The organism is Arthrobacter sp. K5 (assembly GCF_040448525.1).
Lineage (GTDB): Bacteria > Actinomycetota > Actinomycetes > Actinomycetales > Micrococcaceae > Arthrobacter > Arthrobacter globiformis.
Genome location: NZ_CP159279.1, coordinates 518,484 through 576,154, shown reverse-complemented (window position 1 = coordinate 576,154; position 57,671 = coordinate 518,484). Strand labels below are relative to the sequence as shown.

The 57,671-nt window shown below is 66.4% G+C and carries 45 protein-coding genes (2 of these 45 cut by a window edge); 14 read left to right on the top strand and 31 right to left on the bottom strand.

Annotated elements, in window-relative coordinates; genetic code table 11:
• The 5 genes from uvrA to ABRP34_RS02385 form a co-directional block, all read right to left on the bottom strand.
• A protein-coding gene (gene uvrA / locus ABRP34_RS02405) for an excinuclease ABC subunit UvrA (RefSeq protein ID WP_003805551.1) crosses the window boundary here: on the bottom strand, positions 1-979 show its 5' portion. 1,946 nt of this gene lie to the left of the window's left edge; the window shows 979 of its 2,925 coding nt (coding positions 1-979); it begins with the start codon at positions 977-979; its stop codon lies beyond the left edge, outside the window.
• Between the two features lie 60 nt (positions 980-1,039).
• A complete protein-coding gene (locus tag ABRP34_RS02400; RefSeq protein WP_353712130.1) occupies positions 1,040-1,420 on the bottom strand; it encodes a GntR family transcriptional regulator in 381 nt (126 codons plus the stop codon).
• Positions 1,417-3,276: an ABC transporter ATP-binding protein gene (locus ABRP34_RS02395; RefSeq protein ID WP_353712129.1), complete on the bottom strand. Its 1,860-nt coding sequence runs from the start codon at positions 3,274-3,276 to the stop codon at positions 1,417-1,419. The genes ABRP34_RS02400 and ABRP34_RS02395 overlap by 4 nt, the downstream gene beginning before the upstream one ends.
• 30 nt (positions 3,277-3,306) lie before the next feature.
• Positions 3,307-5,127 carry an ABC transporter ATP-binding protein gene (locus tag ABRP34_RS02390; RefSeq protein ID WP_353712128.1) on the bottom strand — a complete coding sequence of 607 codons (1,821 nt, stop codon included), beginning with the start codon at positions 5,125-5,127 and terminating at the stop codon, positions 3,307-3,309.
• Positions 5,128-5,250: 123 nt separating this feature from the next.
• Positions 5,251-6,024, bottom strand: a complete 774-nt coding sequence (locus ABRP34_RS02385; RefSeq protein WP_353712127.1) for a trans-aconitate 2-methyltransferase — start codon at positions 6,022-6,024, stop codon at positions 5,251-5,253.
• Positions 6,025-6,155: 131 nt separating this feature from the next.
• Between ABRP34_RS02385 and ABRP34_RS02380 the strand changes: the two genes are divergently transcribed.
• Positions 6,156-8,759 carry a DUF3516 domain-containing protein gene (locus tag ABRP34_RS02380; protein ID WP_353712126.1) on the top strand — a complete coding sequence of 868 codons (2,604 nt, stop codon included), beginning with the start codon at positions 6,156-6,158 and terminating at the stop codon, positions 8,757-8,759.
• Between the two features lie 52 nt (positions 8,760-8,811).
• Here ABRP34_RS02380 and ABRP34_RS02375 read toward each other — a convergent pair whose 3' ends face one another.
• From ABRP34_RS02375 to sbnA, 7 genes are all read right to left on the bottom strand, one after another.
• The gene (locus ABRP34_RS02375) at positions 8,812-9,432 is read right to left on the bottom strand and encodes a hypothetical protein (protein ID WP_353712125.1); all 621 of its coding nucleotides are present in this window, start codon (positions 9,430-9,432) and stop codon (positions 8,812-8,814) included.
• A gap of 62 nt (positions 9,433-9,494) precedes the next feature.
• Positions 9,495-10,637 (bottom strand): acyl-protein synthetase, encoded by a 1,143-nt coding sequence (locus ABRP34_RS02370; RefSeq protein ID WP_353712124.1) that lies wholly within the window; start codon positions 10,635-10,637, stop codon positions 9,495-9,497.
• A gap of 51 nt (positions 10,638-10,688) precedes the next feature.
• Complete coding sequence (sbnB, locus tag ABRP34_RS02365; RefSeq protein WP_353712123.1) at positions 10,689-11,756, bottom strand: 2,3-diaminopropionate biosynthesis protein SbnB; 1,068 nt, start codon at positions 11,754-11,756, stop codon at positions 10,689-10,691.
• Positions 11,753-12,760, bottom strand: a complete 1,008-nt coding sequence (locus tag ABRP34_RS02360) for a TauD/TfdA family dioxygenase (protein ID WP_353712122.1) — start codon at positions 12,758-12,760, stop codon at positions 11,753-11,755. The genes sbnB and ABRP34_RS02360 overlap by 4 nt, the downstream gene beginning before the upstream one ends.
• Positions 12,760-15,375 (bottom strand): amino acid adenylation domain-containing protein, encoded by a 2,616-nt coding sequence (locus ABRP34_RS02355; RefSeq protein ID WP_353712121.1) that lies wholly within the window; start codon positions 15,373-15,375, stop codon positions 12,760-12,762. Before ABRP34_RS02355 ends, ABRP34_RS02360 begins: the two co-directional genes overlap by 1 nt.
• A complete protein-coding gene (locus tag ABRP34_RS02350; protein WP_353713290.1) occupies positions 15,372-18,491 on the bottom strand; it encodes a Pls/PosA family non-ribosomal peptide synthetase in 3,120 nt (1,039 codons plus the stop codon). Before ABRP34_RS02350 ends, ABRP34_RS02355 begins: the two co-directional genes overlap by 4 nt.
• A 2-nt stretch (positions 18,492-18,493) precedes the next feature.
• A complete protein-coding gene (sbnA, locus tag ABRP34_RS02345) occupies positions 18,494-19,567 on the bottom strand; it encodes a 2,3-diaminopropionate biosynthesis protein SbnA (RefSeq protein WP_353712120.1) in 1,074 nt (357 codons plus the stop codon).
• Positions 19,568-20,096: 529 nt separating this feature from the next.
• On the opposite strand from sbnA, the gene ABRP34_RS02340 reads away from it, so the two are divergent.
• Positions 20,097-21,104, top strand: a complete 1,008-nt coding sequence (locus ABRP34_RS02340; protein ID WP_353712119.1) for a M20/M25/M40 family metallo-hydrolase — start codon at positions 20,097-20,099, stop codon at positions 21,102-21,104.
• Between the two features lie 21 nt (positions 21,105-21,125).
• Here the strand turns inward: ABRP34_RS02340 and ABRP34_RS02335 are convergent, their stop codons facing one another.
• Positions 21,126-21,875, bottom strand: a complete 750-nt coding sequence (locus ABRP34_RS02335) for a 4'-phosphopantetheinyl transferase superfamily protein (protein ID WP_353712118.1) — start codon at positions 21,873-21,875, stop codon at positions 21,126-21,128.
• 132 nt (positions 21,876-22,007) lie between these two features.
• Here ABRP34_RS02335 and ABRP34_RS02330 point away from each other — a divergent pair, with 132 nt between their 5' ends.
• Complete coding sequence (locus tag ABRP34_RS02330; RefSeq protein WP_353712117.1) at positions 22,008-22,508, top strand: GNAT family N-acetyltransferase; 501 nt, start codon at positions 22,008-22,010, stop codon at positions 22,506-22,508.
• Positions 22,501-23,856 carry an alpha/beta fold hydrolase gene (locus ABRP34_RS02325; RefSeq protein ID WP_353712116.1) on the top strand — a complete coding sequence of 452 codons (1,356 nt, stop codon included), beginning with the start codon at positions 22,501-22,503 and terminating at the stop codon, positions 23,854-23,856. The genes ABRP34_RS02330 and ABRP34_RS02325 overlap by 8 nt, the downstream gene beginning before the upstream one ends.
• A 125-nt stretch (positions 23,857-23,981) precedes the next feature.
• Here the strand turns inward: ABRP34_RS02325 and ABRP34_RS02320 are convergent, their stop codons facing one another.
• The 3 genes from ABRP34_RS02320 to coaE form a co-directional block, all read right to left on the bottom strand.
• A complete protein-coding gene (locus ABRP34_RS02320) occupies positions 23,982-25,007 on the bottom strand; it encodes a TerC family protein (RefSeq protein WP_003805519.1) in 1,026 nt (341 codons plus the stop codon).
• A 229-nt stretch (positions 25,008-25,236) separates the two neighbouring features.
• Positions 25,237-27,369 carry an excinuclease ABC subunit UvrB gene (gene uvrB, locus ABRP34_RS02315; RefSeq protein WP_353712115.1) on the bottom strand — a complete coding sequence of 711 codons (2,133 nt, stop codon included), beginning with the start codon at positions 27,367-27,369 and terminating at the stop codon, positions 25,237-25,239.
• Positions 27,370-27,430: 61 nt separating this feature from the next.
• Positions 27,431-28,666 (bottom strand): dephospho-CoA kinase, encoded by a 1,236-nt coding sequence (gene coaE / locus ABRP34_RS02310; protein ID WP_353712114.1) that lies wholly within the window; start codon positions 28,664-28,666, stop codon positions 27,431-27,433.
• A gap of 151 nt (positions 28,667-28,817) precedes the next feature.
• On the opposite strand from coaE, the gene ABRP34_RS02305 reads away from it, so the two are divergent.
• Positions 28,818-29,504, top strand: a complete 687-nt coding sequence (locus ABRP34_RS02305; protein WP_353712113.1) for a YigZ family protein — start codon at positions 28,818-28,820, stop codon at positions 29,502-29,504.
• A gap of 89 nt (positions 29,505-29,593) precedes the next feature.
• Positions 29,594-30,160: a type 1 glutamine amidotransferase domain-containing protein gene (locus ABRP34_RS02300; protein ID WP_353712112.1), complete on the top strand. Its 567-nt coding sequence runs from the start codon at positions 29,594-29,596 to the stop codon at positions 30,158-30,160.
• Between the two features lie 139 nt (positions 30,161-30,299).
• Here the strand turns inward: ABRP34_RS02300 and rpsA are convergent, their stop codons facing one another.
• The 3 genes from rpsA to polA all read right to left on the bottom strand — a co-directional run bounded on the left by rpsA (position 30,300) and on the right by polA (position 35,993).
• Positions 30,300-31,775: a 30S ribosomal protein S1 gene (gene rpsA, locus ABRP34_RS02295; RefSeq protein ID WP_159632080.1), complete on the bottom strand. Its 1,476-nt coding sequence runs from the start codon at positions 31,773-31,775 to the stop codon at positions 30,300-30,302.
• A gap of 192 nt (positions 31,776-31,967) precedes the next feature.
• Positions 31,968-33,257, bottom strand: coding sequence for a GNAT family N-acetyltransferase (locus tag ABRP34_RS02290; RefSeq protein WP_353712111.1), 1,290 nt, complete (start codon positions 33,255-33,257; stop codon positions 31,968-31,970).
• Between the two features lie 96 nt (positions 33,258-33,353).
• The gene (polA, locus tag ABRP34_RS02285; RefSeq protein ID WP_353713289.1) at positions 33,354-35,993 is read right to left on the bottom strand and encodes a DNA polymerase I; all 2,640 of its coding nucleotides are present in this window, start codon (positions 35,991-35,993) and stop codon (positions 33,354-33,356) included.
• 178 nt (positions 35,994-36,171) lie between these two features.
• On the opposite strand from polA, the gene ABRP34_RS02280 reads away from it, so the two are divergent.
• The gene (locus ABRP34_RS02280) at positions 36,172-36,750 is read left to right on the top strand and encodes a hotdog fold thioesterase (RefSeq protein ID WP_353712110.1); all 579 of its coding nucleotides are present in this window, start codon (positions 36,172-36,174) and stop codon (positions 36,748-36,750) included.
• Positions 36,751-36,782: 32 nt separating this feature from the next.
• Here ABRP34_RS02280 and ABRP34_RS02275 read toward each other — a convergent pair whose 3' ends face one another.
• From ABRP34_RS02275 to ABRP34_RS02250, 6 genes are all read right to left on the bottom strand, one after another.
• Entirely contained in the window at positions 36,783-37,337 is a 555-nt protein-coding gene (locus ABRP34_RS02275; RefSeq protein ID WP_353712109.1) for a dihydrofolate reductase family protein, read from the bottom strand.
• A 78-nt stretch (positions 37,338-37,415) separates the two neighbouring features.
• On the bottom strand, positions 37,416-37,637 hold the full coding sequence (locus tag ABRP34_RS02270; RefSeq protein ID WP_003805503.1) for a hypothetical protein: 222 nt from the start codon (positions 37,635-37,637) through the stop codon (positions 37,416-37,418).
• Positions 37,634-38,863, bottom strand: a complete 1,230-nt coding sequence (locus ABRP34_RS02265) for an inorganic phosphate transporter (RefSeq protein WP_003805502.1) — start codon at positions 38,861-38,863, stop codon at positions 37,634-37,636. The genes ABRP34_RS02270 and ABRP34_RS02265 overlap by 4 nt, the downstream gene beginning before the upstream one ends.
• Before the next feature lie 187 nt (positions 38,864-39,050).
• Entirely contained in the window at positions 39,051-39,614 is a 564-nt protein-coding gene (locus ABRP34_RS02260; protein ID WP_353712108.1) for an HAD domain-containing protein, read from the bottom strand.
• Positions 39,615-39,772: 158 nt separating this feature from the next.
• Complete coding sequence (locus ABRP34_RS02255; RefSeq protein WP_353712107.1) at positions 39,773-41,044, bottom strand: FAD-dependent oxidoreductase; 1,272 nt, start codon at positions 41,042-41,044, stop codon at positions 39,773-39,775.
• The gene (locus ABRP34_RS02250; RefSeq protein WP_353712106.1) at positions 41,037-42,350 is read right to left on the bottom strand and encodes an aromatic acid/H+ symport family MFS transporter; all 1,314 of its coding nucleotides are present in this window, start codon (positions 42,348-42,350) and stop codon (positions 41,037-41,039) included. The genes ABRP34_RS02255 and ABRP34_RS02250 overlap by 8 nt, the downstream gene beginning before the upstream one ends.
• Before the next feature lie 49 nt (positions 42,351-42,399).
• Between ABRP34_RS02250 and ABRP34_RS02245 the strand changes: the two genes are divergently transcribed.
• The 5 genes from ABRP34_RS02245 to ABRP34_RS02225 all read left to right on the top strand — a co-directional run bounded on the left by ABRP34_RS02245 (position 42,400) and on the right by ABRP34_RS02225 (position 48,565).
• Positions 42,400-43,197, top strand: a complete 798-nt coding sequence (locus ABRP34_RS02245; RefSeq protein ID WP_353712105.1) for an IclR family transcriptional regulator — start codon at positions 42,400-42,402, stop codon at positions 43,195-43,197.
• A gap of 121 nt (positions 43,198-43,318) precedes the next feature.
• Positions 43,319-44,461, top strand: coding sequence for a cupin domain-containing protein (locus ABRP34_RS02240; protein WP_353712104.1), 1,143 nt, complete (start codon positions 43,319-43,321; stop codon positions 44,459-44,461).
• On the top strand, positions 44,461-45,303 hold the full coding sequence (locus ABRP34_RS02235) for a fumarylacetoacetate hydrolase family protein (RefSeq protein WP_353712103.1): 843 nt from the start codon (positions 44,461-44,463) through the stop codon (positions 45,301-45,303). The genes ABRP34_RS02240 and ABRP34_RS02235 overlap by 1 nt, the downstream gene beginning before the upstream one ends.
• Positions 45,303-46,070: a maleylpyruvate isomerase family mycothiol-dependent enzyme gene (locus tag ABRP34_RS02230; protein WP_353712102.1), complete on the top strand. Its 768-nt coding sequence runs from the start codon at positions 45,303-45,305 to the stop codon at positions 46,068-46,070. The genes ABRP34_RS02235 and ABRP34_RS02230 overlap by 1 nt, the downstream gene beginning before the upstream one ends.
• Positions 46,071-46,138: 68 nt before the next feature.
• The gene (locus ABRP34_RS02225; RefSeq protein WP_353713288.1) at positions 46,139-48,565 is read left to right on the top strand and encodes a phosphoketolase family protein; all 2,427 of its coding nucleotides are present in this window, start codon (positions 46,139-46,141) and stop codon (positions 48,563-48,565) included.
• 36 nt (positions 48,566-48,601) lie between these two features.
• On the opposite strand, the gene ABRP34_RS02220 is transcribed toward ABRP34_RS02225, so the two are convergent.
• The 3 genes from ABRP34_RS02220 to ABRP34_RS02210 all read right to left on the bottom strand — a co-directional run bounded on the left by ABRP34_RS02220 (position 48,602) and on the right by ABRP34_RS02210 (position 51,694).
• Positions 48,602-48,850 (bottom strand): hypothetical protein, encoded by a 249-nt coding sequence (locus ABRP34_RS02220; protein WP_003805486.1) that lies wholly within the window; start codon positions 48,848-48,850, stop codon positions 48,602-48,604.
• Positions 48,851-49,116: 266 nt separating this feature from the next.
• Positions 49,117-50,565, bottom strand: a complete 1,449-nt coding sequence (locus tag ABRP34_RS02215) for an SLC13 family permease (protein WP_353712101.1) — start codon at positions 50,563-50,565, stop codon at positions 49,117-49,119.
• A 10-nt stretch (positions 50,566-50,575) separates the two neighbouring features.
• Positions 50,576-51,694 (bottom strand): PrpF domain-containing protein, encoded by a 1,119-nt coding sequence (locus ABRP34_RS02210; protein ID WP_353712100.1) that lies wholly within the window; start codon positions 51,692-51,694, stop codon positions 50,576-50,578.
• Between the two features lie 241 nt (positions 51,695-51,935).
• Here ABRP34_RS02210 and ABRP34_RS02205 point away from each other — a divergent pair, with 241 nt between their 5' ends.
• Positions 51,936-52,874 (top strand): LysR family transcriptional regulator, encoded by a 939-nt coding sequence (locus ABRP34_RS02205; protein ID WP_003805478.1) that lies wholly within the window; start codon positions 51,936-51,938, stop codon positions 52,872-52,874.
• A 36-nt stretch (positions 52,875-52,910) separates the two neighbouring features.
• Here the strand turns inward: ABRP34_RS02205 and ABRP34_RS02200 are convergent, their stop codons facing one another.
• The 3 genes from ABRP34_RS02200 to ABRP34_RS02190 form a co-directional block, all read right to left on the bottom strand.
• Positions 52,911-53,342, bottom strand: coding sequence for a VOC family protein (locus ABRP34_RS02200; RefSeq protein WP_353712099.1), 432 nt, complete (start codon positions 53,340-53,342; stop codon positions 52,911-52,913).
• A gap of 127 nt (positions 53,343-53,469) precedes the next feature.
• Positions 53,470-54,144, bottom strand: a complete 675-nt coding sequence (locus ABRP34_RS02195; RefSeq protein ID WP_306923446.1) for a response regulator — start codon at positions 54,142-54,144, stop codon at positions 53,470-53,472.
• Complete coding sequence (locus ABRP34_RS02190; RefSeq protein ID WP_353712098.1) at positions 54,141-56,186, bottom strand: DUF4118 domain-containing protein; 2,046 nt, start codon at positions 56,184-56,186, stop codon at positions 54,141-54,143. The genes ABRP34_RS02195 and ABRP34_RS02190 overlap by 4 nt, the downstream gene beginning before the upstream one ends.
• Positions 56,187-56,352: 166 nt before the next feature.
• Here ABRP34_RS02190 and ABRP34_RS02185 point away from each other — a divergent pair, with 166 nt between their 5' ends.
• On the top strand, positions 56,353-57,671 hold the 5' portion of the coding sequence (locus tag ABRP34_RS02185) for an amino acid transporter (RefSeq protein WP_353712097.1). Its footprint extends 658 nt past the window's final position; the window shows 1,319 of its 1,977 coding nt (coding positions 1-1,319); its start codon is at positions 56,353-56,355; its stop codon lies off the right edge, out of view.

Below are 57,671 nucleotides of genomic sequence, written 5' to 3'. Positions count from 1 at the left end.
TGATGAGTTCCTCGTCGACTTCCAGCCGGGTGCCGATGCCGCTGCAGGCCGAGCAGGCGCCGAACGGGTTGTTGAACGAGAAGGACCGGGGCTCAATCTCGTCGATGGCGAGCGGATGCTCATTGGGGCAGGCCAGGTTTTCCGAAAAGGCGCGCGTGCGGTGGGGGTCGTCGGATTCCAGGTCGACGAAGTCGGCCAGGACGCGTCCCTCAGCCAGGCCAAGGGCCGTCTCGATGGAGTCTGTCAGGCGCTGCCGGATGCCTTCCTTGACCACGAGCCGGTCCACCACCACCTCAATGGTGTGTTTGAACTGCTTGCCCAGCTTGGGCGGATCGCTCAGCTGGACGAGGTCGCCGTCGACCCGGGCGCGGGAATACCCCTTCGCCGTCAATTCCTTGAAGAGGTCGACGAACTCACCCTTGCGCCCCCGCACCACGGGAGCGAGGATCTGGAAGCGGGTGCCGTCCTCCAGTTCGAGCAGCTGGTCCACGATCTGCTGCGGCGTCTGCTTGATGACGGGTTCACCGCAGACGGGGCAGTGCGGACGGCCCACGCGTGCCCACAGGAGACGCATGTAGTCGTAAATTTCGGTGATCGTGCCCACGGTGGAGCGTGGATTCTTGCTCGTGGACTTCTGGTCGATCGAGACCGCGGGCGACAGGCCCTCGATGAAGTCGACGTCGGGCTTGTCCACCTGGCCCAGGAACTGCCGGGCGTAGGCGGAGAGCGATTCGACGTAGCGGCGCTGGCCCTCGGCGAAGATGGTATCGAAGGCCAGGGACGACTTTCCGGAGCCGGACAGGCCCGTGAAGACGATCATGGCATCGCGCGGCAGGTCGAGGTCAACGTTGCGGAGGTTGTGCTCGCGGGCGCCCTTGACCACCAGCCGGGACAGGTCCGGGCGCGCCGGTTTGGCGGGGTTGAGGGGGACGACGGCGGAGGGGACAACGGCGGTTTCTTCAGCTACGGCTTTAGGCACCCACTAATGCTAGTCGAAAACTTCTTCGAATATCCACGCGGGTGTGCTATGCCACCCTCACTACTCAGCGTCGTAAGCAGCCGCCAACAGGTGGACCGCCTCCGCGAACGTTGCGCCCTGCGATTTCGCGGCTGCCGCATACTCGGCTGCGGCCTCGGACAAAGCCCCCCAGCGCTCGTCGCGGGCGCAGACCACCGTCCCGTTCCGGCCCTTCGTGGCGACGACGCCCGCAGCTTCGAGTTCCTTGTACGCCCGGGCCACCGTGTGGGGTGCCACGCCGAGGGTTCCGGCGAGGGCCCGCACCGCCGGCAGCCGTGTACCGGGGGCAAGCTTTCCCTGGTCCGCCTGTTCGATCACGTGGAGACGCAGCTGCTCGAAGAGGGCCACGGAGCTGCCGGTGTTCGGCTTCCACCGCCCCGGGAAGGCATCCCCGGCGGTCACAGGCCGGACTCCCGGTAGCGCTGCTTGCCGGCGGCGTGCCTGCCGTGGTGCCGGCGGATGGCGCCGAGTTCGCGGTCTACCCCGCGGAACTGGGCCTCATACAGGTGCCGGTAATGACCGTCCACGGACAGCAGGCTGCTGTGCGTCCCCTGTTCAACAATGCGTCCGTGATCCATGACGAGAATTAGATCAGCGTCGCGCACGGTGGACAACCTGTGGGCAATGATGAAGTTCGTCTTGCCCTGCCTCAGCCGGTTCATCGCAAGCTTGATCTGCACCTCGGTCCGGGTGTCAACGGAACTTGTTGCCTCATCCAGGATCAGGACGCTGCGGTCGGCGAGCCGGGCCCGCGCGATGGTGATCAGTTGCCTTTGGCCCTGGCTCAGCGAATCGCCGTCGTCCCCCAGGACCGTGGCGTAACCGGCGGGCAGCGACCGCACAAAGTGGTCCACGTGGCTGGCCTCGGCGGCTGCCAGGACCCGGTCATCGTCCGCCCCGGGCCAGCCGTACTCGATGTTGTCGCGCACCGTGCCGCTGAACAGCCAGACGTCCTGCATGACCACGGCGAAATTGGACCGCAGCGAGTCCACAGGCACCGTGGCGATGTCCGTGCCGTCGATCGTAATACGGCCTGAATCGAGCTCATAGAAGCGCATGAGGAGGTTCATCACGGTGGTCTTGCCGGCGCCGGTGTGGCCCACGATGGCCACGGTCTGGCCCGGGAGGACGGAGAACGACAGCCCGCTGACGGCCGGTGCCCCCCGGGTGTATGCAAAGGTGACGTCCTCGAAATCTATCCGGCCGCGGAGGTTTTCGTGGCGGGCCGGAACCTGGTCCTCGCGCGGGATCTCAGGTTCGTCCAGCAGGGCGAAGACCCGTTCCGCCGAGGCTGCGCAGGACTGCATGAGGGTAAGCATGCCGCCGATCTGGCCCATCGGCTGGGTGAACAGCCGGCTGAACTGGATGAACGCCTGGATGCCGCCGATCGTCATTCCGCCGGCCGCCACCTGCAGGGCGCCGACGACGGCCACGGCCACGTAGTTAAGGTTGGCGACGAAAACCATCAGCGGCTGCACGGCTCCGGAGACGAACTGGGCGCGGGCGCTGCTCCGGGCCAGCCGGTCGTTGCCGCGGCCGAAGATGGCCGAGACCCTGTCCTGCTGCCCAAATGCCTTGATCACCTCGTGACCGGTGATGAATTCCTCAATATGGGCGTTCACCTCCCCGGTGGATGCCCATTGGGCGCTGAAATAGGCCTGCGACTGGCGCGCCATGAACACCGTTATCAGCGTGGACAGCGGCACGGACAACAGGGCGATGGCGGCCAGCAGCGGGGAGATCCACAGCATCATGGCCAGCGAACCGCACAGCATCAGAACGGACATGATCAGCTGCGTGAGCAGCTGGTTGAGCGCCTGCGAGATGTTGTCGACGTCGTTGGTTGCCCTGCTGAGGACATCGCCCCTGGCCTGCTCGTGGAAGTGCGCGGACGGCAGCCGGTGCAGTTTGTCCTCGACGGCGGCGCGAAGACCGAAAACAAGCCGCTGCACAGTCTGGGCGGTCAGGGCTCCCTGGACCCAGTTGAAAACGGAGGTCCCGACGTACATCAGCGACACCACAGCGAGCAGCGCCGCCAGCCTGCCGGCGTCGAACGTGCCATGCATGAAACCGTCGACGATGACGTCGGTGGCGTCACCCAGGAGCTTGGGAGCCGCCACGTTGAGGGCGGCGAAGCCGCAGGTCGCCGCGACGGCCAGGGCCATCCTGCCCTTGAACGGGCGCAGCAAGCCCAGGAGGCGTCTGGCCGCCGGCAGGAAACTGCCCGTCTTGCGTTCGGCGGCGTGCGAGCCCTTCATGGGCGCCCGGCCCTCATGGCTGCCCGGCCCTCATGGCTGCTCATCGAGGGCCAGCTGCGACTCGGCGATCTCCCGGTAGGTGGGTGATGAGACCAGCAGTTCAGTGTGGGTTCCCTGGGCCACCAGCCGGCCTTCCTCGAGCACCAGGATCCGGTCCGCACCCATGATGGTCGGGATGCGTTCAGCCACCATCAGCACCGTTGCCGCTGCCAGCACCGGCTCCAGCGCCCGCGTAACTGCGGCCTCGGTGGCATAGTCCAGGGCGGAAAAACTGTCGTCAAAGAGGTAAAGATCCGCGGTGCGGAGCATCGCTCGGGCAATGCAGAGGCGCTGCCGCTGCCCGCCCGAAAGCCCGGCCCCGCCCTGCGCGACGGCGGCATGCAGGCCGTCCGGGAGCAGACGGACGAAGTCCTCGGCCTGCGCCAACCGCAGGGCCCTCCACAGGTCGTCCTCAGTTGCCTCCGGCGCGGCCATCCGCAGGTTGCTTGCCACAGTGCCTGAGAAGAGATACGAGTGCTGCGGCACCACCGAAATCCGTTCCCGAAGCCGGTCAGCGGGCAGTTTCCGGATGTCGGCTCCGCCCAACCGGATTTCGCCTGACGTGGCGTTCAGGAACCGCGGCAGGAGATTCAGGAGCGTGGTCTTACCGCTGCCGGTGGCACCGATGATGGCCGTGGTGGTGCCCGGTCCGGCAGTAAAAGAGATGTCGGCCAGGACCGGGGACTCCGCCCCGGGATAGGCGAACCAGACGTGGCTGAACTCGACTCCCCCGCCGGCGACGGCAGCCGGCTCCGCGGTTGCCGGATCCGCGATTGTTGGCTCCGCGATTGTTGGCACCGGGGCGGACGCCGTCCCGGCTAGCCCTGCCCCTGCGGGCCCCGGCACGGCGGGTACCGCCAGTGCCGGGGTCACGTCCAGCACGTCCTGGATCCGCTCGGCGCAGACGGCCGCGCGGGGTGCGGTGCTGAACACATACATGGCCATCATGATGGCCAGCAGGATCTGCAGGATGTAGGCGATGAGGGCCGTGAGGGCACCCACCTCCATATTGCCGCTGCCGATCAGTTGCCCACCGAACCAGACCACGGCCACCGAGGAGAGGTTCACCACGATCATGATCATCGGAAGCATGCCCGCAACCAGGAGCGCGGACTGGAGGTTGTTGTTCGTCAGCCGCCGGTTCGCTTCCGTGAACCGGGTCACTTCATGCTTCTGCCGGACAAAGCCCCGGATGACGTTTGCGCCAATGATCTGTTCGCGGAGGATCCGGGTGATGCCGTCGATAAGGGCCTGGCCCTGCCGGTAGAGCGGTATGAGGCGGCGCACGATCAAGTACATGATGAGCACCAGCACCGGAACTATGACGATCACGACAGAGGACAGGGCCGCATTTTGCTGGATGGCCAGGATGATTCCCCCGATGCCCATGACCGGCGCCGCGGCGAGCATGGTGAAGAGCAGGACCGCGAAGGTCTGGATTTGCTGGACGTCGTTGGTTGCCCTGGTGACGAGGCTGGGGGCGCCGAAGGTCCCGATCTCCTGGGATGACATCGCCTGGACCTGGGCGAACAGCTCCCGTCTCAGGCGGTGGCCAATTTTCATGGCGACGTCGGCCCCGAGGTATCCGGCGGCCAGGGCGGCTGCGGCCTGGACCGCGGTGAGCACCAGCATCCAGCCGCCAAGCCCCAGGATTACCCCGGGCTGGTTGGCGAGGATCCCGTCGTCGATGATGCTGGCATTCAGCGTCGGCAGCAGCAGGTTTCCTGCCGTCTGCACCACCTGCAGCACGATGATCGCCCACACAGCGGCCCGGTGCTCGCCAAGGAGGCGGAGCATTAAGCCAATCAGCACCGCGCCTCCTCTATCGCCAAGGCGTACGGGAGCCTGGGCAGGCCCCCAATGACCGCTTGGCCATTGTAAGCCAGATCACATGGGACCGCGCGGGACATTCCGCGCGCGGCGGGAGCGGCTGCCCTAGAGCTTGCGGGCCACCGCGAAGATCCTGCGGAACGGGTACACCGTGCCGTGCGGCGTGGCCGGATAGGCCTCGGCCAGCCGGGCGCCGTATTCGGCCTCGAACTCGGCGGCATCGTCCGGCGGCAGCGCAGCCAGCACGGGCCGCAGGCCGGCGCCGCGCACCCAATCCAGCACCGGGTTTTCGCCCGTGAGCACCTGCTGGTAGGTGGTCTCCCACGCGTCTGCCGCGCACCCGGCGTCGAGCATGATCTCGAGGTATTTTGCGGGATGCGCCACCGCCTCATCGTGGCGCAGCACGCCGGCAAGCTTCCCGGCCCACTTCGGCGACTCGGCGGCGTCGCGCATCAGGGTATGGGACGCGGACGTGAAGTTCCCCGGCACCTGGAGGGCAAACCACGCGCCCGGCTTCAGCGCCTTCAGCCAGCCGGCCAGCAGTTCGGGGTGCCCGGGGACCCACTGCAGAGCCGCGTTGCTCACCACCACATCGGTGTCCGCGGAGGGGGCCCACGAAGCGATGTCCCCGAGCCGGAACTCCAGTCCCGGCGCGGACTGCCGGTGATGTTCGGCCGTGGCCAGCATTTCGGCGGAGGAGTCCAGGCCCACCACCCGCGCGTCAGGCCAGCGGGCTGCGAGCGTGGCGGTCAGGTTGCCGGGACCACAACCCAGGTCCACCACCTGCCGCGGGTCGTCGGGGAGGACGCGGCCGGTCAGGTCAAAGAACGGACGCTGCCGGTAGTCCCCGAACTGAACGTATTTGGCGGGATCCCACACATGGCCTCCGTTTGTTCGTTGAAGCTTGTTCGTTGAAGCTTCGTCCTTGAAGTTTTGTCCTGGCAGAGCGAGCCTAACGCCGGGCTGGACTGAAACTGTCCAGGGACGCGCTGGCACTAAGCTGGGAGGCAATGAAACTCGTTGAACAGCTCCCCGCCCCGTCCGCACGGATCACCACCGGAACCGGCGCGGACCCGGACACGCTGTACGAGCGCTTCGTGGAGTGGACCGAAAGCCGCGGCCTGCAGCTCTACCCGGCCCAGGACGAGGCCATCATGGAGCTGGCCTCCGGCGCCAACGTGATCCTCGCGACGCCTACCGGATCAGGCAAGTCACTCGTTGCCATTGCCGCCCACTTCCAGGCGATGGCCCGCGGCGAGCGCAGCTATTACACGGCCCCCATCAAGGCCCTGGTCTCCGAGAAGTTCTTCGCCCTCTGCGAGATCTTCGGGGCGGAGAACGTCGGCATGATCACCGGCGACTCCGGCGTGAACCAGGACGCCCCGATCATCTGCTGCACCGCCGAAATCCTGGCCAACACCGCCCTGCGCGAAGGCGCGGCGGCCGAGCTGGGCGCTGTGATCATGGACGAATTCCATTTCTACTCCGATCCGCAGCGCGGCTGGGCGTGGCAGGTTCCGCTGCTGGAACTCCCACAGGCACAGTTTCTCCTGATGTCCGCCACGCTGGGCGACGTCAGCCGGTTCGAAGCCGGCATGACCGAACTCACAGGACGGCCGACCACCACCGTCAGCTCGGCCGAACGCCCCATTCCGCTGCACTACTATTACCGCGAGACGCCGGTTCACGAAACCCTCGAAGAGCTGCTCGGCACCAAGGAGGTGCCGGTCTATGTGGTGCATTTCAGCCAGGCGGAGGCCATCGAGCGCGCCCAGACGCTCATGAGCATCAACGTGTGCACGCGCGAGGAAAAGGACAGGATCGCCGAGCTCATCGCGAACTTCCGTTTCGCGGCGGGCTTCGGCAAGACCCTGAACCGCCTCGTCCGGCACGGCATCGGCGTGCACCATGCGGGCATGCTGCCCAAGTACCGCCGGCTCGTGGAGCAACTGGCCCAGGCCGGCCTGCTCAAGGTTATCTGCGGCACGGACACGCTGGGCGTGGGGATCAACGTGCCCATCCGCACTGTCGTGCTCACCGCCCTGAGCAAGTACGACGGCGTACGCACCCGCCTGCTCAACTCCCGTGAGTTCCACCAGATTGCCGGAAGGGCCGGCCGGGCCGGCTACGATACGGCCGGCACCGTGGTGGTGCAGGCCCCCGAGCACGTCGTGGAAAACGTCAAGGCGATGGCCAAGGCCACCGCGAAGTTCGGCGACGACCAGCGGAAGCTGCGCCAGGTGGTGAAGAAAAAGCCGCCGGAGGGATTCGTGTCCTGGGGCGAACCGACCTACAACCGCCTGGTGGACTCTGTCCCGGACCCACTGAACTCCAGCTTCACCGTTACACATGCGATGCTGATGAACCTCATGGAGCGTCCCGGCGACCCGTTCGCGGCGGCGCGCCGGCTCTTGACCGAAAACCACGAAAGCCGTCCCTCGCAGCTGCGGCTGATGAAGAAGGCCCTGGGGATCTACCGGGAACTGCTCGCCGCCGAGGTGGTGGAACGCATCCCGGCCGCGGAACAGGGGCCGGACGGCCGCACGGTGCGCCTGACCGTACACCTGCAGCCTAACTTCGCTCTGAACCAGCCGCTTTCGCCGTTTGCCCTGGCCGCGCTGGACCTGATGGATCCGGAATCGCCGTCCTACGCCGTCGACGTCGTCTCCGTCATTGAAGCCACGCTGGAGAAGCCGCGGCAGATCCTCTCGGCGCAGCAGAAGAAGGCACGCGGCGAGGCGGTGGCCGCCATGAAGGCTGACGGCATCGAGTATGAGCAGCGGATGGCCATGCTTGACGAGGTCACCTACCCCCAGCCGCTCGCGGAAATCCTGGGCGAGGCCTTCGAGGTGTACCGCAAGGCAGCCCCGTGGGTGGGCGACTTTGAGCTGGCTCCCAAGTCGGTCATCCGGGACATGTACGAGCGCGCGATGAACTTCGGCGAGTTCGTGCAGTTCTACGGCCTTGCCCGTTCCGAGGGGATCGTGTTGCGGTACCTGGCGGATGGCTTCAAAGCACTCCGGCAGACCGTGCCGCAGGATGCGCTGCGGGAGGACCTCGAGGATCTGATCGCCTGGCTCGGCGAGCTGGTGCGCCAGGTGGATTCCAGCCTGCTGGACGAGTGGGAGGAGCTGGCGTCCGGTGCCGCCCCGACGCCTCACGACGCACCGCCTCCCCCGCCGCCGTCGCTCACGTCCAACATCCGGGCGTTCCGGGTCATGGTCCGGAACGAGATGTTCCGCCGCGTCGAGCTTTTCGCCGACGAGGACGCCACCGCACTGGGCGAGCTCGACGGCGACGCCGGCTGGGATGCGGACCGCTGGGAAGACGTCCTGGACGACTATTTCGACGAGCACGACGACATCGGCATCGGCCCTGACGCCCGCGGTCCCGGGCTGCTCATCATCACCGAGGAGCCCGGCGTCTGGAAGGTCCGGCAGATCTTCGATGATCCGGCGGGCAACCACGACTGGGGAATATCCGCGGAGGTGGATCTGGCTGCCTCGGACGAGACCGGCACCGCGGTGGTCCGGGTGACCGGGGCGACCGGCTCTGATCGGCGCTGTCCTCTGACCGGCGCTGTCCGGATCGGGAAGGCTATTTCGGCAAACTGAGACCTCCGCGTGAGCGGGCAGTGCATTGCCAACAAGCCAGAGCGGCAGACGGCTAGCGCGGAGCGTACCTCAGCAGCTTCAGGACCATGCTGGCCTGGATGGACGAGAACCGGTCCCCCGACTCGGGATCGAGCCACGGTTCCGGGTCTGCCAGGTGCCCGGCAAGCTCCAGGACGGGCAAGGGCAGCGCGGGCGCCTCACCGTTCCCGGTGAATAACAGATCCGGCCTCGTGCAGGGATCGTAGTAGACCCGGGGCTTGCGGTCCCGCGTCATTTCGTCGGGGCTGTGGCAGGTGTAACCTGCCCAATGCACAGGGTCCGGCCATGCATCAGGGCCCGGGCGGCCATTTTGGCTTGTATCCGTGTGAGGAACTGGCTGGGTCAGGGGCGCTTCAGCTTCCGGTCTCTGATCCTCCGACGGCGGGGCGGACTTTACGTATTCCACCCACTGCCCGTTGTCCTCAACGTAGAGCAGGTTCTGCTCGCCGCCGAGGAAATAGACTGTGACGCCGGCCCGCACATTCGCAGCCGGATCCGTATGCACTGCGGGCGGCATGCTGCTGCCCGTCGTCACTTCATGCATCTGACTGACCACCGTCGGTACCGGTTCCTGCTTGGCGGTTGCCGTGCTCGGGAACGGGCGGGTTCCGGCGATGGAAGACGGCGCTTCCATGGGCCTGTCCCTTCCATCACTGTGACACGGCCTTGCGGTGCGGGTAGGTGTGCGCATGTAAGTCAGGCCTTCACGAGAGCCGGTGCCTCAGCCTCGGCGGTGGTGCCCGAACCGAGGTAGCGCTCGATGCTGACGGGGCAGTGGCCAAGCCCGTCACCTTGCCCCCGGCGGCGGAAGTTGATGACCTGGCCGGTTCTGCCGCACCCGCAGGTTCCGGTTTCGACGTCGCCTATGTCGTCGGTGAGGAGGAAACCGGGGTAGCTGGTGCTGAGGGCGTCCAGGACGGCGATGGTGCCGGTCTCCCCCGGGGCGAGCTCTTTCCCGTTCTGGCCAGGATCCCGGATGGAGATGTAGCACCACGGCGGAACGTGCTTGCGATGCAGGTGGCATTCGACAGCGAGCATGTTCGACTCGACCATGCCGTACATGTCGCGCACGTTCTCCGGGCGCACGCCGAGCGAGTCGTGGCACCGCTGCCGAAAGCCTTCGTCAGGGATGGCCTCGGCCGTGTGCCGCTTCCAGCCGCCGAGAGTGATGATCATGCTGTACGGGTCCAGGCGCACATTGACCTTCTCCCGCTCGAGGAACCGGAGGAGCAGGCCGATGAGGAAGGGCGGACCGACGATGTGGCGTGTCATATGGCCCTTCCACCGGCGCAGGTGCTCCAAGGCCTCCCTGGCGTCGAACGCCTGGTCGGCAGCGAGATATGTGTGGTGGTCGAAGACGCAGTTCAGGATGTTCAAGTCCTTGAGCAGTCCCATCTCCGAAGCTTCTGGGTCCGACGGGTTCAAGAAAAGTCCCGCGCCCCCGGACAAGCTGAAGAACTCCCGGTAGGTCCCGATCAGGCCGACCAGCGCCAGGGTCAATGTCTCGCTGTTGCGGGGGGCGACGGACGGGACACCGCGGGTTCCGCTGGAGCGGGTTTCGGTCTCGATGTCGGCCAGGGAGCAGGTGAGCAGCAACTGGGCGTCGGGACGCTTGAACATGCCGACCGGCAACAGTGGCAGGTCTTGCAGGTCGTTGATGTCGTTGATCGCGGCGGGATCGACTCCCAACGCGTCACACTGGGCACGGTAGAAGCCGTTTCTGGCTTCGTGGTAGATCGCGGCGTCCCGCAGGACGCCGGTTACCGATCCTGCCCAGTCATCAGGCGACTGGAGGTAGGCCTTAGACACATTCCCCAGCATCTGCGGTAACGAAAGCATTGTGTCACTCCTGATTGAGTGCGAACCGATGAGCGTGGTTGCTCCGCCGGATCAGCCGTACCGGCGCAGCTCGGAGAAGAAGTCCTCGAGCACCCGGAGTTGGCCGCTGTGGGCGAGTTCGTCGTAGACGTATTTGCCCACTGCGAGGTCGAGCACGCCGAGGCCGAACGGGGAGAACACGATGGGGCGGTCCTCCGGTGGCTGGATTTTGCCTTCCATGACGTCGGCCAGGGTGCCGTCCACGAAGTCCCTGTTGCCGGTCATCTGCTCCAGGAGATGCGCGGACGTCCCGGCTTTCAGGCAGTGGTCGATGTCGTCGAGGATGTTGGTTGATGCCAGCAGGATCTCCGGGGCCAGATCGCGCAGGGACACGTGCAGCACCAGGGGGTTGTGCGCGAACCATGTCGTGTCGTGCACGTGCGGCTGGCCCGCCACGGTGGCGAACACGACGAGGTCGCTGCTTCTGATCAGCTGCTCGGGGCCGTCGTGCACGGTCACCCGGGCTCCGGTGCCGCTGCGCTCGAGATAGCCTTTGAAACCCTCCGCGCTCTCACCCGAGAGGTCGAACACCCCGATCTCGTCGAAGGACCAGTCGGTGGCCTTCAGGAAGGTGTGGATGTAGCGGGCGATGAGGCCAACGCCGAAGAACCCGACTCTTCGTGGACGCCCGCGGCCCCGGCTGAGCCAGTCGGCCGCCGCGGCAGCCGATGCGGCCGTCCTGGAGGCGCTGATAATGGAGCCCTCCATGCAGGCGAAGGGGTAGCCCGTTCCCCGGTCGTTGAGGATCAGCACCGCTGAGGCGCGCGGAATCCCCGACGACACGTTGTCCGGGAAGCTGGAGACCCATTTAATGCCGTCAACCTCCACCTGTCCGCCGATCGAGGCCGGCAGGGCGATGATGCGCGAGGTGGGCCGGTCCGGGAAGCGCAGGAAATAGGACGGCGGGTTCACCGAGTCTCCGGCTGCGTGCACCCGGTAGGTCTGCTCGACCAGCTCGACGACCTGTTTTTCCCGGCCCTGGAGCACCTGCTGCACCTGGGTCCCTGCAATCACCGCGAAGGGCGGAACCGTCTTCGGCTCTGCGGCCGCTGCGGCTGGGGAAGTGGCGAGTTTTGTCATCTGGAACCGTCCTGGGTGTGCGTATCGAGATCGAAAATGTTGCGCGGCTCGGCCATACCGACAAGAATCTCCCGAGGTCCCTCATAGGCCTCGCGGCTGTGCGCCATGCTGACGTTGTCGACGAGCATGAGGTCCCCCGTCTGCCAGGGGGTTCGAAGAGTGTGGGCCTCGTAGACCTCGTTCAGGAGGGCAATGATGTCCTCCTCGATCGGCTCGCCGTTGCCGAAGCGGGTGTTGAAGGGCAGCCCGTCGGGACCGTAGACGTCCACCAGGTACTCCCGCACCTCCGGCGCGATCGTCCATTCGCTCAGGAACGCCACCTGGTTGAACCAGCAGCGCTGGCCGGTCACCGGGTGCCGGATTACGGCGGGGCGCCGTTGCCGGGTGCGCAGCTCCCCGTCGGGCTGCCACTCGAACTCGATCTTGTGCGCGCGGCAGTAGTTCTCGACGTCGGCGCGGTCCGAGACCCCGAACGCCTCCTCATAGGTGGCACCGATGTCTTCGTTGTAGCTGCGGGCGAGCAGCCATCCCTCGTTTTCGAACCGCCGGACGATGTCCAGGGGTATGGCATCGAGCACGGCGCGGGCGTCCGCCACACCGGTCACCCCACCGACGCTGGGTGCCTGGAGGCAGGCGAAGAGCATCAGGCCGGGGAACTCGAGCGCGTAGCTGAGCTCGTGGTGCATGCACATGGGCTGGTTCGCCGGCCACGTCAGGGATGAGTACACGCCGTCCAGGTAGGGCTGCCTGGCGGCGAAAGCCTCCCGGTCCGGCATGAGCCCGCCCGGAACCAGCTGCTGGAAGGTAGCGGCCACTTCGGCTGGATCGCGGAGGCCCAGGCCGCGGACCAGGACGGCGCCGTGCTCATCCACCGCCGCACGCAGCGCCCCACGGTTCTCTTCGGCCCACCGCGCGGGGTCGTGGCCATCCTCGACGGTGAGGATCGGCGCATGTCCGGCTTGGCGTTCCACGTCGAACTGGATCCTGGGTGTAGGAGATGACATCAGAAGTCCTTCCGTTTCATGGGTAGCTGGTGGGAGTGGCCAACCGGTCCTCCCACCGGGGCCATGGAGTCGGGCTCCGCCGCGGATCCCGCCGCGTGCCGGCCGGACGGATCGGTTGTGTCCGCGAGGGACGAGGCTTCGAGCAGGGCCGCCAGGTCCGCCAGGATGGGCGTCTGCATGATGTCCTTGATCGACACTGCCCGCTTAAGCAGGACCGCGAGCTTCACCGCGGACAGCGACGTGCCGCCCAGTGCGAAGAACGAGTCCTGCCCGCCGATCCGGCCCACCGGCAGGCCGAGCACCGTCGCCCATGCTTCGGCGAGCCGCCGCTCAGTGCCTGAAAGGGCTTCCGAGGCGGCGCCTGCTTCGGGAACGACCTCCCGCGCCATGCGGGTCAAGGCCTTCCGGTCGATTTTCCCGTTGCCGGTCAGGGGCAGGCTCTCCTGCCACCTGTACGCCGACGGAACCATGTAACCCGGTACCCGAGCGGCCATCCCGCTGCGGATTTCGTCCACCTCGAGCTGGCGGTTACCGGAGTAGAAGGCCACCAGGAACTTGGACTGCCCGGCGCCCTCGCCGACGACGACGGCGCCGTCGCGGACGCCGGGAATCCGCAGCAGCGCGTTCTCGATGTCGCCGATCTCGATCCGGAACCCGGAGATCTTGACCTGGTTGTCCCGCCGGCCCAGGTACTCCAGCTTGCCGTCCGGGGACCAGCGGCCGTAGTCGCCGGCCCGGTAGAGCCGCGCGCCGTCCACATAGGGATCGGTGGAGTAGGCCTGTGCAGTGCGCTCCGGGTCGTTGATGTAGCCGCGGCCCACGCACACCCCGGAGAAGGCGATCTCGCCCGGCGCTCCCAGCGGCACGAGCCGCTGCCGCTCGTCGAGGATGTGGATCCGGACGTTCGGGATTGGCGGGCCCAGTGGCACGGAGCCGCCCGCGGGCGCTGCACTCATCACTTCGTGGTTTGTGTCGTCGGAGGTTTCCGTTAGCCCGTAGGCGTTGACCAGCTTGACGTCCGGCATCACGTCGAACCAGCGGCGGACCAGCTCACGCTTGAGAGCCTCCCCTGTGGCCGAGACGCAGCGGAGGTGCGGTAAGGGCCGGGGCTTGCCGCCCAGGTACGCGACCACGGCGTCCAGATACGACGGGACGACCTGGAAGACCGCCACCGCGCCCCGTTCCACCGTATCGATGAACCGCTCGACGTCGAGGATGCGGTCCTGCCCGACGATGAGTGTGCGGCCGCCGACGAGCAGCGCCGAGACCAGTTGCCACAGCGAGATGTCGAAGCATTGGGGGGCTGTCTGGGCGACGACGTCCCCGGCGCGGATCCCCAGGGCCTCGATCTTGGCGTACAGGTGGTTCACCATGCCGGCGTGCTCGCACATCGCGCCTTTCGGCTCGCCAGTGGACCCGGAGGTGAAATAGACGTAAGCGAGCTGATCGGGACGAATCTCCATGCCGAGGTCGCCGGCGGGGTGCCCCTCGGCCTCGATGTCCTCGAACAGAAGCTTCGTCACTGCCGGCATTCCTTCCAGTGCCTCATCGAGGGTGGCGGTGCTGCCGCCTTCGGTGAGCACTGCCCGGGCCCCGGCCCGCGTGAGCGTTCTGGCGATTCGGTCGGCCGGGAAGTGCGGCTCAATCGGCAGGTAGGCGCCTCCGGCCTTGAAGATGCCGATGACGGCGGCCATCCACTCCAGGTCCCGTTCGGCGACGACCGCCACGATGTCCTCCGCGCCCAGACCTCGCGCGAGCAAGGCACGGGCCAACCGGTTGGCGCGGGCGTTCAGCTCCGCGTACGTCCACTCCCGCGTGTCCTGGACCGCCGCGATGCGCCCGGGATGCTGCCGGACGCGCTCCTCGAACAGCTCGTGGAAGCGCCGCTGGGGCCGGGGCCGCACGGGCCCGGCGAGCTGTTCCAGTTGCAGGCGCCGCTCCTCGGGACCGACGAGGTCGACGTCGCCGGGGTCCGACTCGGGGTCGGCAACCAGATGGCGGACTGCGCTCAGGTGATAGCCGGCGATCCGGAGGGCTGCGTCCTCGTCGAGGACGTCGCGGCGGTAGCGCAGGCTCAACGCTTCGCCACCCGCGGCGGCGCGGAGGGACACTCCCAGAACGAGGCCTTCCGCGAGCCCGGAATCCTCGTCAGGGCCGGTGCTGAATACCACCTCGTATGTTCCCGAAGCCGGCGGCCGCCCCGCCTGCGGCCCCCCGGCCCGCTCGGCGTGGGCCCGGACCTGCCGGGTGCGCGCCGAAGAGACCAGCGCATGCCATGAACCTACACGCAGATCGAGTTCGCAGGGCCACGTCCCCGAGGCGTCCTTCCAGCCGGTCGTGACCTCTGTTTCGCCGGACAGCGCCTGGAGCACCCGTCCATGGGCTGCCAGCCAGACCGAGACGGGAGGCACCTGCAGGCTCTGGGCCAGCGTTTGCACGGCCTGGCGCAGGTCCTCGGGCACAGCCACTTCGATCCGCCCCCGACCCGGCAACCGCTCCAGCGTCCACCTGGGAATCGCCGTCGGCGCGGCACCCGCGGGGGCGGTCCGGTCCTGGCCGGGCGGGCGGTCGGCGGTGCGGCAGGTCAACGCAGACGTGGTGGTGGTGGTGGTCATGACAGGGACCTTTCCAGGCCGAGGGGGGACGTGGCGGCGGCGGGGGCTTCTTCGGCCGGGTTCCCGCCCCACACGGTTCCCCGGGGCAGGGTCGTCCCCTTCATCACGAAGGAGTCGGTGGTGACGACGGCACCGTCTTCTGCGCTCACGCCGTAGTGGACAACGCAGCCGACGCCGAGCGTGACGCCGTCCCCAAGGACGGTGCGGCCGGTCTTGAACATTCCGTCCTCCTGGGAATGGCACTGCACCGCGGAGCCGGCGTTCAGTGTGCAGCGGGAGCCGACCGTCACCAGACCCCGCTCCGGGAACGCGCAGCCGTCGTCGAAGACCCGGGACCCGATCCGCACCCCGAGCAGACGCCAGACCAGCGGCTTGAACGGCGTCCCGTCCAGGATGCTCAGCTGCCTGCTCGGCATCTGCAGCTTCCAGTACCGCTCGTGCCACCAGAAATATGGGTAATAGATGGAGCAGAGCTGTGGCTGAAGCCGCCCGGACCGCGTCACGATGTGCTCGATGCCGCTGGGGACAAGCAAGGAAATCAGGAGCACCACGACAAACGACGCGCTCACGGCAAGGAAACCGAACTGGTCAGACAGGTCAAGGGCGGCGAACATGATGATCATGGCCAGCGAGAGGTTCAGCCACCGCACCAGCATCACGAGGGCCATCGTGCGCAGGTTGTGCCTGTTCTTGGCCGCCAAATCCCGCCGGAACTGCGCACGGTGCGTAAGTTCCTCGGGCAGGGCATCCCGCAGGACCGAGCGGGGGATCTCGAACGGCGGGGACCCGAGCAAACCCACGTCATGGCGCACCGGTCCGTCGATCGGGACCGCCACCATGGTCGCGAGCAGGCAGTTGTCCCCGGTCCTTGCCCCGGCCGGGAAGAAAACGCCGTTGCCCAGGAAGTTGTGCGCGCCGATCGCCGCCCGACTGACCTTGAACGACGTCGGCGAGTAGTCGGCGTTCATAAACGACACCGCGTCGGCGATCATCGTGCCGGTGCCGATCGAGGAAAGGAACGGGTTGTCGTGCTTGAACACTGTGCCCATGTTCGAACCGGTCTGCTGGACCTGCCCCAGGTCGTACCCGATGGCCCGCAGGTAGTTCACAACATACGAGCTGTCGCCGAACAACCCTCCAAGCATGGCATTGTTGCTCAACCTTGTCACCGCCCGCGCCGCCGCGTCACGCAGGCCGAACAGCGGATACACCGTGTCCGGCTTCAGAGCGAGGTTGAGCAGCCGCGGCACAGTCGTGACCAGGACCAACGCCGCGACCGTTCCACCGAAGACAGTCAGGCCGGCGAGGCCAACAGCGTGGGCGTAGAAGGACCAGTCAGTGAACGCCAACGGGTGCGGCTCCAACAGCGCCGCCACGCGCGGAAACGCCAGGACGGCCAAGGCGATGGCTATGGTCAGCATGACCCGGCCCAACCCGAGCGCACTCAAGAACTGGGTGAAGGCGAACCATCCCCGGCGCCAGGGCCGGTAGGGCGTGGCCTCAACCGTGCGGAAGTCCACATCCGTGCGCCTGCCCGGCGTACCGTGCCAGCGCTCGTCCCCGGGAACGGCCTGGCCAGCGTACAAACTGGACCGGTGGCCCAACTGCGAGCCGTCCCCCATAGCCGTGTTAATGTCCAGGATGCTGCCCTCGCCGACGATCACGTCACGGCCCAGCGTCACCGCGCCCAACTGGATGACGCCGCCATGGGCCCGGTAGCCGCTGGCGATCACATCCTTACGGATCACCGTACCCTCCCCAATCGTGAGCAAATCGGTGCACACCGGCAGGCGCTTGGTCATGATCGTCACGTTCCGGCCCACCCTGGCACCCATCGCCCGCAGATAAAACGTTGTCAGCGGCGAACCGTTCAGCAACGCCATCGGCGAGGTCCGCATCAGCGTCTTAACCAGCCAGAACCGGAAGTACGACAGACTCCAAATCCGGATCTCCTGCGGCCGGAAGCGCCCGACGATCATCCACTTCGCGGCCACCGGCAGGATACTCAACAGCACAAACGTCGCCCCCGCGTAGGCGACGGACCGGAGGTAAACCTCCAACAGGCTCATCCCGTGGCCCAACCAATCATGGTTACCCGGCCCCGCCTCCGGGAATATCCACTGGTAGCCCACGACCGCGAGCCAGCCAGCAAGGAGGCAATATCCGAGGTAGACGAGCACCTGCAGGGCGCCACAGGCAACATACTCCCAGGTCCGTGCGTCCATGGGCGCAGGAACCACCGGCACCGAAGCCGCAACCGGCGAGGACTCCGGCAGCCGGTCGTGCTGTGAGGGGACCTGCAGAGCCGCTGCCAGTGCGGAGATATTCGGGTTGCTATAGATCTCCTTCATGGACACCTGGGGCAGGTCCGGCTGCTTGCGCACCCGGGCGCAGAACTTAGCCATGACCAGCGAGTCCGCGCCCAGGTCATGGAAGAAATCAGCATCCACCGGCACACGCTCAACGCCCAGCACGCCGGAGAGCACCTCTGCCAACCGGTCCTGCACCTGCACCTGTCCCGACGCCTCTTCCGCCGGTGCCAGGGCCGCGGCCAGCGCCGAGATCGTTGGGTTCTGGTAGATGTCCCTGATCGACACCGCAGGCAGGCCCGGCTGCTTGCGCACGCGGGCGCAGAACTTAGCCATGACCAGCGAGTCCGCGCCCAGGTCATGGAAGAAATCGGCATCCACTGGCACATGCTCCATGTCCAGCACGCCGGAGAGCACCTCTGCCAACCGTTCCTGCACCTGCACCGTCGCCGGCGCCGTTTCCGCCGGTGCCAGGGCCGCGGCCAGCGCCGAGATCGTTGGGTTCTGGTAGATGTCCTTGATCGACACGGCAGGCAGGTCCGGCTGCTTGCGCACGCGGGCGCAGAACTGCGCCATGACCAGCGAGTCCGCGCCCAGTTCGTAGAAGAAGTTGGCGTCCACGGGGACGTCGTCCTTCTTCACCACAGATGCGAGAAGATCCGCCAGCCTGCGCTCCAAGGCAACGGCCGTAACCTTGGCAGGAGTGGCTGGTGAGCCGTTCCCGGCCGGAACCGCGGTTGTCTCAGCAATGGGGGGATCGAGGGGAGATGTGGAACGCGGAGCGCCCTGCAGGTTGTCCAGACGCATTTTCACTGCAGGAAATTCCCTAGTGCGGCGGTGGCGACGTAATTGCCCACAGGTACAGGTGCTGGGTGCTGTGCTGCCGACACCGGGTCGGACCGTCGGCCCGGAGCCGCCGTCAAATCGGCGGTTGCCAGCGCTTCGGCCCCGAAATGCTCGTGCACCCAGTCAGGGTTGTAGACAGTGTCCAGGTAGGGACGGCCCATGTCCGGGGAGATGGCCGCCGCCGTCAGGTCCTGGGCGGCGTGGTCGGCGAGCCAGGACGTGGCGCCGTGGACCACGGTCCCGGTGGAGCCACCGAGCATGAAGCCGGCAGCCGCGAGGCGGTGGCAGGCGCGCACCGTGTCCACTTCTTCGACCATCACCACGTCATCAATTAAGGACTCGTCGAGCTGCGGCGGCCGCACGCTCATGCCGAGTCCCGGGATCAGGCGGGTGGCCGGCTGGCCGCCGAACGAAACCGATCCTGCGGCGTCGACCGCGACAATCCGGACATCGGGCCGGTGCTCACGGAAGTACCGCGCGCAACCCATCAAGGTCCCTGTTGTCCCGGCTCCCACGAACAGCACGTCCAGTTCGGGGAACTGAATGGAGATCTCGGGGGCAGTCCAGCGGTAGTGCGCGCCCCAGTTGCCGGGATTGGTGTATTGGTTGAGCCAGATGTACCGCGCGTCGGACGCGCACAAGTCCCGCACGTGGTTAAGCCGGGCTCCGAGGAAGCCGTCGACGGGATCCGGTTCGGTCACCAGGTCCACCTGTGCCCCGAGCGACTCCATGAGTTGCCGGGTTGCCAGATTACAGCGCGGATCGATAACACACACGAAGCGGTACCCCTTGCTGGCGGCGATCATGCTGAGCGCGACGCCGAGGTTTCCCGAGGAGGACTCCACGAGGATGGAGCCGGGACCGATCAGCCCCTCCCGCTCGGCGCGCTCAACCATCTCCCGCGCGGGCTTGAGCTTGATAGAGCCGGCGAAATTGAACCCCTCGATCTTCAGAAAGAGGCGGCAGCCCAACACCCCTTCCAAATCGACGAACAGGCTCTGCTCGTTGAACAGGTGCGGATCCTTGATAATCGGCATGTTCTTACTCGTTCCCCTGCCATGAGCCTGGTCAGGGTTGGGGATGTTCCTGCCATGTTCCTGCCAGCTTGTGTGCGAAGGGTGGCGGACATCTGCGTCCGTACCAGAATCACTTTTCAAGAAGTGCCGCGCAGAGCGGCACAAAAGGAACACTGCGGTCACCGCTATTTCCCCCAGCAGCAATACCCGGCTTCCCCACCGCTAGTGCTCCGGGATAAGCCTTCAAACCTGCTGGTTCGACCCTAGACAGGTTTCGTGGCCCACCGCAACCACTTCGAGTACCTGCATCCCTACCCAGGTGAGTACTTACTTACTTGCACTCCTCGGGCTTTGTGACGGGCTCTACCTGACTCTTGCCGGAGGCCTTTCGAGGTCTCAAAGCAAGCGGTATTTTTCAACCATGGATGCGTTCCGCACGAGGCGCCGGCTCCAAAGGAACACAGCAGCAGCCGTTATTGCTGCTCTCGCCATGCTGTCGCCGGCATGTTCGTCCCCGGCCGCGAGGAACCCGATCCAGCCGCCACCCGCTGTGACCTCGCCGGCGGAGGAATCGCCGCAGTTACCGGCCCAGCCCGACCAGCCGGGGCCCCCGGCAGCGCCGGAAGGTGTTGCCGCCGCACCGAAGGCAAAGGCCAGCCAGGTACATGCCGCGTTCGCCGGCAGGAACCTGATGAAGCACCTCGAGGCACTGCAGAAGGTCGCGGACGGCGCGGGAGGAAACCGTGCTTCTGGCACGTCGGGCTATGAAGCCTCAGCCCGGTACGTGGAGGAACAGCTGCGCGCAGCCGGGTACAAGCCCGTCCGGCAGGTGTTCACCTATCGGGATGACGACGCTGACGTCGAGACTTTCAATATCCTTGCGGATACCGCGGGCGACCCGACCCACACCATCGTGGTGGGCGGGCACTTGGACTCTGTCCGCAGGGGTCCCGGAATCAATGACAACGGCAGCGGTGTGGCCGCCCTCCTCGAAACGGCCCGCTGGATTACCGAAACGGGCATTCAGCCGAAGAACCGGGTGCGTCTCGCTTTCTGGGGCGCCGAAGAGGTGGACCTGCTGGGCTCCCAACACTATGTAGACTCGCTCAGCACCAAGGAAAACACGCAGACCATGCTGAACCTGAACCTGGATATGGTCGCATCGCCCAACGGCGGACGGTTCGTCCACGACGGTGATGGCTCAAGCTTCGGAGTTGTCGGTCCGGCCGGCTCGGACATAATCGAGCGCACCTTCCTGGACTATTTCGCTCAGAATGGATTGGCGACCGAGCCCACGGAATTTGAAGATGGCGACTCCGACTACGATCCCTTCCTGAAAGCCGGCATCCCCACGGGCGGCCTGTTCACCGGAGACGAAGACGGGAAGACGGCAGAACAGGTCTCGGAGTTCGGCGGCGTTGAGAACAACGAGCACGATCCGTGCTACCACAGGGCCTGCGACGACATTTCAAACATCGACCGGCAGTTGCTGCACGAGATGGCGGGTGCCTTGGGCTATGTGACGGTTGCCTTCGCGATGCTGCCTCGCCCTGACTGACGGCGGGCCCGGGGCTGCGGTCTAACGCCGAGGCTGCATGACCAATGCCACTACCGCAGTGAAGGAATCCGGCAGCCCCACTGAGCCCGGATTCACGGCCTCGACCAGCCAACGACGGCAGCCGCTGTCCTGGTCCTCCACCACAGGCGCGCCCGGATCCTGCAGAAAGGCCGGCAGCAGCGGAACTGGACCGGCAACGTCCACGAGGCTCGGATCGATGGCCGCCAACCCCCTGCCGAGGGCTTTGAGTACTGCCTCCTTGCGTGTCCACAGGCGTGTCTGGAGGCCGGGCCGGAGCGCCGGTTCCACACTCTCCAGTAGTTCCCGCTCCCGCGCCGAAAGTGCAACTTGTCCGAACCCGTCGAAACCTGCGGCGGTGCTGCCCTCGAGGTCCACACCGACTCCCAGCACCTGTTCGTCGGTTGTCGCGGCCAGGAGGCACCAGTCCCCCGCGCGGCTCAGGCTCGCCAGGACGGTCTGCCCGGAAGGGCCGGCCTGGTACCGGGGCATTCCATGCAAATGGTCGTCCCGGGTGCACTCCCGGCAGACGTAGTCGGCCCGCAGTGCTCCGGCCCCGGTCCCTGCCGCCTCGGCGGCGTGGCGACGCAACGCAATGCGCCCGGCCAGGAACCTGTCCCGCTGAATCCCCGAGCCGAATGACGCCGCCCGCTGACGCTCGTTCTCCTCCAACGTGTCGGCCTGGCGGAGGTCGACGCCGGACAGATTGACCGCAGCCAGAAGAAGCCGGTCAATATCCGGGTCTGCCGGCATTTGCACATTGTCTCCGGAAGGGTCGCTGCACTGTTGATAGGTCATTGGACTCAACAGCCTATACGCAGCTGGCATCCTGCCGGCATGCCGGTGGCCTGATCCGGCAAGCCCGGACGCAGTAAGCTCGAACTCATGAGTGTAATCCGTCCCGCCACGCCCGCCGACGTTCCCGTAATCCTGCAGCTGATCCACGAGCTGGCTGTCTACGAAAAGGAGCCGGAGGCCGTCCGCAACACCCCCGAGATGCTCACCGAAGTGCTCTTCGGCAGCGACCCGCGCGTGTACGCCAATATGGCCGAGAACGAGGACGGCGAGGTGCGTGGCTTCGCACTCTGGTTCCTGAACTACTCAACCTGGGAGGGCGTCCACGGGATCTACCTGGAGGACCTCTACGTCACCCCTGAGGCACGCGGCGAGGGCCACGGGAAGGCCCTTTTGCAGCATCTGGCGGCGACCGCCGTCGAATGTGGCTACGCGCGCGTCGAATGGAGCGTCCTGGACTGGAACGAACCGTCCATCAACTTCTACCGGAAGCTCGGTGCGTTCCCCATGGAGGAATGGTCCACGTTCCGGCTGACCGGAACGGCGCTGGCCGAATTCGGCAGCCGCAGCGAGGCCGGTGTCCATGGCTGAGGCAACGCTGGACACCACTGTGCGCAAGGACCCGTTCCATACAGTCCGTGCCCGGCACAAGTTCCGCGGCATGCGCACGGCGGAACACTACTTCACGCTACCGCTGGACCATTTTGCCGGCCCGGACGGGAAAGACGGGGCAGAGACCATCACAGTCTTCGCCCGCGAGTATGTGTCCGCCGAGCACAGCGAGGCCGAGGCGGCTGACCTGCCGTGGATCCTGTACCTGCAGGGCGGCCCCGGCGGGCGGGGCAACCGCTTCGCGTCTCTGGGCGGCTGGAGCAAGGCAGCTGCAAAGGACTTCCGCATTTTGATGCTGGACCAGCGGGGAACCGGGCTATCCTCCCCCATTGACCGCAACACCCTGCCGCTGCGTGGGGATGCGGCGGCACAAGCGAGATACCTCGAGCACTTCCGTGCCGACTCGATCGTTGCCGACGCCGAGCTCATCCGCCAGGCTCTCGGTGCCGAGCCGTGGACCGTCTACGGGCAGAGCTACGGCGGCTTCTGCGCGCTGACCTACCTGTCGTTCGCGCCCACCGGCCTCCGCGAGGTGCTGATCACCGGCGGGCTTGCTCCGCTGACCGGGTCCCCCGACCGGGTCTACCGCGAGACCTTTAAGCGGGTGGCAGCCCGCAACGCAGAATACTTCGGCTGGTACCCCGAGGACCGGGAAACCGTAAACCGGGTCACCAATCATCTTCGCAGCACGGCGGAACAACTCCCCGACGGGTCCCCCCTCACCGTGGAAAGGTTCCAGATGGTGGGATCCTTCCTCGGCGGGAACACCCGGGTGGACAACCTGCACAACCTGCTGGAGGACGCCTTCGTGGAGACACCAGAAGGTCCACGGCTCTCAGACCCGTTCCTGGAGCAGGTCCGCGGCCTGGTCTCGCGCGCAGCCAACCCCCTGTACGCGCTGATGCACGAATCCATCTACGGCCAGGGCACGGCCACAGGCTGGGCGGCCTGGCGGATCCTTGAAGAGTTCCCCGAGTTCAGCCCGGACGCTGCCGAGATACTCCTGACCGGCGAGATGGTCTACCCCTGGTACTTCGAGCAGGATCCCGCCCTGAGTCCCCTCAAGGATGTGGCGGAACTGCTGGCGGCCAAGGCTGACTGGAAACCGCTCTACGACACGGCCCAATTGGCCGCCAACATCGTGCCGGCGGCCGCCGCCGTCTACCGCCACGATATTTACGTGGACCACGGGCTCTCCATGGAGACCGCCACCGCTGTCCGCAAGCTGAAGACCTGGGAAACCGGAGAGTTCCACCACGACGGCATCGCCGACGACGGTGAGGCCATCTTCGGTCGCCTGCTCGGCATGGTCCGCGCAGCCCGCTGAGACCAGCGCGAACGCACACTTAAGCCCCGCGGGCAGAGCCTGCCCCACGAACAAAGCCCCAAAAGAAAGCAACCCCGGCCACGAGGTGGCCGGGGTTGCTTTCTGCTGAAACGGATCAGTAAAACCTAGTCGACGTCGCTCAGGCTCTTCCGGGCGTCCTCTTCGAGGCGGGCGTCCAGCTTGGCCTGCTGCGCGCCGGAGGTCACCAGGCTGGCGATCACGGCGATGATGATGGTGCCGATGATGACCGCGAGGGACACATACGTCGGGATTTCCGGGGCCCATTCGATGTGGTGGCCGCCGTTGATGAACGGCAGTTCGTTGACGTGCATGGCGTGCAGGATCAGCTTCACGCCGATGAAGGCCAGGATGATGGACAGGGCGTGCTTCAGGTAAATGAGGCGGTTCATCAGGCCGCCGAGCAGGAAGTACAGCTGCCGCAGGCCCATCAGGGCGAAGATGTTCGCGGTGAAGACGATGAAGGCGCTCTGCGTCAGACCGAAGATTGCCGGGATGGAGTCGACGGCGAACAGCAGGTCGGTCATGCCGATGGTGATGAAGACGATCACCATCGGGGTGAAGACCTTCTTGCCGTCCACGGTGGTGCGCAGCTTGCCGCCGTCGAACTTCTCGGACATGGGGATGACCTTGCGGAGCTTGCTGATGAGGGCGTTCTCTTTGTCCTCTTCGTCTTCGCCCTCGTCCTGGGCCTGCTTCCAGGCGGTCCACAGCAGGAAGGCTCCGAAGATGTAGAAGACCCAGCTGAACTGCTCGATCACGATGGCGCCCAGCATGATGAAGATGCCGCGCAGAATCAGCGCGATGATGATGCCCACCATCAGGACTTCCTGCTGGTACTTACGAGGCACCGAGAAGCGGGCCATGATGATGATGAAGACAAACAGGTTGTCGATGCTGAGGCTGTACTCAGTCACCCAGCCGGCCACGAACTGGCTGCCGTACTCAGGTCCCGTGAACATGAACATGGCACCGGCGAACACGAGGGCCAGTGCCACGTAGAAGGCCACCCAGAGGCCGGCTTCCTTCATGGAGGGTTCGTGCGGACGGCGCACTACCAGAAGCAGGTCCATAAGGAGGATGATGCCGAGGACGACGAACGAGCCGACCTCGAACCAGACGGGAAGTTCCACAAAAATGCCTTTCGCAGGGTACAAAAAACCGGTGTAAGTCTCTCCGGCGAACCTGTGCACTTGGTGCTGATGTGGCTGCCCGCTACGCCCGGCAGGGCATCTGTGCCCTGCGTGTTGACGTTCGTAGCGCTTGGGATACTCCCCTACGTGACCTCAACTTTACCCTAGAGGCGGCGCCCGGCGCGCCAGATGACGGCGCGCCCCCGTGCCGGCCGCATCTACGCCAGCCTCAGGCGTGACCGGCGGACTGCATCTGGCGCAGTTCCTTCTTGAGTTCGGAAACCTCGTCGCGGATCCGCGCAGCCACCTCGAACTGCAGCTCGGCTGCCGCTCCGTGCATCTGCTCGGTCAGTTGTTCGATCAGTCCCACCAGGTCCTCGGCGGGCGCGGCCGCCAGCCCGTCTGCCCGGACGATAGCAGCGCCCTTCTTGGCCCCCTTGCCATCCTTGGCACCGGGCTTGGCCGCCGAGGTGATACCGCGCTTGCCCTTGCCGTAGTCGAAGCTTCCCAACAGCGCATGGGTGTCGGCGTCTTCCTTGGCCAGCTGGTCCGTGATGTCGGCGATCTTCTTCCGCAGGGGCTGCGGATCGATGCCTCTTTCCGTGTTGTACGCCACCTGGATGGCGCGGCGCCGGTTGGTCTCCTCGATGGCGTGGGCCATGGAGTCCGTGATGCGGTCGGCGTACATGTGCACCTGTCCGGAGACGTTACGTGCGGCACGGCCGATGGTCTGGATCAGCGAGGTGGACGACCGCAGGAAGCCTTCCTTGTCAGCGTCCAGAATGCTCACCAGCGAGACCTCTGGCAGGTCCAGGCCTTCCCGGAGCAGGTTGATGCCCACCAGGACGTCGAACGTGCCCATCCGGAGTTCGCGGAGCAGCTCCACGCGCCGCAGGGTGTCCACGTCCGAGTGCAGGTACTCCACCTTCACTCCGTGGCCAAGAAGGTAGTCGGTCAGGTCCTCGGCCATCCGCTTGGTAAGCGTAGTGACAAGGACACGTTCGTCCTTCTCTGTCCGCGTCTTAATTTCGCCGAGCAGGTCATCGATCTGCCCCTTGGTGGGCTTGACCACCACCTCGGGGTCGATCAGACCGGTGGGGCGGATGATCTGCTGGACAAAGCCGTCGGCCTTGCCGAGTTCGTACTTGCCGGGCGTGGCGGACAAGTAGACGGTCTGGCCTACGCGCTGGAGGAATTCGTCCCACTTAAGTGGGCGGTTGTCCATGGCGGAGGGCAGCCGGAACCCGAAGTCCACCAGATTTCGCTTGCGGGACATGTCGCCTTCGTACATGGCGCCGATCTGCGGGACGGTGACGTGGGATTCATCGATCACCAGCAGGAAGTCATCAGGGAAATAATCAAGGAGGCAGTGCGGAGCCGTACCGGGGTCACGGCCATCGATGTGTACGGAGTAGTTCTCGATGCCGTTGCAGAAGCCCATTTGCTGCATCATCTCGAGGTCGTACGTGGTGCGCATCCGCAGCCGCTGGGCTTCGACGAGTTTGTTCTGGCTTTCCAGGACCTTCAGCCGGTCGGCGAGCTCGTCCTCGATCCGCTTGATTGCCCTGGCCATGCGCTCGGGACCGGCAACATAGTGCGAGGCCGGGAAGACGTACATTTCCTCCTCGTCCCGGATCACCTCACCGGTCAGCGGATGCAGCGTGTGGATGTTCTCAATCTCGTCACCAAAGAATTCGATCCGGATGGCCAGTTCCTCGTACATGGGGATGATCTCCACGGTGTCGCCGCGGACACGGAAGGTGCCCCGGTGAAAGTCCATGTCATTGCGCACGTATTGCATGGACACGAATTTCCGCAGGAGGTCGTCGCGGTTCATCTCCTCCCCCTTGCGGAGGGTGACCATCCCGGCGATGTACTCTTCGGGGGTGCCGAGTCCGTAAATGCAGGACACGGTGGCCACCACGATGACGTCGCGGCGGGTCAGCAGGGCGTTGGTGGCTGAGTGGCGTAGCCGCTCCACTTCCTCATTGATGGAGGAGTCCTTCTCGATGAAGGTGTCCGTCTGCGCCACATAGGCCTCGGGCTGGTAGTAGTCGTAGTACGACACGAAGTATTCCACCGCGTTGTTGGGCAGCAGCTCGCGGAACTCGTTGGCCAGCTGCGCCGCGAGGGTCTTGTTCTGGACCATCACCAGCGTGGGCCGCTGCACCTGTTCCACCAGCCACGCCGTCGTGGCGCTCTTGCCGGTGCCCGTGGCGCCCAGCAGAACCACGTCCTTTTCACCGTTCCTGATGCGTTCGGTAAGTTCGGCGATGGCAGCCGGCTGGTCACCGGCCGGCTGGAACTCGCTGATGACCTCGAAGGGGGCAACGACGCGGTTGATCTCCTGCGCAAGACTCATGGGTCTAATCTACCGCCGGTCACTGACAGTAACCCCCTGATTCAGCTTTGGGCTGTAGCTGTCAGCCCTGGGCCGCGTTGGCGGAGGTGGAAACGTACGACGGCGGCTGCCAGCCGCTGCTTTCGGCCCACCGTTCCATTCCGGAAGCCGCGACGTCGCGGAACCAGGCTTCCTTGTCGTCGGCATAGCCGGAGGTGTTGGCGTCGGAGGCGTGCAGGGCTGCCACCCGGCGCTTCTCCGCTGCATATTCCTCCCGCGCGGCCGGGTCGGCGCGCAGCCAGTCGCGGAAGCAGAGGGCGAAGCGCCAGCCTGGTGAACCTGCTACCCGGATATGGAGATTTACCGGACGCGCGGGATCGGCGTTGCCGTGCAGGCGCTTGGACCAGGCAGCGGGATCGGGCCGCCCGTGGGGGCTGTCCATCAGGATGCCCGGCCAGAGCGGGAACCCCGCGGCACCCAGCAGGGGCGCAATCCGGTCTGCCGTCGCGAGGTCCGGGACCGCGAGCTGCAGGTCAATGACGTCCTTCGCCTCGAGGCCGGGAACCGCCGTCGACCCGATGTGGTCCACAGCCAGGACGTCATCCGGCGCCGCTACCTTCAGCCGCTCGGCCAGCCCGGCAGCCTGGCGCGGCCAGTCGGGGTTCGGCGCAGCCAGGACGGGCGCGCCGCTGCGGGCGGCCACCGCTCCCTGGCTGATGTTCCGCGCGAAAGGCACCAGCCGCCCGTTCCACAGCCCGTTCACCGCGGCCAGCAGCTCCTCGCGGGTCCCCGAGTTGGTGAGGACCACATCCGCTGCGGCGAGCCGGTCCTGCCGGGACGCCTGGGCGGCCATCCGCGAACGGGCATCCGCTTCAGTCATTCCACGGTGCTTCGTCATGCGCTGCAGCCGGAGAGCCTCGGGCGCATCCACCACCAGAACGAGGTGGAAGTTCCTCTGCTGCCCGGTTTCCACCAGCAGCGGGATGTCCTGCACCACCACCGCGTCCTCCGGCGCGGCCGCTATCACCGCCGCGGCGCGTTCCCGGACCAGCGGATGGACGATGCCATTGAGCTCCGCACGCCGTTCCGGCTGCTGAAACACGATGGCACCGAGGCGCGGCCGGTCGAGCCTGCCCTCGCCGTCGAGGATCTCCGGGCCAAACGCGTCCACGACGGCGGCAAGGCCCGGAGTGCCCGGTTCCACGACTTCGCGGGCGATCGCGTCGGCGTCGACGAGCACAGCCCCCAGCTCCGCCAGGCGTGTTGCCACCAGCGACTTCCCCGAGGCGATGCCGCCCGTCAACCCAATCTTCAACACTCCCCAAGACTAGTCCCCACCGCCCCCCAACCTCGCTCCGCTCGCCCAGGGAACCCTGGCGGCGTGGGCCCACCCACCGCACCCCCAACCTCGCTCCGCTCGCCCAGGGAACCCTGGCGGCGTGGGCCCACGCCCGGACTAGACTTGGGCGGTGCAAGAGCAACAGAGCAGGACGTCGGCCTTCACCACCCTGGCTGCGGGGGACGGATTCCGCCACGAGATCGAGATCAAGCGGTCCCGGTTCATCACCGTGCTGCGCCGCGCGGTGACCGAAGAAGATGCCCGCGCCCTGGTGTCCGAACTCCGCCGTGAGTTCCATGATGCACGGCACCACTGCTCGGCTTTCGTGCTTGGTCCGGACCGGGACATCCAGCGCTCCAGTGATGACGGTGAACCCTCGGGCACGGCCGGGATCCCCATGCTGGAGGCCCTTCTCCGGCGGGAAACTGCCCCTGGGGTGACGGACCTCAGTGATGTGAGCGCCGTCGTCGTGCGCTATTTCGGCGGGATACTGCTGGGCGCCGGCGGGCTGGTCCGCGCCTACTCCGACTCCGTCTCCACGGCGCTCGAGTTGGCCCCAATGGTGCAGCGCCGGCGGCTCCGCATTTGTGCCGTGCGGGTACCGCACGGCGCGGCCGGGCGGCTCGAGAACGATCTCCGCAGCGCTGGCTACGCGATGGCGGAGACCGGCTACGAAGCTCAGTCCACGGTGCTGCGGCTCGCCCTGCCGGATGCGACCCATGACCTGGCGGCGGCCGCCGAACGGCTGGCCGCCATGACCGCGGGAAGCGCGGCCCTCCAGCGCGAGGGCACGGAGTGGATTGACGTCCCGCACTGACGGGCAGGCCGAACTAATAATCAGCTTGCTTATGAGTTTCTGCTTTTCTAGGGTGGATCTGTAAGGCATCACTCGGAAAAGGAGGACGTATGTCAGAGCACGACATCACCGGCAAGAGAGTCGCGTTCCTGCTGACGGACGGCGTGGAGCAGGTTGAACTGACCAGCCCGTGGGAGGCCGTCAAAAACGCCGGCGGCGAACCTGTCCTGGTGGCTCCGAAGAGCGGAAAACTCCAGGGTTTCGAGGGCGTCGAAAAGGGCGATACCTTCGACGTCGACCTGACCCTTAAGGACGCCAAGGCCTCGGACTTCCATGCCCTGGTGATTCCGGGCGGCGTGGTGAACGCCGACCACCTCAGGGTGGACAGGGACGCGCAGGCGTTTGCCCGCGGCTTCTTTGAACAGCACAAGCCCGTGGCGGCCATCTGCCATGGTCCGTGGCTGCTCATCGATGCGGGCGTCGTCAAGGGCAGGAACCTCACCTCGTACCACACGCTGGCCACGGACCTTCGGAACGCAGGCGCCAACTGGAGCGACCAGGAAGTCGTGGTTGACCAGGGCTTCGTGACCAGCCGGAACCCGGGAGACCTCCCGGCCTTCAACAACAAGGTGCTGGAGGAGATCGCCGAAGGCGAGCACGCCGGCCAGACCGCCTGACACCGCCAATCCAGGCAGCCTGCACAACACAAGTGCCGGCGACAAAAAGGTGGCCGCCCCCTTTCGGGGACGGCCACCTTTTTACTGCTGTTCAGCTGGGCTGGCGTTCAGCCAGCCCAGCCAAATAAGCAGCGGGCAATTAGTTGCCGGTCAGCTTCTCGCGCAGTGCGGCAAGAGCCTCGTCCGAAGCAAGCGTGCCTGCACCGGAATCGGTGGCAGCCGGCTCGGAGGAGTAGCTGGTGGTGCCGGAGTCGCTGTCGCCGGACGTTGCAGCTGCAGCGTCGTCGGCAGCGTGCTGGGCAACCTGCTTCTTGTGTGCTTCCCAGCGGGTCTGGGCGTCAGCGTACTGCTGCTCCCAGGCTGCGCGCTGGTTCTCGTAGCCTTCAAGCCACTCGTTGGACTCCGGGTCGAAGCCCTCCGGGTACTTGTAGTTGCCCTCTTCGTCGTACTCAGCGGCCATGCCGTACAGAGCGGGATCGAATTCGGTGCTGTCTGCGTCAACGCCCTCGTTAGCCTGCTTGAGGGAGAGGGAGATGCGGCGGCGCTCGAGGTCGATGTCGATGACCTTGACGAACAGCTCGTCACCAACGGAGACAACCTGCTCAGCCAGCTCAACGTGGCGGACAGCCAGCTCGGAGATGTGAACGAGGCCTTCGATGCCGTCTTCGACGCGAACGAACGCACCGAACGGAACGAGCTTGGTGACCTTACCCGGAACAACCTGGCCGAGAGCGTGGGTGCGGGCGAAGGTCTGCCACGGATCTTCCTGCGTAGCCTTGAGCGACAGGGAGACACGCTCGCGGTCCAGGTCGACTTCGAGGACCTCGACGGTGACTTCCTGGCCAACTTCGACAACCTCGGACGGGTGGTCGATGTGCTTCCAGGACAGCTCGGAAACGTGAACCAGGCCGTCTACGCCGCCCAGGTCCACGAAGGCACCGAAGTTGACGATGGAGGAAACGACGCCGGGACGGACCTGGCCCTTTTCCAGCTTGTTGAGGAACGTGGAGCGGACCTCGGACTGGGTCTGCTCGAGCCATGCACGGCGGGACAGCACAACGTTGTTGCGGTTCTTGTCCAGCTCGATGATCTTGGCTTCGATCTGCTGACCGATGTACGGAGCAAGGTCGCGCACACGGCGCATCTCGACGAGGGATGCGGGCAGGAAGCCGCGCAGACCGATGTCGAGGATAAGACCACCCTTGACAACCTCGATGACGGTACCGGTGACAACACCGTCTTCTTCCTTGACCTTCTCGATGTCGCCCCAGGCGCGCTCGTACTGAGCACGCTTCTTGGAGAGGATCAGGCGGCCTTCTTTGTCTTCCTTGGTGAGCACCAGGGCTTCGACCTGATCGCCAACGGAGACGACGTCTCCGGGATCAACGTCGTGCTTGATGGACAGCTCGCGGGAGGGAATGACACCTTCGGTCTTGTAACCGATGTCGAGCAGAACTTCGTCGCGGTCGACCTTGACGACGGTACCTTCGACGAGGTCTCCGTCGTTGAAGTACTTGATGGTCGCGTCGACAGCTGCGAGGAAGTCCTCAGCGGTACCGATGTCGTTGATCGCGACTACGGGGGTACCGGGCTTCTCGGTGGAGGTGATGGTCATGTAGTAGGGGCTCCGTTGTGGATAGTTAGTCGGTCAGGCAAACCGCCGCGCCTGCGTTATGGAACGCAGGCGCAGGTGCGGGCACCTCGCAGGGAAGTGCCTGGTCATCCTGATTTTGTGGATTGAAGAAAAAACGTGCACGTAGTACACGCCCGTTTATTCTAGTGGCAAGCGCGAAGCGGGGTCAAAGCGCTAGAAATGCGTCAGGCAGTGTGGCGCACGTTCGACGGCGAACATTAGCTGCGCTTGGTGTGCGGCACCTGGTGTGTGCTCCAGGATCCGGCCCGCAGCCTTCAGCGTGACGGGGCAGACCGCGCCGAGGTAAATGGAGGCAAGGTCCGCCACGTCCATCGACAGGTCCGGCTGCGTATCCGTGGCCGCCGCGGAAACGGTGGCCTCGCCGCCCCTGGCGTCAAGGATGAAGGTGCCGCCGGCGAAGCCCAGCGGGTCCTCAATGCCCAGGACCAGAGTGCCGTCCACCGGATAGCGCCTGGCCCTGAGTGCGCCGGCGCTGTCCAGGATCCGGAGCCACAGCATGTCCCTGTGATCGGACGCTTCGACGCAGCGAGGATCCGACAGGGCCCAGACCAGCGGATCGTCCACCGGAGCGTCCGACCAGCTGACCCGCTGGATGAGGTCGATGCTGCCGAGAAACTGCCACAGTTCCAGGTACGCGGCGTCGGTGGCGGCCACGAGGTCCACCACCTCCACGGTGTACGGTTTGGTGTCCCAGCCGGCGAACTTGTAGGACACGTAGCCGTCCACGGTTCCGTCCGCGTCATAGTGCAGCGCGCATTTGATGCCTTCGTCTTCGTTGCCGTCACGTCCGATTGTCCCTGAGACGTTCTGCCGGTAGGCCTCCTGCCGGACGATCGACCCGGGAGTGTCCCGGTGGACGCGTTCGAACACTTCGGGGGCAAGCTCCAGGAGCACCTTGCGGTCGGCAATCTCCACCGTCCCCGACGGCACATGGCGGAGGCCGAAGCGGGGCCCGGTGTCCACCTTGATGCTGCGCTCGGATGTTGCGACGCCGTAACCGAACCGGCCGTAAATCGACCCCTCCGACGCGGTCAGCGCGGCCATCGCCAGCCCCTCCGCCTTGGCCGCGGTGAGGTCTTCGGTCATCATGCGGCGCAGGAGGCCCTGGCGCCGGTGCGTCCCGCGCACTGTCACGGCCGTGACCATGTGTGTCCGAAGCTGGCGGCCGTAGCCGACGTTCAGGTCCTTGCGGAGCGTGCCGAACGTGGCCACGGGAATGTCCGCCGCCAGGGAATGCGGCGCCACGTCGCCGGTCTGGTAGACGCCGGTCAGCTCGCGGTCGTCGCGCCGGTACATGGCCATGATCTTGTCCACGAACTCGTCGCTGCGGCGGCTGTCGTGGAAGCCGAAGCCCACCGCCTGGAGCCAATCGGTTCCCCGGGCGTAGTCGGGCGCACCCTTCTCCGCCGCCCTGAACCGCCTGATCTCGTACTTGTCCGCCACGTGCCCGCTCCCCCTTGAACCGATGAATGATGTAAACCCGAATCAGTGACGCGCAGGGCACCCGCGTAGAGTGCCCTGCGCGCGCCGTGTACTTGCCTAGTGGCCGGCGTCGTACCAGCTGGTGCCGACGCCGATCTGGACTTCCAGCGGAACGCTGAGTTCAGCGGCGGCGGCCATCTGCTCCGTGACGAGCTTTTCGACTGCCTCACGTTCGCCCTTGGCCACTTCGAGCACCAGTTCGTCATGGACCTGCAGCAGCATGCGTGATTTCAGTCCCTGCGCGGCGAGCTCCGAATGCACGCCCAGCATGGCCCGCTTGATGATGTCCGCGGCCGAACCCTGGATGGGCGAGTTCAGGGCAATGCGTTCAGCGTTCTCACGTAGCTGCCGGTCCGTGCTGGTGAGGTCCGGCAGGTAGCGGCGCCGGCCTTCGATCGTGGCGGTGTAGCCGTCCACCCTGGCCTGGTCCACCACGCCGCGCAGGTAGTCACGTACGGCACCGAACCGGTCGAAGTAGTCCTTCATGAGATTCCTGGCCTCGTCCACCGAGATCTCGAGCTGCTTGGACAGCCCGAAGGACGTCAGACCGTAGGCCAGACCGTAGGACATGGCCTTGACCTTGGAACGCATCGCGCTGGTGACCTCGGCCGGCGGCACGTGGAAGATGGACGAGCCGACGAAGCGGTGCAGGTCCTCCCCTTCGCGGTAGGCCTCGATCAGTCCGGCGTCCCCGGACAGGTGTGCCATGATCCGCATTTCGATCTGCGAGTAGTCTGCGGACAGCAGGCACTCGTAACCGTCACTGACCACGAAGATGCCACGCACGCGGCGGCCTTCCTCGCTGCGGATCGGGATGTTCTGCAGGTTGGGGTTGTTGGACGAGATGCGCCCGGTGGCGGCCACGTTCTGGGCGTAGGTGGTGTGGATGCGCCCGTCCTCGGCCACGGACTTCTTGAGTGTCTCCACCATCTGCCGCAGCTTCGCGGATTCACGGTGCGCCATGAGCTGGACCAGGAATTCGTGCCCGGTTTTCTCCAGCAGGTTCTTCAGGGAAGCGGCATCCGTGGTGTAGCCGGACTTGATCTTCTTGGTCTTGGGCAGTTGCAGCTCCTCGAAGAGGACGGTCTGCAGCTGCTTCGGCGACCCGAGGTTCACCTCGTGGCCGATCGCGGCGAACGCCCGTTCCTGGGCGTCGTCGATCACCCTGGCCAGATCCGACAGCTGTTCCTCCATCAGCTCCAGGGAGACGGCGATGCCGGCCGTCTCCATGTCCGCCAGGACACGGGCCACCGGCAGCTCCAGCGTGGCCAGCAGGTCCTCGGCCTTGCGGTCCTTCAGTTCCGATTCGAAGTACTGGCTCAGCTTGTGGACGACGGCGGCCACCTGGACCAGCGCGCCGGACGCCGCGGCGTCGTCGTCGTCGAATGCCAGCTCCAGCTGGCCCGCCTTGGCGGCCTCGGGCGTGATGTGGATGTTCAGGTGGAACTGGGCCAGTTCGGCCAGTTCATAGGTGCGGCGGTCGGGCTGGATGAGGTAGCCGGAGATGGAGGTGTCATCCACCACGCCCTCCAGGCCGAACCCGCGGTTGGCCAGTGCCTTCAGCGCTGCCTTGTAGCCGTGCGTCACCTTCGGGGATCCAGCGTCCCGGAGCCACAGGGCCAGCACGTTTTCCGCCTCGGCGTCCAGCGTGGTGAGGTCGACGTAGGCCGCGGCATCGTCCCGCACGATCGCGACGGCGTCCGCGTCCTCGCCGATCCGGCCGGGCAGCACGTCCACGGCGAGGGCGGAGCGCTGATCGGTCCCGGCCTCGAGGAAGGCCCGGAGCGCGTCGGCGTCCGTCAGCGTGGTGAAGTCCCTGGTCTCCAGGGCTTCGCGTTCCGGCGCCGGGGCTTCGCTGGCGTAAAGGTCGAAGAGCCGGGTGCGGATGGTCTTGAATTCGAGCTCGTCGAAAAGATCCTCCAGCGCCTGCTGGTCCGGCCGTGGATCAGCCAGTTCGTCCAGCGTCACCGGCAGGTCAAGGTCGGTGTGGAGCTGGTTCAGCTTCCGGTTGCGCTTGACGGCGTTGACGTTGGCGCGCAGCGAGTCCCCCACCTTCCCGCCGATGGCATCGACGTGTTCCAGCACGCCTTCGAGGCCGCCATAGAGGTTGATCCACTTGGCTGCCGTCTTGGGACCGACGCCGGGGACGCCCGGCAGGTTGTCCGCGGTCTCGCCCACCAGGGCCGCGAGGTCCGAGTAGCGCGAGGGGCTGACGAAGTACTTAGCCTCAACGGCGGCGGCGTCCATGCGCGGGATGTCGCTGACACCTTTCTTCGGGTACAGCACGAACACGTTGTCGGTGATGAGCTGGAAGGCGTCACGGTCGCCGGATACGAGCAGAACCTCGTAACCGGCCTTTTCACCCATGGCGGCGAGCGTGGCCAGGATGTCGTCCGCCTCGTAGCCGGGCATCTTGATGGTCTTGATGCCCCACGCGCCCATGACCTGGTCGATGAGGTCGATCTGGCCGCTCATTTCCCGGGGCGTCTCGTTGCGGCCGCCCTTGTACTCGCTGTACTCGGCCTTGCGGTGAGTGGTGTCATCCGAGACGTCGAAGGCGACCGCGATGTGGGTGGGCTTCTGCTCCTTGATCAGGTTGATGAGCATGGACGTGAAGCCGTGGATCGCGTTGGTGTGCTGGCCCCGGGCGGTGGAGAACTTGTCGGCCGGGAGGGCGAAGAAGGCCCGGAAGGCCATGGAGTGCCCGTCCAGCACCAGAAGCCGGGGCTGCTCCGTCAGGGGAATAACGGGGGCCTCGGTGGCCGACACCGACGGGGCGTCCGGCGAGGACACCGCGATGTCCTGAAGGGTCTGGGTTGTGGACGGAATTGGGGCCGGTTTGGTTGTTTCACTCACAGGTGCCAGCCTAGTTGCCATGATGGACAATTTCACGCCCGGGCCCGCCGGTGAGGCCAGCCCCACAGAGGCCGGCCCGACGGCGGAAGCACGCCCCGCCGGCAAAACGCCTGCCGCGGTTGAAGCGCCAGCTGCGGTGGAAGCCACAGCGGAAGCACAGTTCAGGGAAGAGCTGTTTGCCGCCGGCGTCCCGGAACACCTCCACGGCTGGCTTGCCGACTACGGCATCGGTGCCTTGGTGGTGAAGATGGGGATCCGGTTCCTGGAGATGAGCCCCGAACGGTGCGTGGCCACGATGCCGGTGGAGGGCAATACCCAGGTGGCAGGCATCCTGCATGGCGGCGCACACGTGGTGCTGGCCGAAACACTGGGGTCGTTTGCCGCCGGGATGCATGCCGGTCCCGGCCGCCAGGCGCTGGGCATCGAGGTTGGCGCCACCCACCACCGCGCCGTTTCCGCCGGCACGGTGACCGGAACCTGCACGGCCATCCACCTCGGCCGCACGGTGACCACCCACGAAATCGTGATGACCGACGAGCAGGGGCGGAGGCTGTCCACGGCGCGCATCACCAACCTCATCCGGGACACGGGCCGGTAGGCAGGAAACCGTAGACAGATGACCGACGCGTCCTAAATCTGGCGCGCAGGCCAGCTGTACCGGAGCTCCACGATCCCCCGCCCCTGGGGACGCGCCTCCTGCAACTCAAGTGGCGCCGTCGGGCCCTGGACGAGGGGAAGCAGCCGCTTTCCGCCGCCAAGCACCACGGGGATGACCGAGACGATCAGTTCGTCCAGCAGGCCGGCGTCGGCGAACTGGGCGGCGAGCTCGCCGCCGCCCACCATCCAGATGTTTTTGCCGCCGGCGTCACGCCGGAGGTCGTCGATGAATTCGGTCACTTCGCCGCGCACGAACGTGATGTCTGCGCCCGGCGGGGCGCTGAACTCGTGGTGGGTGAAGATCCAGCAGGGCGTGCCTGGGTAGGGCCAGTTGCCGGGTTCGTGCTCCATCAGCCACTCGTAGGTGGTCCCGCCCATGACGATGCAGCCGACGCCCGCCATGAAGGTTTCGTAGCTTTCCTTGCCGCCTTCGAAGCCGTCGAACTGCAGCAGCCAGGCAAGATCGTCGTCTGCGGTGGCGATGAAGCCGTCGAGGGAGGACGCAACATAATACTGGACACTGGGCATGGGCCCAGCCTAGCCACTCCGGATGGAGGTTCACAGGGGCAGCCCGGCCCCGTGGGCGTCCGCCGCCGGACGGTGCAGCTAGCCGCTGAAGTACGGAATGATCAGGTAGAGCCCGAACAGCACGGCGACGCCGCAGAGCCCGAAGCAGATGTAGGAGAGGTACTTGACCCAAACGGGCGCGGCGACCTGCCGGTCACCGGCGATGGCCGTAAGCCGGACTCCGAGGGAATAGAGGACCACGACGGTCACGGCGGCGATCAGTGTGGCACCTGCCACGGTGACGAGTTCCAACCACTTCATCGCTGCGGGCCCTTCGGGTTGTTGTTCCTGGCGCGCTCGGCGGCGCGGGCCCTGGCGAGGGCCTTCTTCTTCGCGAAGCGGACAGCCTGCCCGGCCTCTTCGACTTCAACGGCGTTGTGGTGGCCCACCTGGGATTTGCGGGACACCAGGAACATGTACAGCACGGCCGCGGTGCCGGCCACGGCCGCGATCACCACACCGACAACCCCGGTCTTGACCAGCAGGGCGGTCAAAGCACCCACGATGCCGGCCGCCGGCAGCGTGAACAGCCAGCCGAGGGCGATGCGCCCCACCATGCCCCAGCGCACAGTGGTTCCCCTGCGGCCCATGCCCGAGCCGATCACTGATCCGGATGCCACCTGCGTGGTGGACAGGGCAAAGCCGAGGTGCGAAGAGGCCAGAATGGCGGAGGCGGTGCTTGACTCGGCCGCGAAGCCCTGGGCGGGCTTCACCTCGGTGAGCCCGGCGCCCATGGTCCGGATGATGCGCCAGCCGCCGGCGTACGTTCCGATGGCGATGGCGAGTGCGCACGCCGTGATCACCCATAGCTGCGGGCCCGAACCGGGATCCTGTGTCCCGGCCGCGATCAGCACCAGGGTGATGATGCCCATGGTCTTCTGGGCATCATTGGTGCCGTGCGCCAGGGCCACCAGGCTGGAGGTGAAGATCTGGCCGGTCCGGAAGCCGCCGCGCTTCTGCGTGAGCTTGCTGCCTGTCTCCGGATCGTGCCGGGAGGTGAGCGCGTAGGCGATGCGGGTGCAGACGTAGGCCACAAGACCTGCAATGACCGGGGCGAAGACTGCGGGCAGAATGACTTTTTGGAGCAGCGTCTCAAGGTTGACGGTGTGGAACCCGATGCCCGCGATTGCGGCACCGATGAGGCCGCCGAAGAGCGCATGGGATGAACTGGAGGGCAGTCCCTTGAGCCAGGTGATCATGTTCCACAGGATGGCGCCCATAAGACCGGCGAAAATGATGTCAGGGGTGATCTGGACGCCGCCTGACCCCTCGCGGATGATGCCGCCCGAGACCGTTTTGGCGACTTCCGTAGACAGGAACGCGCCAACCAGGTTCAGGGCCGCCGCGAGAGCAACCGCAGTCTTCGGCTTGATGGCACCGGTGGCAATGGGCGTGGCCATCGCGTTTGCGGTGTCATGGAACCCGTTCGTGAAATCGAAAAATAATGCCAGCGCAATGACCAGCGCCACCATGAAGGTGATGTCCACCTGTTGCCCAATCTGCAGAGTCTACGTTCAGCAGTTCCACTTCCCCTGCCTGCACTGCACAGCATAGTTCACCCGATGTTAAAGAAAACGTCTCCGGGTGGGGTAGCGAAGCTGCAGGGCGGGCTTGAAACCCTATCGATCGTACGCGCCCTGCAGACGAGGTCAAACCTGCACCGCGCAGGTGCTGTCACGCCTGCCGGTCCGGGTGCCGGGCGAAGGCGCGGATGGCTTCCAGCTCGCCCGGCGACAGTCCGGTCCGTGGATCCGGCGAGACCAGCATGGCACGGCGGCCAAGGATCCGGGCCCAGGCCTGGGCGCGGCCCTCGAAGGCGAGCTGGTCGTCCACCCAGACGATGCGCTCCGGCGTGTTCCTGCCCACATCCGCCTGGATGGCTTCCAGCTTCCACCACTCCGCGCCGCTTCCCGCCCCGTCTGCGGTCAGAACCGGCCACAAGCTTCCCTCCAGCCCGGTGACCGGGCAGAGTACTGCAGGCGCCAGTTCCTCCCAGCTGGTGAGCCAGACGAAACGCAGACCGGGCCACAGCGTCAGCCGGTTCAGGGCCGCCACCAGCTCCACCGCGTAAGCCACTTCCAGCATTCCGGCAGAGGCATAGTGCCATGCTGAGCCCCAGGGTGTGGATCCCGTGGGGCCGAACGGGCACACGACGCCGTCCACGTCGAGGTACAGGGTGACCTGGGCGCTCGGGTCTCCATTCGGCGCTGGGTCTCCACTCTGCGCGGCATTTCCCACGGCATTCCTCCCACGCCTGCTACCGGCGATGGACCCAACGCTACGGAACGCCCGCCGGGCGGGGCAATGCTTTCAGGTTGCACAGGGCATTCAGACAGCACAGGGCATTCAGACAGCACGGGGCTTTCAGGCAGCATGCTCCCGCCCGGTACGGTTCCCTACGCCGGAACCGTTGCCCGCACGGACGACGCCGGAACCGCTGCGGCCGGAACGCCGTCGCCGTCCTGGCCGTACAGCCAGTCGTTGTACTGGAAGTTGTTGTCCTTCCGGCTCTTGAACAGGAGGTTGCGCAGCGTCCGGGCCAGTCCGGAGACGTGCCAGGATTCGCCCCAGATACGGGCGGTGCGCTGGACCCGTGCGGTGCGGCCGGCGCGGACGTTGTTGAATTCCCTGATGGCGTCATCCCAGCCTCCGGGGTTGACGCCGTCGGGGGTGAACACCGTGCCGTTGCTGGCGTCCTGCAGCACGGCCGCGTCCTCGAGCGCCTGGCAGGCGCCCTGGGCGAGGTACTGCAACATCGGGTGCGCGGCGTCGCCCATCAGGACCATCCGGCCGGCCACCCAGTTTTCGATCGGGTCGCGGTCGTACATGGGCCAGCGCATGCTGGTGCCCAGGTTTTTCAGCGCTTCCTGGACGGCCGGGACGCAGTCCTTGTACGCAGCCTCGAGCTCGTCCACACCGCCGTACTGCTCTTCGCCGCGTTCGAAGGAAGGGGACTTGAAGACGGCCACGGTGTTCAGCAGCTCGCCCTTGCGCAGCGGGTACTGCACGAGGTGGCAGTCCGGTCCGAGGTAGACGATGACGTCCTCCAGGTCCGCCTTCGGGGTGTTTTCCGTAATGGGAACGGTGCCCCGGTAGGCGACGTAGGCCGACGAGACCGGCTCGTCATTGGCCACGAGCGAACGCAGGGTGGACTTGAGTCCGTCGGCGCCGATCACAACGTCTGCTTCGTAGTCCACACCGGCCGCGGTGTGCGCCACGCCCCGGCCGTTGACGGTTTCAACGCTCTCGACCATGACATCGTTGACAAGCCTGACGCCCGCAGCTTCACAGCCTTCAAGCAGGACCCGGTGCAGGTCGCTGCGGTGGATCACGACGTACGGCGCACCGTAGCGTTCGGCAAATTCGCCGCCGAGCGTCTGCCGGGTGAGCTCCTCGCCGGTGATGGCGTCGCGGAAGACCAGGTGCTTGGGCTGGACACCGATTTCCAGTGCCTTTTCCAGCAGTCCCCAGCGCCGGAGGACGCGGGAGGCGTTGGGGGCCATCTGCAGCCCCGCTCCCACCTCGCCGAATTCCGGCGCCCGCTCCACGAGGGTGACATTGGCGCCGTTCTCACGCAGCGCGAGTGCTCCGGCCAGTCCGGCCATTCCCCCTCCGATGACGAGAACATCGGTGGACGGTACATCGGTAGACGGGGCGTGTTCAGACATTGATTGCTCCTGTTGGTGAAGGTGAAATGGAGAGTTTTGACTTGAGTTTGAGGCCGACGGCGGTCAGCAGCACCGCGGCGATGGCGGCTGCTCCGGCGAAGGCCAGGAAATTGGAATTGACGCCCAGCCCGGCGGCCAGCAGCAGGCCGCCTATCTGGGGTGCGGCGACGGCGCCAATCCGGCCCGTGCCAAGGGCCCAGCCCAGCGCGGTCCCCCGCAGATGACCGGGATAGTGGCTCGCGACGGCGGCGATGATGAGGCACTGAGTGCCGTGCGTGCCCACACCGGCGAGGACCAGCATGAAGTACACGACCCCGACGGGCGGCCCGAGCACGAGGACCACCAGCGCTCCGGCGGCGACGAAGGCGGCGGCGATCGCCGTCGGAATCGGACCAAAACGGGTGCCTGCCCAGGCCGTGATGACCGAGCCGGCCACCGCCCCGAGGTTGAGGGCCAGGGCGAAAGTCAGGGCGGAACCCAGGTTGTAGCCGGCCAGCTGCATGAGGTTGGGCAGCCAGGTGCCCAGCCCGTACCAGGCGAAAAGGGTGGCAATCGTCGCTACGGCGAACAGCACGCTGATCCCCAGGTAGGGGGCGCGAAGCAGCGAACTGAATCCGGATGGTTCTTTGCCTGTGGCGGCTTTGTCGGGGCCACCCGCCGGCGCCAGCGTCTCCGGAAGGTATTTCAGTCCGAGAGGCACCACGATCACCAGGGCAAGCACGGCCACCAGGAACATTGACTCCCATCCGAAGGTTGGGATCATCTGAATGCCGACGAGCGCGGCGACGGATCCGCCGATCGGGACACCGGACATCATCAGGGTGGCAACGGTGGACCGCCATTTGGCGGGCACCAGCTCGGCAACGAGGGCGTTCGCCGACGGCACCAGGCCGCCGAGTCCAAGGCCGGCGAGGAGCCGCAGGGCGCCGAAGACGGCGGCGTTGGGAGCGAAAGCGCACAGGATGGTGAAGACCGAAAAGACCACGGCGCAGCCCAGGATGGTGCGGCGGCGGCCCCAGGAGTCGGCCATCCGGCCGGCAAAGATTGCCCCAATCATCATGCCGACGAAGGCCATGGATCCTATGGTTCCGGCGGTGGCCTTGCTCAGTCCCCAGCCGGTTTCGGAGATCAGCGAGGACTGGACGGTGCCGTAGACGATGAGGTCGTACCCGTCGAAGACCACCAGCAGCCAGCAGACAAGCACGGCAAGGGCGGACTGTTTCGAGAAACGGGGCGCCGGCGCCGGCGGGAGGGCTGCCTCCGGCATGGACCGCTCCGGCGCTGCAGCGGAAGGTGTGTGATTCATGCCACCAACTCTCAAGGCTGAGGCGGCGGCACTCCAATACAATTCTGGCATGCAGAATTCACCGCTCAGGAGGAAGCCCACGTACTCGATCGAGGCGGTGGACAATGCCCTGCAGCTGCTGCAACTGCTGCGCGACGGGGGCAGCCTGCGGCTCAAGGACGCCGCGAGCGAACTTGGCGTGGCACCGTCCACGGCACACCGCCTGCTGGCGATGCTGGTGTACCGGGGCTTCGCCGTGCAGGACGAGACGAGGCGCTACGTCCCCGGACCCGCGATGGGGGCGGGCCCGGCAGGGGTCACCTGGACCCGGCTGCTGCGGAACCTGGCACGCCCCCACATGGAACTGCTGAGCTCGCGCCTCAACGAGACCGTGAACCTCATGATCCGGGTGGGCACCAAGGTCCGGTTCCTGGAGACAATTGAAGGCACCAACGCCCTTCGCGTGGGCGACAGGCAGGGAACCGTACTGCCGGCGCACAGGGCATCCGGCGGCAAGGCCATGCTCGCCGAGCTGGAGCAGGCACTGGTTGAGCAGCTGTTCCGGAGCCAGAATGCCGAGATTGGCGGGGACAGCATTCCCGACGCCGAGTTCCCGGCGTTCCTGCGGGAGCTGGAAACCATCCGCAGCAACGGCTTCGCGGCCAACTTCGAGGGAACCGAGGAGGGCATCAGCGCACTCGGCATGGCCCTGCACAACGGGAAGGGCGAGGTGGTGGGCGCGATCACCGTAGCCACGCCGGTGACCAGGTTCCGCACCGTCTTCGACGCCGGCCTGGTGCGGGCCATGCTGGAAACGCGCCGGCAGCTGGAGATCGACATCGCCGCCAATCCGGCCGAGCCGGGCTGACGGAAACGAACGAGGCGGCTTAAAAGTTCTGCAGGACAGAATATGCTGGGGGTCACAGCCGCAGCGTCCCTAGTCTCGGTAGTGCGCCCAGACGTATTCGCACTCACCGAGGAGGCCCCCCGTGTCCATCAGCGCCGAGACCACGACCCATGCATCAGTTGCCGCCGCCCATGTGGCCCCGGAGCCTACCCCGGAGGAAGCCGTGCAGCTGGAGCAGCTGTACAGGGACTTCGAGTCGGAGAACCTGATCCCGCTGTGGACCGAGATCGGTGACCTGATGCCGATGGTCCCGTCCCCGAAGGCCGTACCGCATGTGTGGCGCTGGAACGACCTCTACCCCTTGGCTGCCCGCGCCGGTGACCTGGTCCCGGTCGGGCGTGGCGGCGAGCGGCGGGCCATAGCCCTCGCCAACCCGGGGCTGGGTGGCACGCCCTATGCGACACCGACGCTGTGGGCGGCCATCCAGTATCTCGGCGCCCGGGAGACCGCCCCGGAGCACCGGCACTCGCAGAACGCCTTCCGGTTCGTCGTCGAGGGTGAAGGCGTCTGGACCGTGGTGAACGGCGACCCGGTACGGATGTCCCGCGGCGACTTCCTCCTCACACCCGGCTGGAACTTCCACGGCCACCACAACGACACCGATGAGCCGATGGCCTGGATCGACGGCCTGGACATCCCGTTCGTGCACTACGCCGACGCCGGGTTCTTCGAGTTCGGCACCGAGCGCGTCACCGACGAGGCCACCCCTGACATCTCCCGGTCCGAGCGGCTCTGGGCCCACCCGGGCCTGCGTCCCCTCTCCGGCCTGGACGACACCACCAACTCCCCCATCGCCGCGTACCGGTGGGAACACACCGACGCCGCGCTGCGCGAGCAGTTGCTCCTGGAGGATGAGGGCCACCCGGCCACGGTGTCCCAGGGCCATGCCGCCGTCCGGTACTCGAACCCGACCACGGGCGGGGATGTGATGCCCACCATCCGCGCCGAGTTCCACCGGCTCCGGGCCGGCGCCGCCACCGAGCGCCTGCGCGAGGTCGGCTCCAGCGTGTGGCAGGTCTTCGAAGGCACCGGCACCGTGCTGCTCAACGGCGAACCGCGGAACCTGGCCAAGGGAGACCTGTTCGTCGTCCCGTCCTGGCAGGAATGGTCCCTGCAGGCCGACGCTGGTTCTCAAACGGGGTTTGACCTGTTCCGCTTCAGCGACGCCCCCATCTTTGAACGACTGAACTTCAACCGCACCTACACCGAAGGACGCAACAAGTAATGAGACTCCTCACCCTCCGCCTCCCCAAAGGCACCGGCAATTCCAAAGGCACAGCCGCCGTCCGCCAGGACGGCGACACCCTGACCGAGATCGACGGGTTCAGCGACGTCGGCGCCCTGCTGAAAGACTCCAACTGGGAGTCGATCGCCCGGGCGGCCAACGGCGCAACGCACCCGCTCGAGGGCGCCGACCTCGAGGCCGTTGTCCCGGCTCCGGGCAAGATCATCTGCGTGGGCCACAACTACCGGAACCACATCAAGGAAATGGGAAGGGAAGTCCCGGAACACCCCACCCTGTTCGCCAAATACGCCGGATCCCTGATCGGCCCCAACGACGACCTGGCGCTGCCGCAGGAATCCGACGCCGTGGACTGGGAAGCCGAACTCGCCGTCGTTATCGGTAAAACCGGCCGCCGGATCAGCGAAGCCGACGCGAAGGATCACATCGCCGGATACTCGGTCCTGAACGACATCAGCATGCGCGACTACCAATTCCGCACCGTCCAGTGGCTGCAGGGCAAGACCTGGGAAAACTCCACCCCGTTCGGCCCCGCCCTGGTCACCAAGGACGAGTTCAGCGCCGGCCCGCTGATGACCTCCGCCGTGGACGGCGAGATCCAGCAGCAGACCCCCACCGGGGACCTCGTCTTCACCCCCGAATACCTGGTCTCCTACATCTCCACCATCATTACCCTGAACCCCGGCGACGTGATCGCCACCGGCACCCCCGGCGGCGTGGGCCACGCCCAGGACCCCAAGCGCTACCTGCAGGAAGGCCAGGTCCTGGTTACCACCATCGAGGGCCTGGGCCAGCTGGCCAACCGCGCGGTCAAGGAGGCCTGATGGTCGCCCGCACCGACCTCGCCACCGATCGGCGCCTGCAGGAAGAACTCCTGCAGGCCCGGCGGGGCACCGCGTTCTTCGCCCGCAAACTGAGCGAACTCACCGATGATGAGCTCGACGGCGGCTCCCTCCTTCCGGGCTGGACCCGCCGACACGTCGTGGCCCACGTCGGCTACAACGCCCGCGCGATCGCCCGGCTGGTCGAATGGGCCGCGACCGGGGTGGAGACACCCATGTACCCCTCCACCGAGGTCCGGGACCACGAGATCAACTTCGGCGCCACCCTCTCCCCGATCGCCCTGCGGAACCTCTTCGACCACTCCGCGGTGCACCTGTCCGTCGAATGGCGCGACCTGCCCGACCGGGACTGGGCCAACGAAGTGAAGACCGTCCAGGGCCGCACCGTGCCTGCCTCCGAAACCGTCTGGATGCGCACCCGCGAAGTCTGGATCCACGCCGTCGACCTGGGCAACGGCGCAACCTTCGGCGACATTCCCGCACCCGTCCTGGAACGGCTGCTGCGGGACATCACCGGCGCCTGGAAAACCCGTGGCACCGACGCCGGGCTCCTCATCAAAGTCACCGGCACTGAAGTAGCAGGCACGGATCTCACGTTCGGCGACACCAGCGCCACTGACCGGACGATCATCACCGGCACCCTGCCCGCCGTCGTCGAATGGGCCACCGGCCGCGGCACCACCGGCGTCACCGCCGCCCGCGGGAACGAGGGGCTGACCAACGTTCCCGCCGCCCCGAAGTGGATCTGAGGTCGGCCACAACGCCGGGGTAGACTGTGCCCGTCAGCGCGGGAACGGATCCGACGGAAGGCACATTCATGGGCATGGCCGGGGCAAACGGGGCAATTTCGGACGACGAACTGGACCTCCTCCACCGCTACTGGAGCGCGGCGAACTACCTGACGGTGGCCCAGATCTACCTCCAGGACAATGCATTGCTCCGGGAGCCGCTGCGGCCGGAACACATCAAGCCGCGGTTGCTGGGACACTGGGGCACCGGACCCGGGCTGTCGCTGATCTACGCCCACCTGAACCGCCTGATCCGGAATACGTCGGCCGAGGTCCTGTTCATCGCCGGGCCGGGCCACGGCGGACCGTCCGTGGTGGCGAACGTCTACCTCGAAGGCACCTACTCCGAGATCTACCCCGACGTCAGCCGCGACGCTGCCGGCATGCACCGGCTGGCACGGCAGTTTTCGACGCCGGGCGGCGTGGGCAGCCACGTGGGCCCCGCCACCCCCGGTTCCATCCACGAGGGCGGCGAGCTGGGCTATTCACTCATGCACGCCACCGGCGCGGTGATGGACAACCCCGGACTCATTGCCGCCTGCGTGGTGGGCGACGGCGAAGCCGAGACCGGGCCGCTCGCCGCCTCCTGGACGGCACCGTTCTTCCTCAACCCTGTGCGGGACGGCGCGGTCCTGCCCATCCTGCACCTCAACGGGGCCAAAATTTCCGGCCCAACTGTCCTGGGCCGCCGCTCGGATGAAGATGTTGAGGCGCTGCTGCACGCCAATGGCTGGGAGCCCGTGACGGTCTCCGGCGACCAGCCTGGGAAGGTCCATCGGGCCCTGTCCGCCGCGCTCGACAATGCTTATGCCACCATCCGGGACATCCAGCGGGACGCCCGGGACGCCGGTTCCGGTGACACCGGAACCGGCAGTAATCGAACGCGAAATCGAACGACGGCGGCCCGCTGGCCGGCGATCATTCTCCGCACGCCCAAGGGGTGGACGGGCCCGGAAACCGTAGACGGCAGTCCGGTGGAAGGCACGTTCCGTGCGCACCAGGTTCCCCTGTCAGGCGTCAAGGACGACCCGGAGCACCTGGCGCTGCTGGAGCAGTGGATGCGCTCCTACCAGCCTGAATCGCTGTTCGACGACGGCGGCAGGCTCCTGCCCGAACTGGCCGCACTGGCGCCAGAAGGCAGGCTCCGGATGGGGGCCGCACCCTGGGCCAACGGCCAGCCGTCCGTCCCGCTGGAGATTCCCGACCTCGAGCAGTACGCCGTCGATCCCGGACGGCCGGGCTCCACCAGCATCGAAACCACCAAGCCGCTGGGCGAGCTCTTCCGCGACCTCTACACAGGAACGGAGGACAACCCCCGGTTCCGGCTGTTCTGCCCGGATGAGACCAACAGCAACAGGCTGGGCGCCGTCTTCGAGGCCACCGACCGCTGCCTCCTGCTCCCGGGGCACGACGGGGACGACCACGTCTCGGCGGACGGGCGCGTGATGGAGGTGCTCTCGGAGCACCTCTGCCAGGGCTGGCTGGAGGGCTACCTGCTGACCGGCCGGCACGGGTTCTTCGCCAGCTACGAGGCCTTCGCCATGGTCAGCGCCTCCATGACCGTCCAGCACGCCAAATGGCTGCAGCACGCCCGGGAGCTGGCATGGCGGTCGCCAGTGCCGAGCCTGAACATCCTGCTGACCTCCACGTGCTGGCGCAACGACCACAACGGCTTCAGCCACCAGGGCCCGGGCCTGATCGACACCGTGCTGTCCCTGTCCGGCGAGGTGACCAGAATCTACCTGCCGCCAGACACCAACACGCTGCTGGCAGCCGCAGAGCACGCCCTGCGCAGCAAGGACTACGTGAACCTGGTCGTCGTCGACAAGCAGTCCCATCCCCAGTACCTCACGCTGGCGGAAGCCCGCGCGCACGCCGAAGCTGGAGCGTCGCGGTGGGAATGGGCCGGCAACGAAAATGGCAGCAGCGCGGAACCCGACATCATTCTCGCCTGCGCCGGCGACATCCCCACCGAGGAGGCACTGGCGGCCGCTTGGCTGCTGCAGCGCCACGTTCCGGATGCCACCGTTCGCGTGGTGAACGTCATGGATGCCATGGTGCTTCCGCCGCGGGACGTGCACCCACACGGGCTCGACGACGGGGCGTTCACTTCGCTGTTCACGGACACCGGCGAGGTGGTCGTGGCCTGGCACGGCTACGCCCGGTCCTTCCACCAGCTCCTGCACGGCCGGCCGAACCCGGAGAGGTTCCACGTCCGCGGCTACAGCCAGCAGGGCACCACCACTACGCCGTTCGACATGGTGGTTCTCAACCGGATGAGCCGCTACCACCTGGCACTGGAGGCACTCAGCCGGATGCCTCGGCAGTTCGACGGCGCGCAGGCCCTGGCCGACCACTGCAACCAGCAGCTGGACGCCCACGCCGAATACATCCGGGAGCACTTCGAAGACCTGCCCGATATCCGCGAATGGGTCTGGTCGCCGCCAGGCTCCTGAACAGCCAGGTGGGACACCAAAAAGCGTCGCCTCGCGTCAGTGGCGGCGCGGGCGTCGGTATACCTTGAGCCCGTCACCGTGCAGGAACAGCGCGCGGCCGTTTGCACCGTCCTGGTGTATCCAGAGCATGCTTCCATCCATGGCCAGCATGTCAATCTTTCCTGATGCTATGGCTTTGCCGTTCCGGTAGATCTCCACCTGGTCAGCGCGGGACAGTTTTGACCAGTTGGGTACCGGTTCAGGTCGTGCGGCCAGCGGTTTGGGGGTGCGTGAATAATTTGTCATGGCAGTGTCCTTGTCGAGTGGGAGGGCTGGACGAGCGGAAGGGCTGGACGAGCGGAAGAGATGGGCGAGACCGGGCGGAAGAGATGGGCGAGACCGGGCGGGATTGTGGCGAAGGCAGGGAGCCGTTGCCGTCTCCCTGCCTTCTGCGTGCGGACCCGCATCCCGCGCCCGTCCTTCGGGCTACCTGTTGCGATGGAGTGCGGGGTCGGGGACCGACGCGCGCCGGATGTGCCCGGCAGTCTTCGATCTCCGGCTGTTCTGGCTGGTTACATGATGCCGGTGGGTACCAGCAGTGCCCAGGCCAGGGCCGGGGCGACCAGCACGACACCGCCGGCGTACATCATCAACTGCTTGTAGACGCGCTGCCGGTCGTCCTCGCGGGCGTTGGCGACCACCAGGGCACCGTCGGTGGAGAAGGGCGAGACGTCCACGACGGTGGCCGCGATGGCGAGGGCAGCCACCGTTCCGGAAGCGCTCAGCGAGCTCGTGGCCAGCAGGGGGCCGGCCAGGGGGATGAACGCGGTCAGCAGGGCCGTGGAGGAGGCGAAGGCTGAGCCGACGCCGATCACGTAGCAGAGGACCAGTGCGATGAGCAGCGGTGCGCCCAGTGCCAGGGCCTGCTCGGCGAGGGTGTCGATGACGCCCACGTGCTGGAGCAGGGAGACGTAGGTGATCATACCGGCGACCAGCAGGACGGTGGACCAGGAGACTCCGCCGACGAAGGTCCGGTGTTCCTTGATGTTTACGAATGCCAGCAGGAGGCCGGCCGAGAGGGCCACAAAGCCGATGGGCATGTGGAAGCCCAGGGTGCACACCAGCATCACGGCGATCAGGGCCAGCGTGAAGATTTGCTGGCCATGGGGACGGCCGGTTCGGGACGTGTCGACGTCGGCGTGCTGGCCGCCGTGGCTGTCGCGCAGTTTGCCGATGAGGGCGAACAGGACCACTGTCAGTGCGGAGAGGATGAGGTTGACGGCGAAGCTGGCGGCGAAGAGTGCGCCCTGGGAGATGGGAAAGTCGTTTTTCAGGGCGATGTCATGCACCAGTACGCCCGCCACCGACAACGGGGAGAAGCCGCCGGCGTGCGCTCCGTTGATGATGAACGCGCCCATCAGCACGGGATGGATGCGCGACTCGTAGGCGAATCCGATGGCCGCCGGTGCCAGCAGTGCGACCGCGGCCGGTGAGAAGGTGCCCAATGATGTCAGCGCGGCAGCGATCAGGAAGAACACCCACGGCAAGAGCATCGTCTTGCCCCTGACGAGGCGCACGCAGGTCCGGACGATGATGTCGATGGTGCCGTTCCGCTGGGCCATGCTGAAGAAGTAGGTGACGCCGATGATCGTCAGGACGATGCTGGCCGGGAAATCTTCAAGGATCTGTTTGTCGGTCATGCCAAGCATGAAGTAGCCGACGCCGAAGGATGCGACCAGCCCCATGACGCCGATGTTCAGCGGCCACTTCGTGGCGACGACGAACATAACCACGAGGATGACGAGCGGGATGATCTGCACAGCGGTCATGGTGGGCTCCCGTTCCGCGGTGGCCGCCGGGTTGAAGATGTCACCCCCCAGCATGAGGGCAATCAACGCCAGGATCGCGAAACCGGCGGCCACCGCCACCAGTAGGATACGGCGGCGTCGGGTGGGACGCCTGGTGTCTTCGCCGCGGGTCTCGCCCGCAGCGGCAATGGTGCGGGTCTCAGTCTTGGTCATGATGGTCTCCTCAGCGAGTGGCTCCCGCGAGGGAGGCGGCGACGGCGCTGCCGGTGTCCTCGGGGAGGTGGATGATGGTGGTGGCGATCGTGCGGGCCGTGCGGTCGACGCCTACGAGGAGCGTCCTGCCCTGTTCCTCGCTCCACGTCTCAATGACCCCGGCGGGCGTTCGGAGCCGGAGCGTGCTCCCCAGGGTGTCGCCCGTGATGCTGTGCAGCACGGTGCCGGAGGTGCGGGCGGCCAGGGTCAGGGCGATGCTGCCGGTGATGGCCAGGGCCGGGTGGGGTTTGCCCATCGAGAGCATCATGACGTTGGCGTCGCAGCCGGGATCGGCCTGGGTGGGGGCACCGACGATGGCGAGTTTGGGGATGGCCCGCGCCGCTTCCGCTGTTGTGGCGACCAGCCCCATCCGCACGGCTGCCTGGCGCCGGATCAGCTCCAGGGTATCCAGTTCCAGCTCCACCCGGGTGCGCCAGCTGTCGTACCGGGCCGGGTCCAGGCCGAGCTCCTCGGCGCGGACCATCACCACCGGAGCTCCAGCGTCGACCATGGACACGGTCCAGCGGGTTCCGCCGGCGGCGATGGTGTCGGTGGCCGTTCCGGTGGGAAGCAGCGAACCGGTGGTCTTGCCGGCAGGGTCCTGGAAGCCCAGCCCCACTGCGTAGCCGGGGAACGGCACGCCGGGCATCTGGGCGTCCGGAACCGCTGCCAGAGCGCCGGCGGGGGTGGGCACGCGCTGGACGATGATTTGGTTGGTATTGGTGTTGCGGGTGACGATCCGGGTGACGTCGCCGGTGGGAAGCACCCACCCCTGCTCGATGGCGTACAGACCCACCACCGCCGAGCCGTTACCGCAGTTGCTGCCCCAGTCCACCGCGGCCTCTTCGATGCCCACCTGGGCGAAGGTGTACTCGACGTCGACATCGTCGCTGACGGGCCGGTGCAGGATGACGGCCTTGCTGGTGGTCGAGGTGCCTCCGCCGACGCCGTCGATTTGGCGCGGGTCCGGGCTGCCGAAAAGCCGCGGCAGCAGCACATCGAGGCTGGTGCCGGCCTCCTGAAGATGCTCCGCTTCGAACACCCAGCACTTGCTGGTGCCTCCGCGCATCCATTGGGCTTGGATCTTCATGGTGTGTACCGCTTCTCCTCGTGCTCGATTTCGTTATCGGCGCCTGAGAAGAGATTGAGCCAGATCACACCTTTAGACAATGTTGGATTATTTTTGGGGGATGTAGGGATGCTTAAGTCACTGAGAAGGAGAGGCCTGTTCCGCGCATCTCTCCCCTCCCTGGCCCGACCCGAGGCGGCATCTCCTAGGTCCAGGCCGCGTCCTGACAGTGAATGAACCAAATGCGCAGAAGGGCGAAGCGTTGCTTAACGATGAAAGCCAGGACTTGTTCGATATCAGGCGGCTGGCCCTGCTGCTGGAAGTGGTGGAGCAGGGCTCCATCACGGCCGCGGCAGACCTCATGATGTACACGCCCTCGGCGGTCTCCCAGCAGCTTCGTAAGCTGGAACAGGAGGTGGGGCAGCCTCTCCTCACCCGCCGCTCCCGCGGGGTAGTGCCTACCGAAGCCGGCCAGGTGCTGGCAGGCCACGCCCGCAAGATTGTCTGGCAGATGCAGGCGGCCCGGTCCGACCTGGGCCAGATCGCCGGCCTCAAACGCGGTTCGCTTACCGTTGGCACCTTCCCGACCCTGGCCGGATCATTCCTGCCAATCGTCATCCGGACCTTCAAGAAGCGCTATCCGGCCATCAACCTCTCGTTGCGAAGCGCCCGCTTCGATGAACTCGTGGCAGATCTGCAGTCCGGGGCCACGGGACTGTGCCTTCTCTGGGACTACCCGTGGAATCCGTTCCGGGACGACTCGATCCGGGTCACAGAGGTCTTCCGGGAGAGCACCGTGATCCTGGTGGCCCGCAGCCATCCGCTGGCTGACCGGGAGCAGGTAAGTATGGCGGAGCTGCGCAACGAGTCCTGGATTGTGCGCGCCGAGGCCCACCCCGTCGTGGAGGTTCTGCAGCGTTCCGCCCACGACACCGGGTTCGAACCCAAGATTGCCTTCCTGGCCAACGACTACCAGGAAGCCCAGGCCATGGTCAGCGTGGGAATGGGTGTGGCCATGGTGCCCAAGACTGCTGTGGCACTGCAGCATCCCGACGTGAAGGTGCTGAGCCTGGGTGCCGCTGCCCCGTTGCGGCGGGTCCTGCTGGCACAGCGCGAGGACAAGGTCTACGCCCCGGCCGAGGTGGCCTTTCACTCCACACTGCTGGAAATTGCACGCGAACGGGCCGGCGACTACCTCTAGGCGGGCCCCAAAACCGTCTAAATGCCTACTTCGTGGCTAGGAACCAGGAGCTGCCGCGGCTCCGTTGACGTTGACCAGCCACGCGATGCCGAACTTGTCGGTGCACATGCCGAAGATATCGCCCCAGGGTGCTTTCTCCATCGGGACGGTGACTGTGCCACCTTCACCTGACAACTTGTCGTAGTAGCCTCGCAGTTCGGCCTCATCGTCCCCGCTGAGCGACACGGAAATGTTGTTCCCCGGCGAGTAATCCATGGAGTTGGGCGTGTCGGCCCCCATAAGCACGAGCCCCTTCTCCGAGGTCAGCATCCCGTGCATGATCTTGTCCGCCTCCGCGGGATCCTCACTGGCCTGGAACTCCCCGAAGGTGCTGAGCGCCAGCTCACCGCCGAACACCGACTGGTAGAAGGTCATTGCGTCGCGGGCGTTGTCACGGAAGCTGATGTACGGGTTGAGCAGGGTGGACACGATCGGTTCTCCTTCGGCTGTACATGTTGGCGCGTGGTGAGAGACGCCCGGCACTACACATGTTGCCCGAATCCCTCTCCTCTTCATAGGGGTTCACTGAAGTTCACTGGCCGTTCATAAGTGCAGGTCAGGGCCGGAATCGGTAGCCAATGCCGGCCTCGGTCAGCAGATGGCGCGGGTTGCCGGTGTCCGCCTCAAGCTTGCGCCGCAGCTGCGCCATATAGACGCGCAGGTAATTGGCTTCCTTTTCGTAGGCCGGACCCCACACGCTGGCCAGGATCTGCTGCTGGGTGATGAGCTTCCCGGGATTCCGTACAAGCAGTTCGAGAATGCTCCACTCCGTGGGAGTGAGCCGCACGGGTTCTCCGTTCCGGGTGACCATCCGCCGTCCCAGGTCCACGCTGAACTCCGGGGTGTCCACCGTGGACGGCTCGGTGGCTTCCGGGGCCCGGCGCAGGAGGGCGCGAAGCCGGGCCAGAAGCTCCTCCAGTCCGAAGGGCTTGGTGATGTAGTCGTCCGCGCCGGCGTCGAGGGCGTCCACCTTGTCCGATGAGCCGTGCCGGGCCGAGAGCACCAGGACAGGTGCGGTGCTCCAGCGGCGGAGTTCCCGGAGGACCGCCGCGCCATCCATGTCGGGCAGTCCGAGGTCCAGGACAACAATCCCGGGCGGATTGCGGGAGGCGGCAATCAACGCCGCCTCGCCGTCCGCGGCCGTCTCCACGGCGTAGCCATGTGCCTGCAGCGTGATCCGCAGGGCCTTTAGCAGATGCTGGTCATCATCGACCACGAGGACGCCGGTCACTGGGCAGTCTCCTGGGGAGCAACAGCCGGAGAACCGGCAGGCGAAACGGCGGATGGGCCGCCGTCGTGCCTGTCTAGCCCTGTTGAGTCGGGCCCCGTTGAGTCAGGCCCCGTTGAGCCATGCCCTGGTGAGGCATGTCCCGTCGAGAGGGGAAGCCGGATGACCATCGTGAGTCCCCCGCCGGGCGTCTCCTCCGCCCCCAGGCTGCCGCCCATGGCCGAGACGAATCCCCTCGCGACGGCCAGTCCGAGTCCCACGCCGGTTGACTGTGACAGATCGTCCAGGCGCTGGAAGGGCCGGAACATCGCCTGCACATTGCGGTCAGGCACGCCGCGTCCGTGGTCGATGATCCGCAGTTCGCCGGCCGGGTGGCCGTTGAGGACGGCGCTGCTGAGCCCGCCCGACGCCGAGGTCACGGTGACGTCCGATGCGGGCGCGTACTTGACCGCGTTTTCCGCGATGTTGGCGATGACGCGTTCCAGCAGGACAGCGTCAGCGTCAACGGCGGGAAGGTTCGGCGGCAACACCACCCGCACGCTGCCCGGCGGAAGCCCACGCAGCGCCGGGGGCACGACGTCGAGCCACCGGATGGGCTTCATCAGGGGCCGTACCGAATCGGCCGTGATCCTGGACATGTCGAGGAGGTTCCCCACCAGGGCGTCCAGCCGGTCCGAGCATTCGTCGATGGTTTCCAACAGCTCCTGTTTCTCCTCGGGCGTGTACGTGACGGCGGTCTGCAGAAGGCCGCCGACGGCGAGCTTGATACCGGCGAGCGGCGTGCGGAGGTCGTGCGAGACAGCGCGGAGGATCGCGGTCCGCATGGTGTTGCCTTCGGCAAGCCGAAGCACTTCCAGCCGGCTGGCGGCCAGCTGCCGGCGCTCCAGCTGTGCCAGCACGTGCGCGGCGAAGGCGCCCAGCAGGCTGCTGTCTGCAGCCGGCACCGTCCTGCCGAACAGCACCAGCCAGGTGCCGTCGTCGACCGGTTCCACGGTGTGCTCGGCAAAATCCGCGCCTTCCCGTTCAGAATCGGTCAGCTCGCCCGCACTCGCCAGCAGCTTCCGCACTGGCCCGCCCTCCCCGTCGCGGGAAGCCGGTGCGTCACTGAAAGGCTGTGCGTCGCCGGAAGCCAGTCCGCTCCGGGAAGCCGTCCCGCTGAAGAGGGCCGCTCCGCGGACTCCGAAGACGTCCAGTGCCTGTTCCAGGAGACTGCCCACGGTGTCCTCCGCGCGTGTGGCTCCGCGGGCCAGCTCGCCGAGCGTCGCGGCCTCGGCGCGCGCCCGGGAGGCTTCCTTGGACCGCCGGGCAGACCTGTCCACCACGCCGGCCACAGCCACCGAGACGCCCACGAACACGGCCAGGGAAAGCAGGTCCTGCGGGTCTTTGATGGCCAGTTCGCCAAGCGGCGGCGTCGAGAAGTAGTTGACCAGCAGGCTGCTCCAGAGCGCCCCCGCGACAGCAGGCCAAAGGCCTCCCACGAGCGCTACGGCTACGGCCCCGGCGAGCTGGACCAGGACGGCGGTGGCCACACTGTGCTCAATGACGGCGAGCGCCAGCTGCATCAGGATGGGGACTGCGGCCGCCAGCACGAACCCGACGGCGACGCGCACGCGGCCGAGGTCCCGCTGCCGCCGCCGGCCTGTGCCGCGCCCGGCGAGGGGATGCGGCACCACCTGCACGTCGAGGTCTCCGGCACGGCGGATGATCCGTGTCTCCGTGGCGCCGGTGAAAGGCCTCGACAGCTGTTGTGCCCGTGACTGGCCGATGACCAGGCGGGTGGCGCCGACATGGGACGCAAACCCGAGGAGTGCTTCGACGGGGTCAGCTGCGGCGACGGTGTGGTAACTGCCCCCCAGCTCCACCACCAGGCGGCGCTGCGATTCGAGGGCGCTGGTCGATTCCCGCGACGCGCCGTCCGCGGAACGGATGTGCACGGCGAGCAGGTCCCCGCCGCCGGCTCCGTCCAGGACCTTGAAGGCACGGCGGATCAGGACCTCCCCCTCAAGGCCTCCCGACAGGCCAATGACGATCCGTTCCCCTGCCATGACGCCATTCTTTCACCTGTCCGCCAGCCAACGCGGCACGTGCGGTGGGGTGCTTCACACCGGCGTTAAGGATCCGTCAAGATTCCGCTGCCTGCGGTCCCGGCGCTCCTGCCCGGTGCTACGTTCGGCAGTGCCCGCAGCGAAGTGCCCCGGGCTGAAAGGCACCATGACCACCATGAGCCGCCCACCGGCGGAACCCTCCGAGCTGCGCCGCACACGGAGGCAACGGCTTCACAGCTGGCTGCTGCTGGGCCTTCAGGACAGTAAGGGATCCCACCAGGGACCCGGCGGCCGGACCATGGCCAACGAGCGGAAGCATGCATGGTGGCAGGTCATGTGCCTGACCGGCGTGGACTACTTCTCCACGCTCGGCTACCAGCCCGCCATCGCCGCGCTCGCGGCCGGCGTCATTTCCCCGCTCGCCACGTTGGTGCTGGTGGTCGTCACACTGTTCGGTGCACTGCCGGTGTACCGCCGCGTGGCGGGCGAAAGTTCCCATGGCGAGGGTTCCATCGCCATGCTGGAGCGGCTTCTCCCCCGCTGGGGCGGGAAGGTGTTCGTCCTGGTGCTGCTCGGCTTCGCGGCGACGGACTTCATGATCACCATGACCCTCTCCGCCGCCGACGCCACGGCGCACCTCATCCAGAATCCCTACGCCCCGGCGTGGCTGCAGGGGCAGGAAGTGACGGTGACCCTCGTTCTCCTGGCGCTGCTCGCTGCTGTGTTCCTGCGGGGGTTCAAGGAGGCGATCGGGATCGCCGTCGTCCTGGTGGCGGTTTATCTGGGGCTGAACGTCGTGGTGGTGGCAAGGGCCGCCGTCGAAACCCTGGGCCACCCGACCGCCGTCGGTGACTGGTGGCAGGCCCTGGGGACGTCGCACGGCAATCCTGTCCTGGCGGTGGCCATAGCGCTGCTGGTGTTTCCCAAGCTGGCCCTTGGGCTGTCCGGCTTCGAAACCGGCGTGGCAGTCATGCCGCAGGTCCGGGGGCAGGATTCGGACACCGAGGAGGACCCGGCGGGCCGCGTCGAGGGAACCCGCCGCATGCTGACCACGGCCGCGCTGATCATGAGCGCGTTCCTCATCGCCAGCAGCCTCACCACGGTGATCCTCATTCCGGCCGCCGAATTCCAACCGGGCGGGCAGGCCAACGGGCGCGCCCTTGCCTTCCTGGCCCACCAGTACCTGGGGAACGGGTTCGGCACGGTCTACGACCTGAGCACCGTCGCCATACTGTGGTTCGCGGGCGCGTCGGCGATGGCCGGGCTGCTGAACCTGGTGCCGAGGTACCTGCCGCGGTACGGGATGGCGCCCGAGTGGGCGAAGGCCGTCCGGCCGCTGGTGCTGGTTTTCGGTTTCATCGCCTTTCTGGTCACCATTCTTTTCGAGGCCGACGTCGACGCCCAGGGCGGTGCCTACGCCACCGGCGTGCTGGTGCTGATGACGTCGGCGGCGGTCGCCGTCGCGCTGTCCGCCCGGCGGCGCCG

Excerpts from the sequence above, each read along its gene's own strand:
- ABRP34_RS02395 (WP_353712129.1), bottom strand. The coding sequence starts at position 3,276 with ATGAAGGGCTCGCACGCCGCCGAACGCAAGACGGGCAGTTTCCTGCCG.
- ABRP34_RS02380 (WP_353712126.1), top strand. The coding sequence starts at position 6,156 with ATGAAACTCGTTGAACAGCTCCCCGCCCCGTCCGCACGGATCACCACC.
- ABRP34_RS02375 (WP_353712125.1), bottom strand. The coding sequence starts at position 9,432 with ATGGAAGCGCCGTCTTCCATCGCCGGAACCCGCCCGTTCCCGAGCACG.
- ABRP34_RS02370 (WP_353712124.1), bottom strand. The coding sequence starts at position 10,637 with ATGCTTTCGTTACCGCAGATGCTGGGGAATGTGTCTAAGGCCTACCTC.
- sbnB (WP_353712123.1), bottom strand. The coding sequence starts at position 11,756 with ATGACAAAACTCGCCACTTCCCCAGCCGCAGCGGCCGCAGAGCCGAAG.
- ABRP34_RS02360 (WP_353712122.1), bottom strand. The coding sequence starts at position 12,760 with ATGTCATCTCCTACACCCAGGATCCAGTTCGACGTGGAACGCCAAGCC.
- ABRP34_RS02355 (WP_353712121.1), bottom strand. The coding sequence starts at position 15,375 with ATGACCACCACCACCACCACGTCTGCGTTGACCTGCCGCACCGCCGAC.
- ABRP34_RS02350 (WP_353713290.1), bottom strand. The coding sequence starts at position 18,491 with ATGCGTCTGGACAACCTGCAGGGCGCTCCGCGTTCCACATCTCCCCTC.
- sbnA (WP_353712120.1), bottom strand. The coding sequence starts at position 19,567 with ATGCCGATTATCAAGGATCCGCACCTGTTCAACGAGCAGAGCCTGTTC.
- ABRP34_RS02335 (WP_353712118.1), bottom strand. The coding sequence starts at position 21,875 with ATGCCGGCAGACCCGGATATTGACCGGCTTCTTCTGGCTGCGGTCAAT.
- ABRP34_RS02330 (WP_353712117.1), top strand. The coding sequence starts at position 22,008 with ATGAGTGTAATCCGTCCCGCCACGCCCGCCGACGTTCCCGTAATCCTG.
- ABRP34_RS02325 (WP_353712116.1), top strand. The coding sequence starts at position 22,501 with ATGGCTGAGGCAACGCTGGACACCACTGTGCGCAAGGACCCGTTCCAT.
- uvrB (WP_353712115.1), bottom strand. The coding sequence starts at position 27,369 with ATGAGTCTTGCGCAGGAGATCAACCGCGTCGTTGCCCCCTTCGAGGTC.
- ABRP34_RS02300 (WP_353712112.1), top strand. The coding sequence starts at position 29,594 with ATGTCAGAGCACGACATCACCGGCAAGAGAGTCGCGTTCCTGCTGACG.
- rpsA (WP_159632080.1), bottom strand. The coding sequence starts at position 31,775 with ATGACCATCACCTCCACCGAGAAGCCCGGTACCCCCGTAGTCGCGATC.
- polA (WP_353713289.1), bottom strand. The coding sequence starts at position 35,993 with ATGGCCTTCCGGGCCTTCTTCGCCCTCCCGGCCGACAAGTTCTCCACC.
- ABRP34_RS02280 (WP_353712110.1), top strand. The coding sequence starts at position 36,172 with ATGATGGACAATTTCACGCCCGGGCCCGCCGGTGAGGCCAGCCCCACA.
- ABRP34_RS02275 (WP_353712109.1), bottom strand. The coding sequence starts at position 37,337 with ATGCCCAGTGTCCAGTATTATGTTGCGTCCTCCCTCGACGGCTTCATC.
- ABRP34_RS02270 (WP_003805503.1), bottom strand. The coding sequence starts at position 37,637 with ATGAAGTGGTTGGAACTCGTCACCGTGGCAGGTGCCACACTGATCGCC.
- ABRP34_RS02255 (WP_353712107.1), bottom strand. The coding sequence starts at position 41,044 with ATGTCTGAACACGCCCCGTCTACCGATGTACCGTCCACCGATGTTCTC.
- ABRP34_RS02250 (WP_353712106.1), bottom strand. The coding sequence starts at position 42,350 with ATGAATCACACACCTTCCGCTGCAGCGCCGGAGCGGTCCATGCCGGAG.
- ABRP34_RS02245 (WP_353712105.1), top strand. The coding sequence starts at position 42,400 with ATGCAGAATTCACCGCTCAGGAGGAAGCCCACGTACTCGATCGAGGCG.
- ABRP34_RS02235 (WP_353712103.1), top strand. The coding sequence starts at position 44,461 with ATGAGACTCCTCACCCTCCGCCTCCCCAAAGGCACCGGCAATTCCAAA.
- ABRP34_RS02230 (WP_353712102.1), top strand. The coding sequence starts at position 45,303 with ATGGTCGCCCGCACCGACCTCGCCACCGATCGGCGCCTGCAGGAAGAA.
- ABRP34_RS02225 (WP_353713288.1), top strand. The coding sequence starts at position 46,139 with ATGGGCATGGCCGGGGCAAACGGGGCAATTTCGGACGACGAACTGGAC.
- ABRP34_RS02220 (WP_003805486.1), bottom strand. The coding sequence starts at position 48,850 with ATGACAAATTATTCACGCACCCCCAAACCGCTGGCCGCACGACCTGAA.
- ABRP34_RS02215 (WP_353712101.1), bottom strand. The coding sequence starts at position 50,565 with ATGACCAAGACTGAGACCCGCACCATTGCCGCTGCGGGCGAGACCCGC.
- ABRP34_RS02210 (WP_353712100.1), bottom strand. The coding sequence starts at position 51,694 with ATGAAGATCCAAGCCCAATGGATGCGCGGAGGCACCAGCAAGTGCTGG.
- ABRP34_RS02190 (WP_353712098.1), bottom strand. The coding sequence starts at position 56,186 with ATGGCAGGGGAACGGATCGTCATTGGCCTGTCGGGAGGCCTTGAGGGG.